The following is a 43,895-nucleotide window of genomic DNA, read 5'->3' on the forward strand; positions in this document are numbered from 1 at the left end:
CCGACAGCGGCGGGATCTGCGGCAGGTCGCGCGAGTCGCTGGTGTTGCGCCCACGCACAAAGGCCAATTGCGCCTCGGTCGCCAGCCAGTCGGTCACGGCATAACGCAGGTCGATTTCGCCGCCGTAGAGGTGGGCGTCGACATTACGGAAGCTGGTGGTCATCGGCATCAGGCCCGCGATCTGCCGGTCCTGCAAGATGTAGTTGTCGACCTGGTCGACGTACAGGTTGGCCGTCGTGCTGAGGCGCTCGTTCTGCCACGACAGGCCGGCCTCGATCTGGTGGTGGATTTCCGGCTCCAGATCCGGGTTGCCCACTTTCGCCAGCATGCCGTTCATCAACAAGGTGATGTACTTCTGGGTCAGGTTGGGCGCGACCGCGGTACGGCTGATGCCGACGTGACCGGAGAGGTTCGAGTCAAAGGAATGTTTGTAGCGAAGCAGGGCACTAATTTCCGTGTCGCTCTTCGCCTCGCGGGCGGACTCTCTGATGTCGGCTGGCACCATCATGTTCGTGGCGATGCTCTTGTCGAGACTGGTATCGATCTCGCTCTCGAAGCGATCCATCCGCAGCCCGGCGCGCAGGGAGTTGTCGTCATCGAGTTGCCAGTCGCCTTGCAGGAATGCCCCCACCTGGTCCGTCTGGCCATCCGGCCACTGGCGGAAGATGAGCATGTCGGTCATCGCGTTGATCGCCTGTGCATCTTGCTCCACCCGCTGGAAATCGAGGCCGTAGTCGATCTCGATTTGGTTGATGCGTGATGACGCCGTGAGTCGGGCGGTGGTGGTGTGCGACTCAGCCGGCGCCTCCATCGGCATCGGGGCGGTCAGCTCGCGCAGGCTGTAGTTATCCATCAGGTGGTCGACATTGGCGCGTGAGACTTCCAGGCGCACCGCGTCGACCGGACCTTCGATATCCCCCAGTCGGCCGTCCAGGCGGTAGATGCTGGCGTTGTCGAATATCGAATCCATGCCGGTGCCGGCGTAGCGGGTGTCGAGCATGCGGTTGCGGTCGACTGACACCTCGATGCCGGTCACATCGGACACGCGATAGCCACCGATGATGGTGCCGCTGCGCTGCTTGAACGACGAGGGCAACTCGTTGCCGTCGCCGTCCTCGTAGTTCTCGCCGTTGGCAATCTGGCCGATCACGCGGCCGTAGGCCTGGCCGTTGCTCACCAGTACGTCGGCGCTGCTCTGATCGGTCAGGCCGTTGCTGCTGGTGGCGAAACCGAAGCGTGACTGCATGCCGACCTCGGCGGCGCGCTCGAAGGTGTTGCGGGTGAGATCGATGCTGCCGCCACTGCCACCCGGGCCACGGGTGAGGGTGGTCACGCCCTTGCGTACCTCGACCTCGTCGTAGCCGGCTAGGTTGCCGAAGCTGGTGGGTGGGTCCATGCGGTTCGGGCAGGCATTGGCGATCCCCGCCCCGTCGAGCAATACGTTGAGCTGGTGTTCACGTTGCCCGCGGATAATCGGATCGAGGCCATGCCCGGACATGCGTCCGGCGTTGACACCGCTGATCTCGCGAAGCACCTCAGCCAGGTCGGCGCGAGGTGCCGTGTCCTCGGCCGTCAGCGTGACCGGTTGGTCGATCGATACCGGTTCGGGAGCGGTAATCAGGATCGTGTCCAGCCCCTGAGCGGCGGCAGTCTGGGTGCCGGCTGTCATCGTGGCCACGCTGGCGAGAATGGCGGTGTGCAGGCGGGTGGGGCGGCGGTGCGGGCAAGCGGCAGTCATGCGGGAATCGTTCCTCACTGTGTTGTAGGTTGGCGGTGGCGTATTGACGCCCTACACAGCAGGAAACGGGCCATCGGCAAGGTGTTGATTTGTCATTGCAGACGATCCCTTGAGCGTGGCAGATGCCGCAATCCGTGTGGCATTTGCCGCAATGGGGCGCATGGGGATAATCGAGAAGGTTGGCGGTTTGTGCCAGAATCGCGGGCCTGTTTACCCGCTTTACCCGACGAAGGAGTCGCCCATGGAAATTCTGCAGGATCGGCGCTACGGCGAAACCCACGAGTGGTACACGGTTGAAGGCGACGTGATCACGGTGGGGGTGACCGAGCAGGGCCAGGAAATGCTGGGCGACGTGGTGTTCGCCGATCTGCCGGACGTGGGGCAGGCGGTCTCCGAGGGCGCGCCCTGTGCCACGCTCGAATCGGTCAAGGCGGCGTCAGACGTGCTTTGCCCGGTCGACGGTGAGGTGCTCGAGGTCAACGAGGCGCTCGAGGACAGCCCGGAACTGGTCAACGACGATCCGCTCGACGAGGGCTGGATCCTGAAAATCCGCATGGAGGGCGAGCCGGCCGAGTGGATGAGCCCGGACGAATACGGCCGCATGCTCGAGTCCACCGACTGACCGACGTTGCCGCGGGTCCGGCGAGCCGTTGTCGACGGTCCGCTCGCCCCTGAGCCGAGAGAGGAACCGATGGCGTCCGCACAGAACTACGGCCTGAGGCGCGTCTGGTACGCCCTGCGTTATTCCCTGCAGGGTTTGCGAGCGGCCTGGCGCAAGGAAGAGGCCTTCCGGCAGGAAGTCGTGGTCGCCATGGTAGCCGTGCCGGTGGCATGGTTCGTCGGCGAAAGCGCGCTGGAGCGAGCCGTCTTGATTGCGGTGGTGCTCCAGGTGCTGATGGTGGAGTTGGTCAACACCGGAATCGAGGCGGTGGTCGATCGCATCGGTCCCGATCCACACAAGCTGTCGGGGCGGGCCAAGGATGTCGGATCGGCGGCCGTGTTGATGGCGATCGTGATTGCCGCGGTGGTCTGGGGAGTGCTGTTGTTCGACTGAGCATGTCGCAGGAGCCATGCCGTGGGTCGGGCTAGCGCTCCGAGATGCGTGCCAGTCGGCTGAGCAGGAAGAACACCACGGGCCATGCCGCCAGGTTACTGAGCGCACGCGAGAGGTAGGTGGCCATGGACACCAGGTCGGTGGCCACGCCTTCCACCCACAGCGCCACCATCAGGTAGACCAGGGTGAAGCCCGCAATCAGAAGGGCCTGAGAGAGCAGGGGCGCCACCCCGAGTCGCTGTCGCAACGACAGGACGAGGAACGCCGTCATCGTGAACAGCAGGGCATTGAGACCCAACAGGCCATTGGTCGCCACGTCGAGCATCAGCCCGGCGATCCAGGCATAGATCATTCCCGCTTGCGCCGGGCGGTAGAGCGACCAGAAGATTATCGTGAGAAGCAGCCATTGCGGGTTGTGCAGCTGCATCGTCGCGGGCAGGGGCAGCAGGGTTAGTGCCAGTGCCGCGATGCTCGTCAGGATGATGGCGAACCAGCTAGTCGTCATCGGTCGCTCCCGTGGCCGGCGTGGCATCTGGTGGCGTGGACTCGTCAGCGGCGCTGTCGGCGGGTGGTGTGATCGCTGGTTGCTCCAGCGCGGTATCCGACTCCGACCCCGAGTCGTCTGGTGCGTCGGGTGCCTCGGTGATCACCAAGACATGATCGAGGCGCTCGAGATCGGCGACTGGCTCGGCGATCAGCCGGATAAAACCCTGGGCCTCGTCCATCTCGATGGAGGTGACACGCGCGACCGGGTAGCCACGCGGGAAGGCGGTGTCGATACCGGAGGTGGTCAGCAGATCGCCTGGTTCGATGGTGGTGCGCTCGGGCACACGCTCGGCAATCATCTGGCGGTTACCGGTGCCACGGAGCAGAGCGGTGCGGCCGGTATCGCCGAGGAGGACCGAGAGCATGTGGTCGCGCGAGGTCAGTTGGATGACGGTCGCACCGCTACGGGTGCTGCGCAGAATCTGGCCAACGACTCCGTGGGCGTCGATGACCGGGTCACCGGGGCGAACGTCATCGCCGTGACCACGACCGATCGTGAAGAGATTGCCCTGCAGGCTAGGAGGGTGTCCGACGCGTCGGGCAAGCAGCACGCCGGGGATGGCGCTGGCCTCTCCATTGAGCATGGCGCGTAGTTCGTCGACTTCACGCTGCAGGGCGACGAACTGCTGCATCTGGCCCCGGAGCAGCGTGTTCTCATCGCGCAAACGGTCGACTTCTGCATGGAGTTCGCGGCGTTCGACGAACCATTGGCCGATGCCGCGGGACACCACCACCGGTTGGTGAATGGCCTTGACGATGCCGTCAGTAGCACCGCCCAGTCCCTGATCGAGCTGACTAACCCAGCGGGTGCCGATTCGGTCGAGGCTCATCAGGGCGATCGAGATCACCACCAGCACCAGGAGCAGGTTGAATCCGGGGCGGTGGGAATCGAAAAGCGCCATGACCGGCGCCGTTACTCGTCAGCGAAGAGAGTGTTGTTGCGCTGGTCGATCAATTCGAGGACCTTGCCGCCGCCCCGTGCCACGCAGGTGAGCGGGTTTTCGGCGACCACGACCGGGAGTCCGGTCTCTTCCATGACCAGTTTGTCCAGATCGCGCAGCAGCGCACCGCCGCCGGTCAGGACAATGCCACGATCGGCGATGTCTGCGCCGAGTTCCGGCGGCGTCTGCTCGAGGGCGGCGCGCACGGCTTGAACGATGCCGAACAGCGGCTCCTGCAGCGCCTCTAGGATCTCGTTGGAGTTGAGCGTGAAGCTGCGCGGCACGCCCTCGGCGAGGTTGCGACCCTTGACGTCGATCTCGCGCAGTTCCTTGCCCGGGTAGGCCGAGCCGATTTCCTTCTTAATCCGCTCGGCAGTCGCCTCGCCGATCAGGATGCCGTAGTGCCGGCGGACGAAGGCGATGATCGATTCGTCGAACTTGTCGCCGCCGATGCGCACGGAAGACGAGTAGACGATGCCGTCGAGCGAGATGACGCCCACCTCGGAGGTGCCGCCACCGATGTCGACCACCATCGAGCCGCGCGGCTCGTCGACGTCGACACCGGCACCGATCGCGGCCGCCATTGGCTCCTCGATGATGAAGGCGCGGCGGGCGCCGGCGGAAAGAACGGATTCACGGATCGCGCGGCGCTCGACCTGGGTCGCGCCGACCGGCACGCAGACCAGCACGCGCGGGCTGGGGCGGAACCAGTGCGAGGAATGCACCTTCTTGATGAAGTGCTGCAGCATCTTCTCAGTGACGTGGAAGTCGGCGATCACGCCATCACGCAGCGGGCGCACGGCGTGGATCGATTTCGGCGTACGGCCGACCATCTGCTTGGCCTCGTTGCCGTAGGCCTGGATCACGGTCTGTCCGCCATCGTTCCGCAGGGCGACCACCGAGGGTTCGTCGAGGACGATGCCCTTGCCGGAGACGTAGATCAGGGTGTTTGCCGTGCCCAGATCGATGGACAGGTCGGTGGAGAAAATTCCGCGGAAGCCTTTGAACATGGGGGTTATAACCGAATGATGTCTGCTGTATGTGGTCGGACCGGTGGGGCGGTCCATTGTCGCAATGCCGCGGCGGAGCGGCATTGCCTGAGTCCTTTCCCGTTTGCGCGGTCCGACTCGCCTGCTTTGGCAGGGGTCATCCGCCCGGTGAGCGGTCGGAAACCGTCGCCGCGGTGCCGCGAAAAATAAGCGGTTAAGGTAGCAACATGCGCGCGTTCAGGCAAGTGCCGGACTCGGCAGGCAGGCGCGGCTGTGGTAGGCTTCCGCCGGAATTTCCGCCTACCGGCAGGCGCCATTAGACAAGGCATTTGTCGATGGGTTCCCGCCGAATTTGGCGGGCGAACGGTACCCGCAGACCAAACCAGACACGCCAACCACGTTCTTGAGGGGTGACGACGATGTCGTTGACCAATGACCAGTTGCAAACCGTGGCCCATCTCGCCCGTATTGCCGTCGAGCCGGAATGGACCGAGGCGCTGCGCTCGGATATCAACGGTATTCTCGACCAGGCCAGTCGCCTGGACGACCCAAGGCTCAACGAGCTCGAACCGATGGCCCATCCGCTCGACCAGGTCCAGCGGCTGCGCCCCGACTCGGTTACCGAGACCGACCAGCGCGAGACCCTGATGGAAGGTGCGCCGGCCCAGGAACAGGGTCTTTTCCTGGTGCCAAAAGTCATCGAGTAAGCCGTATCCCGCCGGCACCGCCCGGCGATGTTCTGAGCGCCGCCCACATTGCCTGCAAGGGGAACACCTTTCGTGCCCACGAGTGATACACAGCACCGCGGCGGGGATGCCGCCCTGATCAACGCCTCGATTGCCGAGTTGCGCGACGGCCTGATGACCGGCGAGTACACGGCCGCCGACCTGGCCGCCGTGTTTGCCCAGCGCATCGAGACGATCGATCCGTCCCTCAACAGCCTGGTCAGTCGCGTCGAGCCGGCCGAGCCGGCATCGGCCGCCGGCCGGCTCGCCGGCATCCCCTATGTCCACAAGGACATCTTCTGTGCCAAGGGTACGCGCACGACCTGCGGCTCACGGATGCTCGCCGACTGGGTCGCGCCCTACGATTCAACCGTCCATGAGCGTTTGACTGAAAGCGGGGCGGTGCTGCTGGGCAAGGCCAACATGGACGAGTTCGCTATGGGCTCGTCCAACGAGAACAGTCACTTCGGCGCGGTGGCCAACCCCTGGGATGCCAACGCCGTGCCGGGTGGCTCCTCGGGCGGTTCGGCCGCGGCGGTCGCCGCGCGACTCGTGCCGTTTGCCACCGGTACCGATACGGGGGGGTCGATTCGTCAGCCGGCGGCCTTCTGCGGCGTGACCGGCATCAAGCCGACCTACGGGCGGGTATCTCGCTACGGGATGATCGCCTATGCCTCGAGCTTCGATCAGGGCGGCGTGATCGCGAAATCCGCCGCGGACTGCGCGCTGGTGCTCGGCGAGATGGCCGGGTTCGACGAACGCGATTCCACCTCGGCCGACCGCCCCGTGCCGGATTACGTCGCCGGGCTGGACGAGTCGATCAGCGGCCTGCGGGTCGGCATTCCGAAACAGTGGTTCTCGGATGCCCTGGACCCGGCCGTGGGCGATGCCGTCTCGGCGGCCATCGACGAGTTGCGCGCCGCCGGTGCCGAAACCGTCGAGATCGACCTGCCGGACGCCGATATCGCGCTGGCCGCCTATTACCTGCTTGCGCCCGCCGAGGCGTCCTCCAACCTGTCGCGGTTCGACGGCGTGCGCTTCGGCTACCGCTGCGAGGATCCCAAGGACCTGCAGGATCTCTACGAGCGGACACGCTCGGAGGGCTTCGGCTCCGAGGTCAAGCGCCGCATCCTGGTCGGCACCTATGCGCTCTCGGCAGGCTACTACGACGCCTTCTACCGCCGCGCGCAGAAGGCCCGCCGACTGGTTACTGATCATTTCCAGCGCGCCTTCGAGCAATGCGACGTGATCGCCGGTCCGGTGACGCCTACCCCGGCCTTCGACCGCGGCGCGCACAGCGCCGATCCGGCCAAGATGTACCTCGAGGACATCTTCACCATCCCGGTAAACCTCGCCGGTCTGCCCGGCATGTCGGTGCCGGCCGGTTTCGTCGAGGGGCGTCCGGTCGGCCTGCAGTTGATCGGTCGGCACTTCGACGAGGCGCGCCTGCTCAACGTCGCGCATCAGTATCAGCAGCGCGTGGACTGGCACGAACGCATGCCGTCCATGGCTGCCGACTCCGCCAACGACAACCGCGAAGGGTAAGGACAGCACTAATGAGTCAATTCGCAATCCCTTCGGGCTGGGAAGTGGTCATCGGTCTGGAGATCCATGCCCAGCTGGCCACCCGTTCCAAGATTTTCTCTGGCGCATCGACCGCCTTCGGCGCCGAGCCCAATGCGCAGGCCTGTGCCGTCGATCTTGGCCTGCCGGGCGTGCTGCCCGTGCTCAACGAGGGCGCGGTACGCATGGCCTCGTTGTTCGGGCTGGCTATCGACGCCGAGATCTCGCGGGTCTCGAGCTTCGACCGCAAGAACTACTTCTACCCGGACCTGCCCAAGGGCTACCAGACCACGCAATTGGCTCGGCCAATCGTGGTTGGTGGCTCGGTGACGGTGACCACGGGCGAGGGCAAGAAAGCCAAGGAACACACCATCCGCGTGACGCGTGCCCACCTCGAGGAGGATGCCGGCAAGTCGTTGCACGAGGATTTTCACGGCATGACCGGTATCGATCTCAACCGTGCCGGCACGCCCCTGATCGAGATCGTCTCCGAGCCGGACATGCGCAACCCCGAGCAGGCGGTTGCCTACGCCCGCAAGGTGCACGCGATCGTCCAGTACCTGGGTATCTGTGACGGCAACATGCAGGAGGGTTCGTTCCGGGTCGATGCCAACGTCTCCGTGCGCCCCGAGGGCGACGAGGCACTCGGTACGCGTACCGAGATCAAGAACGTCAACTCGTTCCGCTTTTTGCAGCGGGCGATCGAGTTCGAGATCGAACGCCAGGTCGACCTGCTCGAGACCGGCGGCGAGGTGGTCCAGGCCACACGCCTGTACGACCCGGACCGCGACGAGACCCGCCTAATGCGTACCAAGGAAGAGGCGGACGATTACCGCTACTTCCCGTGCCCGGACCTGCTGCCGGTGGTTCTCGACGACGAGACGATCGAGTCCTGGCGCGCCGAGCTGCCCGAGTTGCCGGATGCCAAGGCCGACCGCTACCAGTCCGAGTTCGGGTTGAGCGCCTACGATGCCGGTGTGCTCACGTCGAGTCGCGCCACGGCGGAGTACTTCGAGGCCGTCATCGCCCGTGAGGGCAGTGACGCCAAGCTGGCCGCCAACTGGGTGATGGGCGAGGTCGCCGCGCTGCTCAACCGGCTCGAGTGCGAGATCGGCGAATGTCCGGTCCCGGCCGAAAAACTGGCCGATCTGCTCGAGCGGATTGCCGACGGCACGCTGTCGAACAAGCTCGGCCGCGAGGTGTTCGAGGCCTTGGCCGAGCAGGGCGGCTCGGTCGACGAGATCATCGAGGCACGCGGTCTCAAGCAGATCTCGGACACCGGCGCGATCGAGGCGATGGTCGACGAGGTGATCGCGGCCAACCCCGGCCAGGTCGAGGCCTATCGGGGCGGCAAGGACAAGCTGTTCGGTTTCTTCGTCGGCCAGGTGATGAAGGCGGCCAAGGGCAAGGCCAACCCGCAAGCGGTCAACGAGGTGCTCAAGCGCCGCCTCGATGGCAACTGAGAGCGACTGAACCGTCGTGCAGCAACCCGGGGGAACCCCATGAGCGAGATAACCGGCAAGTCGGAATCGATCGACTGGCAAAGCCTGCCGCATGGCGACGAGCTGTTCCGTTTTTCCTTCGAGGATGGGCGGGTGCGCGGGGTTTCCCTGCGCCTGGAGCCCACCTGGCAGGCGGCGATCGAGAACCATGACTACCCGCCGGCGGTGGCGAGTCTGCTGGGGCAGGCCGTTGCCGGGGCCGTGTTGATGGTTGCCAGCCTCAAGTTCGAGGGGCGCCTCGTGCTGCAGTTTGCCGGCCGCGGTCCGATCAGTTTGCTGGTGGTGCAGGTGACCTCAGATCGACGCTTTCGTTGCATGGCTAAGTGGGACGACGAGCGTCTCGAGGGCGCGAGCGAGCACCTGGAGGATCAGCTCGGGCGCGGTCAATTGGTGCTGACGATCGAGCCCGAGGATGGCGCGCGTTACCAGTCACTCGTGCCGATCGCCGGCGCCGGTCTGGAAAACGCCATCGAGGGGTATTTCCAGCAGTCCGAGCAATTGCCGACCCGGCTGGTCCTGGCGGCCGACGGCGAGGTGACCGCGGGCATGCTGGTCCAGCAGATGCCCGAGACCGGCGGGATCGTGCCGGCTTCCGGGGCGGCGGCCCGCGGGTTCGAGCACGTCGGTAAGCTGGTCGATACCCTCGTGGGGGACAAGGGCCGGTCCGAGATGCTTGCCATCTCCGCCCCGGAGCTCCTGCACCGCCTGTTCCACCAGGAGGCGCTGCGCATCCATGACGTGGCGCGGGTCTCGTTCAACTGTGGCTGCACCCGCGAGGGTGTCGGCCAGATGCTGGCCAGCCTGGGACGAGGGGAACTGGAGGCGACGCTCGACAGTGACGAGACGCCGGGACTGGTCGAGATTCGTTGCGACTTCTGCGGCAGCCTGTACCGCTTCGACCGGGTCGACGTCGAGCAATTGCTCACCAGCGACAGCGTCGAGCCGCCCGAGTCCACCCGTCACTGACTCCGATGTTGTCGACCGCTGGTCGGCCGTCGTCAACGCGGCCATACTGAACGCCGTTTCCGGCCTGTCCATAAAGATCACCCGGTGTATCGCATGACGTCCGGTCGCGCCTCCGACGCTTCACCCCATTTCGACACCGCCGTCGACCCCGTTGTCGACGAGCTGTCGCTCGATACCCTCTTCGGCGAAGTCCGTCGCCATATCCTCGACCGCCAACACCCGATTTCGGGGCTCCTGCCGGCCAGCACGGCGGTGACCGCCCATGGCGATTACACCGACGCCTGGGTCCGCGACAACGTCTACAGCATCCTCGGTCCCTGGGCACTCGGCATTGCCTGCCGCCGCGCCGGGCAGTCGGCCCGGGTCTTCGAGCTCGAACAGGCGGTGGTCCGCAACATGCGCGGGCTGCTGCTCGCGATGATGCGACAGGCCGATCGGGTCGAGCGCTTCAAGCACAGCCTCGATCCGATTGATGCGCTGCATGCCAAGTACGACACCGCTACGGGCGAGGCAGTGGTGGGCGACGAGGAGTGGGGGCACCTGCAACTGGACGCCACCTCACTGTTCTTGCTGATGCTGGTGCAGATGACCGCTGGCGGCCTGACGATCGTGCAGGGTCGTGACGAGGTAGATTTCGTCCAGAACCTCATTTGGTACCTCTCTCGGGCATACGTGATTCCCGACTACGGCATCTGGGAGCGCGGCAACAAGATCAATCACGGCGTGCGTGAGCTCAACGCCAGTTCGCTCGGCCTGGTGCTGGCCGCCCTTGAGGCCGCCGACGGCTTCGATCTGTTCGGTGAGCAGGGTGATGACAGCAGTCGGTTGCAGGTGGTGCCCGACGATATCGCCCGGGTGCAGCAGTGCCTGGATTCCATCCTTCCCCGGGAATCGGCTTCAAAGGAAATCGACTCGGCACTGCTCGCCGTGATCGGCTTTCCGGCCTTTGCCGCCGGCGACAAGGCCGAGGAGGTGGGTGAACGTATCGAGACCCGGCTGGCCGGGCGATACGGCTACAAGCGCTTTCTGCGCGACGGACACCAGACGGCAATCGAGGATGACACCAAGCTCCATTACGAGCCCGAGGAGCTCGAGGCCTTTGCGCGCATCGAGTGCGAGTGGCCACTGTTTTTCACCTATCGACTGATCAACGCCTGTTTTTCCGGGGATCGCGAGACCGCCGTGTCGATCCAACGTCAGATCGAGCGGGTGGCGGTCTGCGAATGCGGTGCACCGGTGTTGCCTGAACTTTATTACGTGCCGGCGGAATCGATCGAGACCGAGCGACATGCCCCCGGCTCCACCGATCGTCTGGCGAATGAAAACCGACCGCTGGTCTGGGCCCAGAGCCTGTGGGTGGCCGGCCGGCTGTTGTTGGCAGGACGTATACAACCGGACGATCTGGATCCGATCGGTCGCCATCGGCCCCGGCAGGAAACGGCCCCTCCCGCAATCGGGGTGGCTTTGCTGGCCCAGACGACCTCCGTGGCCGAGCGACTCGAGGCGGCCGGCATTGCGCCGATCTCGTGGCCGGGTGAGAGCCGTACGAACGCGATTCCGGCAGATGTCCTGGTCGAGCGATTGACCTCGGTCGGGGCGAATGCGCGCCTCGGGCTGAGCGGGCGTCCCAAGCGCCGCCTGCTGGGCCTGTCGGCAGGCCGGCTAATCACCACGGACACGGGATGTTCCGCGGTCATCCCGGCCCTGTTCGACACCAACACCTTCCTCCTTGGCCGGGACACCGAATTGCTCGTCCATGAGATTCGTACCAGCCTTGCTTACCTGGCCCGATATGCCCATGGTCCGGGTCAGCCGCTATGGACCATTCCCGTGTACGACTGGATGCTCGACGGGCCGGGTGCCACGACCCTGTTGGCATTCCTCGACAAGCTGGCGAGCAGTCGGGTCGACGGGGTTCGGGTCGAGCGCTTGGACGCGATGGTCGGCTCGGCGTCGAGCTGGCGGTTGCCCGGCGATCTTCCTGAGGCGCCCGCCGAGCAGCCCGTCACTGACGGGCCATGGGAGTGGGGCGGTGACGTGCATGCAATTGCCGCCGAGCTGGGCGAAGCGCATTCGGTCGACGAGTTGATCGGCGCCTTCGGGCGCGTCACCGCGCTGGAAGAACGGCTGGCGTTGCTCGAATGGCTGGCGCGGAGTGCATTGCCCCCCGATCGGACGTTCGCCGATGTCAACGGTCAGCAGCGCGAGTGGAAAGGTCACTGCATCGCCCTGCTGCGGCTTGCCCAGCGAGTGGGTGCCTGGCGGGTGATGCGCCTGGCGGCTGACCTTGCCGGGGTGATCGACGGTTTTCTCGAGATCGCCCTGATGGATCTGGTCGTGCGCCAGAAGCGGCTCGCGGTGGGACGTTCCTACAGCCGTTCGGCCGTGATCGACGCACCGATCTCGAATCGCGAGATCCTCCGACGGATCCATGCCTACTGCGATGACGATCCGCGGGAACGGTCCCTGACTCAGGAACTCGTGATTCACCTCGGTGCCTGGCTGCGCGCCGAGCCGGATCTATTCCGAAACGTGATTACCCTGCGCACCGGGCCGCTGCTGCAGATCCTGGTGGCCCTGCGCGCCCGGGAGGCGGCGATTCCGCCGTCGCAAGCACTGGATGATCTCGTCGGCATGTCGCCACACGCCCTGCGGGAACGGTTGCGTGAGGCGATCGACTGGCGCGATCAACCCGAGCGGCTCGAGGCGTTGCATCGACGCGATATCGCCAGCCCGACCCCCGCGTCGATTGGGGCCGAAATGGACACACCGGCGGTTGCCTCGATCCTGGATCGACATGGTTTGGGGGATGAGGGGGGGCGGCACGAGGCGGGGCGCCCGGTGGATTGGTACCACAATCGTGAGATTGGCGGGGCGATGAGTCGGTTGCCCGAGCGCTTTTACGAGGGGGTCTGGGACTTGCTCGGCCATGTCCCGACATTGGTGATCGGTAACCGGTTCGATCCGCGCAACGTGCTCGACAGTGCGCTTTATCGCGGCCAGTCGACCGCCCGTGAGCACAACTTCGCCCTGGCCGTCGAGCATCGGCTTAATCGAATCGAGGCACCCGAATACCGTGAACTGAACGTCGAGGCGATCGCCGCGCTGATCGAGCTCGTGGCGCGAACCCCGGATCTGTCCATCGAGGAACCACTGGTGCTCGACGTGGTGATCGGGCACGCCGTCCGTCTGGCGTGGCTCCAAGAACACCCTGAGGACGAGGGGCGCTACGACGAGTCACGGGCAGATGCTTGGCAAGCGTTCTACCATCGGTCGCCTCAGGCCGTTGCCCACTGGGTCGGCGAGGCCCTGGATTACTTGCTCATGGCCGACGTGGATTCGGAGAGTGTTACGGAGGATGCCGGCGATGATTCTAGCGGGTGACATCGGTGGGACACACTCGCGCCTTGCGCTGTTCGTCGCCGGAGAGCCAGTGGCTCGATTCGAGCAGACCTTACCCAGTCGGGATTACACGGATTTTTCCGCGTTGCTGTCGTGCTTCCTTGACCTTGCCGGTCGGCATGACCACGGGCGGATCGAGGCGGCCGCGTTCGGTATTGCCGGCCCGGTGCAAGGCGAGGGGGCCGATGCCCGGGTTCAGGCGACCAATCTGCCCTGGACCTTGTCGGCGGCGGCGATTGGCAAGGCTCTCGGCGGCGCGCCGGTGCGGTTGGTCAATGACCTGATCGCGGTTGGTCTGGGTGCGCTGGCAAGCCCCGTCGACCGGCGTGTGAATCTCAACCCCGAGGCCACGCCGGCCGAGGGACACGCGGCCGTGATTGCGCCGGGTACCGGGCTGGGTGAAGCCCTCTTTTTCCATGACGGGCAGGGCCACCAGCCGATGCCAAGCGAGGGCGGGCATTGCGACTTCGGGCCCAACGACGAGCGCGAGACGGCGCTGCTGGCCTACCTGCGCGGGCGATTCGGTGGGCACGTCAGTTACGAACGCATTCTCAGCGGTGACGGCTTTTCCTCGCTCTATGCCTTTGCGCGTCACGCGGAGCTCGGGCGACCTGCCCCGGGTGCCGATGGGCAGCTTTCGGCGGCATCGGACCCCAATGCCCTGATCACGCAATGGGCGAATCGCGGCGAGGACGACTGTGCGGTGATCGCCTGTCGGCTGTTCGCCCGGATCCTCGGGGCAGAGGCCGGCAACCTGGCGCTCAAGGCACTCCCGACCGGTGGGGTGTTCCTCGCCGGTGGCATTGTCGGGCACATCCTGCCATTCCTGCGCGAGCAGACGCTCGAGGGCTTTCTCGACAAGGGCCGGTTTGCGACCATGCTCGGCCGTTTGACGCTATGGGTGGTTGCCGATGGCGGACTCGGCCTGGCCGGCGCGCGCCAACTGGCCGAGCGGGAAATGGATTCAAGCAGGGGAGAGCGATGAGCCAGGGCGAGTTGAGCGGACTGTACGTGATTACCGACACCACCCGGTTTCAGCGCGAGGCGCTGGTCGAGGCGGTGAGCGAGGCCATTCACGGTGGAGCAAGAATCGTCCAGTACCGGGACAAGAGCGCGGATGTCACGCGGCGCCACAACGAAGCAGCGGCCCTCGCCGAGTTGTGTCGGCACCATGGCCGCGTCTTTATCGTAAACGACGACGTGGCGCTGGCGACCGAGGTCGGTGCCGACGGCGTGCACCTTGGCCGCGAAGATGCCCCGTTGACCGACACGAGGGCCCGTTTCGAGGCAGCGGGCCTCGATGCGATCATCGGTGTCTCTTGCTATGCTGACCGCCTTCGGGCCGAGCGCGCCGCGGCGGAGGGTGCCGACTACCTCGCCTTCGGCGCGATGTTCCCGTCGCCCACCAAGCCGCATGCCCCCGGCGCGCCAGCGGATGTGCTCAGCTGGGCCCGAGAGCATCTCGGTCGACCCGTCTGCGGCATTGGCGGCATCACGGCGACCAACGTGGGCGACCTGATGCTGCATCGGCCCGACATGATCGCGGTGATCAGCGAGGTGTTCGCCGCCCCCGACATTCGAGCCGCGGCCGAGTCCCTGACGCGGGCCATGGCGGCCGGCATGGCCCGACCCAATTCAAGAACCAACCACGATCCGGAGAATCCCTAGATGACCGCATCCAACCACGAGCTGTTCGAACGCGCGCAGACCCACATCCCCGGCGGGGTGAACTCGCCGGTGCGTGCCTTTGGCTCGGTCGGCGGCGATCCCGTCTTCGTCAAGCGCGCCGAGGGCGCACGCTTTTTCGACGAGAACGACCAGTCCTACATCGATTATGTCGGCTCTTGGGGCCCCATGATCCTCGGGCATGCGCACCCCGACGTGATCGAGGCAGTCCGCGAGGCGGCAAAGAGCGGCCTGTCCTTCGGTGCACCCACCGTCAGCGAGACGCGCATGGCCGACCTGCTCTGCGAGTTGGTGCCGTCGATGGACATGGTGCGCCTGACCTCCTCGGGTACCGAGGCGACCATGAGCGCGATCCGGTTGGCGCGCGGCTTCACCGGGCGCGATCGGATCGTCAAGTTCCAGGGCAACTACCACGGCCATTCCGATTCGCTGCTGGTCGAGGCCGGCTCTGGGGCGCTGACGCACGGCGTGCCGAGCTCCCCGGGCGTGCCCAAGGCGTTCGCCGATCTGACCACCACCGTCGAGTACAACAACCTCGAGCAGGTGCGCGAGGTGTTCGCCGAGGTCGGTGACGAGGTCGCCGCGATCATCGTCGAGCCGGTGGTCGGCAACATGAACTGCATCCCGCCGGAGCCGGGCTTCCTCGAAGGGTTGCGGCATGTCTGCGACGAGCACGGCGCGGTGCTGATCTTCGACGAGGTGATGACCGGGTTCCGCGTCGCGCTGGGCGGGGCGCAAGGGCATTACGGCATCAAGCCGGATCTCACCACCATGGGCAAGGTGATCGGCGGTGGCATGCCGGTGGGCGCCTTCGGCGGCCGGCGCGAGATCATGGAGATGATCTCGCCCATGGGGCCGGTCTATCACGCCGGCACGCTCTCGGGTAACCCGATGGCCATGGCGGCCGGCGTCAAGACGCTCGAACTGATCAGCGTGCCGGGTTTCTTCGATGTGCTGACCCGTCGCACCCAGGCACTCTGCGACGGCCTGTCGGCTGCCGCGAAGGCGCATGGTATCCCGATGATCACCCAGAACGTGGGCGGCATGTTCGGCCTGTTCTTCACCAACAAGGACCGGGTCGCCAACTTCAACGATGCGACTGCCTGCGACAAGGAGGCCTTCAAGACCTTCTTCCACGGCATGCTTGACGAGGGTGTTTATTTCGCGCCGTCGTCGTTCGAAGCGGGGTTCGTCTCGATGGCCCACGGCGAGGCGGAGATCGATGCGACCGTCGCCGCTGCCGAGCGTGTGCTCGCCCGCATGGCGGGTTGAATGCCAACGGCCCGCTTACAGCGGGTCCGGTCCGTAAAAAAGGCCGCCGGAACGGGGTTCCGGCGGCCTTTTGACGTTCAAGGGCCGATCCGGGCTTCGTGCCCGGTCGGCAATGCGGTCGTTTTACTGTTCGTCTTCGAGATTCGCGTCGGGGTTCCAGCCGGCATCGCGCGCGCGTTGCATCTGCTTTTCGTAGATCTCTGCATGGCGACGGCGCAGGTCGTCGGGCAGCAGGCTCGGAATGCCACCACCGTGCTTGTCCCACTCAGCATTGACCCGGTCGGCCAGTCCCTGCAGGCGGCCAAGCTCCCAGCCTTCGCAGGTCTCGTCTTCCGGAATCAGTCCGAACACGCGGGCGTCGAGCACCAGGCGGCCATGGAACGTCATGCCACCGTCTCGGTCGTTGTCGATGCCGACATAACCATCTTTCGCTGAGTTGCCTCTACGCTGCATGTTGTACTCCGTCTCTCTTATTCGGATTCGTGAAAACGGGCATCGACCAGTTCGGCGATCCCCTCGATAGCCTGGGCCGCATCATCGCCGGTGGCGGTGACGGTGATCGTCTTGCCACAGGCGGCGGCCAGCATCATCAGGCCCATGATCGACTTGCCGTTGACACGGCGGTCGTTGAATTCGACCTCGATCTCGCTTTCGAACTGTTCGGCGGTGGCGGCAAAGCGCGCGGCAGCGCGGGCGTGCAGGCCGCGACGATTGCGCAGGGTCAACTCCCGCTGGACGACGGGCGCGGTGCTCTCGTTCATGGCCGGTCGGTCGCTCCTTCCTGGATGATGCCCTCGCGCCCCCCGCTGCGGGCCTTGGCTGTCATCTGCTCGAGCGGCAGGCGAGGATAGTTCAGGGCACGGACCAGCATGGGGAGATTCACGCCCGACAGCACCTGCACGTCGTGCTGGTCACGCAAGCGGTGGGCGATGTTCGACGGGGTGGAGCCGTACATGTCGGTCATCACCAGCACGCCCTCGCCACTGTCGAGGTCGGCGACGCTACGGCGGGCGGCGTTGAGCAAATCGATCGGGTCGTCGTCCTGACGGACGTCGAGGTGGTCGAGCCGGGTGGGAAGACGCTCGAGCATGTCGGTGGCCGTCTCGATTAACTGGCCTCCGATGTCGTTGTGACAGATCAGCAGGATTCCGACGGTCATTGCGGGAGTGCTTCCTCGGTCGCGGTCGACGAAACCCGCATCATACCGAAAAACCGGTTCGAGACAGGGGCCGTCGCCACGGTTCAGTGGTTGCCGAGATCACGATGCCGGACCACCAGGTTGGCGAAGGCCGGTCGCAGGTCACGGGCAATCTGCTCGACGATGTAGACCGAGCGGTGCTTGCCGCCGGTGCAGCCGATCGAGCAGGTGAGGTAACTGCGATCACTGTGGCTCGCCTCGGTCAGCATGTGTGTGAGAAAGTCCGCGATACGCGTACGGGTCTCGTGGGTCACGGGGTGTTGTTCGAGGTAGTCGACGACCGGTTGATCGAGACCGCTGTGCGAGCGAAGTGCCGCCGACCAGTGCGGGTTGGGCAGAAAACGCACGTCGAAGAGAAAGTCGGAATCGAGCGGAATGCCGAACTTGAAGCCGAACGACTGGATCAGGATGCGCGGCCCGGCCTCTTTTTCACCGATCAGACGGGCACGCACGTCCTCGCGTAGCTGGTGGACGGTGGTCAGGCTGGTGTCGATGACCAGGTCCGCGTAGGCACGGATCGGCATCAGCAATTGCCCTTCGCGCGCGATCGCCTCGACCAGGTTCTCGATCTGGTAGGAGAGGGGGTGGCGTCGTCGCGTCTCGGAAAACCGGGTGATCAGGCGTTGACGATCGGCCTCGAGGAACAGGCTGCTGATCTGCAGTTCCGGCAGACGTTCCTTGAGTCGGTCGATCCGGTCGGGGAGGCTGGCCAGCGATTGCTCCGGTGCGCGCGCATCGATACTGATGGCGATCCCCCGGGCGACGATACCGCCTTCCAGGTAGCTTTCGGCGAGATGGTCGAGCAGGTCCGGTGGCAGGTTGTCGATGCAGTAGAACCCGCTGTCTTCCAGCGCGGCCAGGGCCACGGACTTGCCGGAGCCGGATTGCCCCGTGACGAGTATCAGGCGCGGAAACGGTCTGGTCATGACCAGGCCTCCGGTTTTTCGTCGGGTCGCGGGGGGATCTCGCCGTCGGCGAACAGCCGCGCGATCTGCCGGCTGGCCGGCTGGCCGCCGCGCTGGCGTTCGAGGTTACGCTGACGCACGATCGTTTCCAACAGGACGGCGAGGTTGCGCCCCGGTGCTACCGGCAGGCGCCAGACGGGGATGGTCTGGCCGGCGACCCGTTCGTTACCGCGATCACCGAACAGGCGTTCCTCGGCACCGATGGGACGGCCGGCATCGCCGGGGTAGAGGTCGACGATCAGGCGGAGGTATTTGCGAGTTTTGAGGGCGTTGCTGCCAAAGAGTTCGCGAATGTCGACGATGCCGATGCCCCGGACTTCGAGTAGGCCGAACAGGCGATCGGGACAGGAACCCGTGACTTCCTCGCCGTGAACGGTGAAGCACGGTGCGTCATCGGCGATCAGGCGGTGACCGCGGCTGAGGAGTTCGAGTGCCACCTCGCTCTTGCCAATGCCCGCTGAGCCGCGGATCAGCACCCCCAGCCCGCTGACCTCCATGAACACGCCATGGCGCCAGTCCTCGTTCGTGTTGCCACACAGGCGCCGCAGCCGGCGAGCGATGGTTTCATCGTCCTCACTGCTGCTCAGGATGTGGATGTCGGCCCCTGTGCTCGGGACCGTGGCGTGCCGATCGAGCCAGTCGGCAAGTACGTCCGCGTGTGCCTGGCTGAGAATGATCACCCGCGGCGGGGTGATCGTCGCCACCGGCCCATTGGCCCGCTGCAGGCACTCTTCACCGCATTGCAGGTAGTGACGCAGCGCCGGGGAGATCAGTGCGACGCGCGTGGGAATCCATGGATTCGCCGGGCCGACCAGGCGTTGGTCGTCGGCAACCGGTGTGTCCCAGCCGTCGGGAAGCGCCTGCTGCCAGTCGCTGTCGCCGGCATCCGAGGGGAGGTGGCGGTATGTAAAGCTCGGGATCATGGCCTGCCCGTTTGCCGATCAAGGCTCGATGGTCGGGCGTAAGCCCGAATTAGGGAAGGTCTGCACGAATCGATCGCCATTCTGGCTCGCGGGTTCGCCCCACTCGGCGTTGCGCCCCTTGTGAGTGACGGCGGACCGCGCCTTGCACCCGAACCCCTGGTGGCCCCGGGGTAACGCTATCGATTCGTGCAGACCTGCCCTCTAGCTGGCGGTCGCTTCCGCGCTGTCCTTAAGCCACTCTACCATCAGCGCCTGAACGCGCTCGGCGCTCTGGGCCTCCATGATGGTTTCCCGCTCGTCGGGATCGTTGAGATGGCGGGCCAGGCGGCCGAGGATTTCCAGGTGTTGTTCGGGGCAATCCTCGGGAATGACCAGGCCGATCACCAAGGTGACCGGGGCGCCATCCGGGGCGCCGAAGTCAACGCCTTCTCGCAGCCGGATCAGTGCCCCTCGCGGGGTGAGGATGTCGTCGACCCGGCCGTGGGGCACGGCAATGCCATGACCGATCGCCGTGCAGCCCAGCCGTTCGCGGGCAACCAGGGCCTCGAAGATGCGGGTGGCCTGCTGGCCACCCAGTTCATCGTCGGCCAACAGTCCGGAGAGTACCTCCAGGACTCGCTTGCGGCTCTGGTACAGCTCGTCGATCCGGATGTGATGGATCGGAAACAGCTCGGCAGTATTCATTAAGCACCCTGTCGGTCGACTGGCCGCGAGGATCGCTCACGGGTCGGGGCGGGAATGTGTTGAATCGGCGCGCATCATAGCGTGTTGCGCCGGCTGTGCAACACCGATTCCGACTTGGCGAAGGGAGCGATCAATGCGTTCCTCCCGTCATCCGCCGGCGATTACGCCGGCGGGGCCGGCTCAGCGGTGGCTGGTCAGCTTTTCCTTGTGCTTGACGATCTGCCGGTCGAGCTTGTTGATCATGGCGTCGATGGAGGCGTACATGTCGTCGGTGACCGCCTCGGCGTGCATGTCCTGACCGCTGACGTGCAGGTTGGCTTCGGCTTTCTGCGCTTCCTTGCGTTCCACGGTCAGAATGACGTGGATATCCACCAGCTTGTCGAAGTGTCGTTCAAGACGAGTGAACTTCTCGTGGACGTGGGCCTTGAGGGCCTCGGTAACGTCGACGTGATGACCGGTGATGTCTATCTGCATGTGCCGCTCCTTATAAGTGCGTTATATCAATCGCTTGCGGTCGGTTGATGAGGCGATCCCCATCGCCTCGCGGTATTTGGCGATCGTCCGTCTCGCGACGTCGATCCCCTCGTCTCCAAGCATGGTCGCAATCTTGGCATCGCTCAAGGGCTTCTTGGGATTTTCTTCCTCCACCAGCTTCTTGATGCGTGCCCGGATGGCGGTGGCGGAACATTCGCCGCCGTCGCTGGTGCCGACGTGGCTGGAGAAGAAATACTTGAACTCGAACACGCCCCGGGGGGTGAGCATGTACTTGTTGGTGGTCACCCGGCTGACCGTCGATTCGTGCAGTTCGAGCGTCTCGGCGATCTCGCGCAGGACCAGGGGTTTCATGGCGATTTCGCCCTGCTCGAAGAACTCGATCTGCCGGCGCACGATTTCGCGGGCGACGTTCAGCAGTGACTCGTTGCGGCTGCGCAGGCTCTTGATGAACCAGCGGGCCTCCTGCAGGTGGTTGCGGATGTAGGTGGCATCCTTGCCGCGGCTGGAGCGGTCGATCAGGCCCGCGTATGTCTGGTTCACTCGCAGGCGCGGCGCGATTTCCGGGTTGAGGTCGACGTGCCAGCCATCCTCGCGATGCGTCACGAGCACGTCCGGCTTGATGTAGTTGGCCGCCGTGTCGCCGATGGACAGCCCCGGGCGTGGGTCGAGCATCTGGATGAGTCTCAGCGCCGACTCGAGTCGCTCTCGACTAATGCCCAATCCCTTGGTGACCTGTGGCAGTTCCCGCCGGGCGATCGCCTCGAGCCAGTCGCCCTCCAGGACGGCACGGGCATCGGCGGCCGCCGGGTCGTCGCCATGCCGTTGGTCGATCTGGATGATCAGGCACTCGGCCAGCGAACGCGCACCGACACCCACCGGGTCGAGCCGCTGGATATAGTGAAGCGTGGCCTCAACCTCCTCGACATCGATTCCCGGCAGCTCGTCCTTGAGCAAGGCGACGAGTTCCTCGAGGGGCTCCTCGAGATAGCCGGACGGTTCGATGGATTCGATCAGTGCCGTGGCGATCCGGCGGTCGGTCTCCGACAGCGTGGCCAGATGAATCTGGCTCAGCAGGTGATCGCGGAGATTGTCCTCCCCGGTCGATTGGGTCGCGAAGGGGTCGTAGTCGTCGCCGGGGGTGTTGGCGCTAAGAGGGGTGCTGCCATCGGACTCGTAGTAATCATCCCAGGACGAGTCCACCACCAGGTCGTCGTCGGCCGACTTGTCCTTGCGGTCCTCGAGCAGTTCCTCGCCGGCCTGGACGCCAGGGTCCTGCTCCTCGTTGGCATCCTTCTCGGTGGTGTCTTCCTCGGGTTGCTCGTCTTCCGCGACCTCAAGCAACGGGTTGCTGTCGAGTGCCTGCTGGATCTCGAGGCTCAGTTCCAGGGTGGAGAGCTGCAGCAACTTAATTGATTGCTGCAGTTGCGGCGTCATCGCCAGCGACTGCCCCAGGCGAAGTTCGAGTCCTGCTTTCATGCCGGCCATGTCGAACCCTCCGCGGTAGCACCGGCGCCGGGTTTGGAGCGAGCCAAGGGTTCGGCTGCCGTGGGTGTTGTCAAGCCCGGGGACAGGCCATGAAGGGGGAGTGCGCACGCAATTTGCATGAGATCGAGTTTAGCCGATCGAAGGCGCACTATGCCAACGATTTCGGCTCGGAAGCCACCTTGCCTATTTCGCCGGTCGGACGTCCGGTGGGGGGGCATTACAAGGTGAAATCGTGGCCCAGGTAGACGTCCCGAACCGACTGGTTAGCCAGCAACTCCTCGGCCGTGCCGTGCGCCAGGATTGTGCCGTCGGAGACGATGTAGGCCCGCTTGCATACGCCGAGGGTTTCGCGAACGTTGTGGTCGGTGATCAGCACGCCGATGCCGCGATCACGCAGGTGCTCGATGATTCGCTGGATATCGATCACCGAGATCGGATCGATCCCGGCGAATGGTTCGTCGAGCAGCATGGCCCGGGGGTTGGCGGCGAGTGCCCGAGCGATCTCCACGCGACGACGCTCGCCACCGGAGAGGGATTGGCCCTTGGAGTCGGCGATGTGGGTGATGTGGAGCTCCCGGAGCAACTCGTCAAGCGCTCGAGGACGCGTGGCGCGATCCAGATCGCGGCGCAGCTCGAGAATGGCGAGGATGTTCTCGCGCACGGTCAACTTGCGAAAGACCGAGGGTTCCTGCGGCAGGTAACCCAGCCCGAGGTGGGCGCGCCGGTCGATCGGCGTGTGCGTGATGTCGCGGCCATCGAGATAGACCGCGCCCTGATCGACGCCGACCAGCCCGACGATCATGTAGAAGCTGGTCGTCTTGCCGGCTCCATTGGGACCGAGCAGGCCAACGATCTCGCCGGCCTCGACGCTCAACGACACATCGCGCACGACCGGGCGAGCCCCATAACTCTTCGACAGGCTTTTGACCTCGAGCAGGGCGTGGCGCTGCTGTTGAGCGGCAAGGTGAGATTGGGTGGTCGCCTCGGTCATGGTCGCGTCAGTCCCCACCGTTATCGTCTTTCTTGTTGCGTGGCTGCAGGGTCATCTCGACACGTGCTTTGCCGCCTTCCTCACCGGCCTCGACCACCTCAGTGCCGAGATCGTAGTTGATGCGCTCGGACCGGATCTCGTCCCCGGTACGTTTGAGCCATGCCTCGCCCGTAAGAACGACTGAACCCTCGGCCGTGCGGTAGTCGGCCTCGCGCGCCTCGCCCTCGACCCAATTGCCTTCGTCATCGCGCTCCCGGAAGGTGGCGGGATGGCCCTCGAGCACGGCCCGTACCAGCTCGCCGTCCTCGAGGTAGAGCGTGGCGCGGTTGCCGGTGGCGTGCAGGCTGCCCTGATCGATTACCACGTCACCGGTGTAGACGCTGGTGCCTTCCTGGTACTTGGTTACCTTCTTGTCTGCCTGAACCTTGACCGGCTGCGTCCGGTCGGCCTGAGCAGCGAGGACTGGCTGGGCACCGAGGCCGATAATCAGCGCCAGGCCGAGTGTCCCGAGCCGGTTTGCGTGGCTACAGCGTGAGCGGATGGAATAGGTCGGAATCTGCATGGTGTGGTCTTCCTGCCTTCTCGCCGGCGTCGGGGCGGCGTTCCTGCCGTGTCGTGCCGAGTCGGGTGGGTTAGTCGGTTTTACCGGTCGAGCCGGGTTGGATTTCGTCGCGAACCTGCCCGGTCTGGGTCAGGACCTCGTTGCCCCAGTCGAGGGCTATCTTTTCGGCGTTACTGTGCCAGCGCGGCGTGCCGTCCGGCGCGGTCTCGCTGAATCGAGCCGGGACATCCGTGCGTGCCCGGCGCTGTGACGGGTAAAGCCAGAGTTGTTCGGTGGTCAATTCCAGCAGCCCGCGCTCCTGGTGTGGCTCGCGCTGGGCGTGAACCGATCCCGCCAGTTCGACGGTCTCGCCTCGTTCGGTCACCGTGCCGCGTTCGGCACGCAGTGTCCATGGCGGCACGGCCGGATCGGCATCCAGCAGAGTGACTCGCGGGGAGTCGAGCTCGTAGCGGTCTCCCGTTGCTGTCTGGTCAAGCTGGATGGCCTGCGTGCTCTCAAGCTGGTAGGCAAGTTGGCCTGCCTCGTCGTATTGCCAACTGATGGGATTGTCGAGACGCTGGGCATAACCGCTGGCCGTATCCCGGGGTAGGGCGAGCTCGTCAGCGAGGTTGTGCCACGCCAACCAGGCAACCAGCCCCAGTCCCACCATGGCGAGCAGGCCGCGATTGACCCGTGACGAAATGGGCCAGCGCATGGTCAGCGGTACCGCGCCAGTACGTCACCCCATTGGTCACGCGCGTCGATCAGTGTGTCGATCAACGCCCGTACCGCCCCGTAACCACCGGGTACCGGGCTGATCCAGTCGACCCGGCTGCGGATCACCATGGGGGCATCGCTGACCGTTGCCGACAGTCCGGCGCGATTGAGCATTGGCAGGTCGAGCACGTCATCACCCATCGCCGCAATCTCCTCCAGGCCGATCTCGAGCAGCTGCGCGAGTTCCTCGATTGCCTGGCCCTTGTCGGTCGCGCCGAGCACCACGTGCTGGATGCCCAGCGACTTCGCCCGTCGGCTGACCGCGGGCGACGAACGCCCGGTGATGATCGCAACGTCCACGCCCAGTTCCTGGATGAGCTTGATGCCATGGCCGTCGCGGCTGTGGAAGATCTTGTGCTCCTCACCATCCTCGGTCAGGTGCAGGCGGCCGTCGGTCATCACGCCGTCGACGTCGAGCACCAGCAGTCGGACTTGTCGGGCCCGTTCGATCCATGTCGTGTCACGGTTGGCCATCAGGCTACCCCCGCCCGCAGCAGGTCATGCATGTTCAGGGCGCCGACCAGGCGGTTTTTTTCGTCGACGACCAACAGCCCGTTGATCTTGTCGCGCTCCATCATCGCCATCGCCTCGGCGGCGAGCACGTTGGCCGGGCAGGTGCGCGGGTCGGGGGTCATGGCCCGCTCGATCGGGCAGTCGAGATCGAAATCGCTTCGATCGAGCAGGCGACGCAGGTCGCCGTCGGTGAACAGTCCCAGCAAGCGTTCGTCTTCGTCCACGACGGCGGCCATGCCGAGGCCACCCGAGGACATCACCAGCAGGGCCTGCTTGACGCTCTGACGAGGTCCCACGCGCGGTAGCTGCTCGCCGGTGTGCATGACATCACGCACGTGCAGCAGCAGGCGTCGCCCCAACGAGCCTCCCGGGTGGGAGAGCGCGAAGTCCTCGGGCTGAAAGCCGCGGGCGTCGAGCAGGGCGACGGCGAGGGCATCCCCCATGACGAGTGTGGCGGTGGTACTTGCCGTGGGCGCAAGGTTGAGTGGGCAGGCCTCGCGGTCGACGCCGACGTCGAGATGCACGTCGGCCGACTGAGCGAGCGCCGACTGCGGGCGGCCGGTCATCGCGATGAGGCTGACGCCGAGGCGCTTGATTACCGGCAGGATCGCCAGCATCTCGCCGGTTTCGCCAGAGTTCGACAGGGCGATCACCACGTCGCGTTCGGTGATCATGCCCAGATCGCCGTGACTCGCCTCGCCCGGGTGGACGAAGAAGGCCGGGGTACCGGTGCTCGCCAGGGTGGCGGCGATCTTGCCGCCGATATGGCCGGATTTGCCCATGCCGGTGACGATCACGCGACCGTCGCAATCGAGCATCAGGCGGCAGGCATCCACGAACGTCTGATCGAGTCGTGCGGGCAACGCGTCGATGGCATTGCGCTCGATGTCGATCACCTCGCGGGCCATGCGAAGCAGGTTGTCGGGATGCAGGGCGTTGTGCTCCATGGGGTATCCGGTTGGCATGCTAAGATTTTCGGGTTTCGGAGTATATCAGCCCGACGCAAGCAGACCGCCCGTGGCACGCCGTGCCTTGAAGACAGGCAGCGGTTGCTGTGGTTCTGGCGTCGTTTGATTCCTTATTCCAATTCTGGAGGTGAGCGAATGCAGCCCGAAGCTACGGCCATTCAGGTGGATCCTGCGGATGCGGTGATCGAGCGACAAAGGGAAGCGGCACGACACCACGGTCTGGAGGTGGTCTTCCGTGACGGCGATGCCGGCGGCGAGGCGGCACCCGAGCTGGCCGTGATCCCACCCGGCGGCTGTTGGATGGGTAGTCGAGCCAATGAACATGGTGCCCGTCCCGTCGAGCAGCCGCGGCACGAAGTGCATTTCGAGCGTGCCTTTGCCATCACCCGTGGGGCGATACGCCGTCGCGAGTATTTCGCCTTCCTCGAGGCGAGCGGGCATCGTCGGCCACGCCCCTACAGCTGGAATGAACCTGAATTCCCCATGTACAACGTCTCGGCGGGCGATGCCGAGGCCTACGCGCGCTGGTTGAGCGACGTCACCGGCCACAGCTATCGTCTGCCCACGGAAGCCGAGTGGGAGTACGCCGCCCGGGCGGGCACCGACACGATGTTCTGCTTCGGTGATCGCATTCGCCGCGAGGAGGTCAATTGCGCCGGCGGCCTGCATTGCACCCGCGGGCTGTTTTTCTGCGGCATCGGCAAGCCGGTGCCGGTCGGTAGCCTGCCACCCAATGCCTGGGGGCTCTACGAGGTCCACGGCAACGTGCAGGAATTCACCCAGGATCATTGGTGCGATGCGTATCCCGGTGGGCCGCGTCCCGGCGATCGGGCCTACCAGAGCATCGATCGGAAATATCGCTACCTGCGCGCGGTGCGCGGCGGCTCGTGGTTCGACCCGCCCGGGGCTTGCCGGAGCGGCTCTCGGGCGCGTCGTCATCAGGACGAATTCGACCTGAACCTCGGTTTTCGCTTGGTGCGCGAGATCAGTGCCTGAGCGACGTGTATCATGCGCGGCGCATTTAGCGATCCGATCGCGATCCTGAGGCCCCCGTTTGACACGCTCAGGGGCAGCCGATCGACTTTCCGAGGTAGTCACCAGCCATGAAGGCGATACATCTAGGTCTGCGCTACCGGCGTTCGCCGGCACTGGAATCGAGCTTTTTCGATCCCGAGATGCCGGCCGACTGGCGCGTGGCCTTTCTGCTCAACGAGCAGGATGCCTTGTGGGTGGCAGGAGACGATCCGGACGTCGATACCGTGCTCGCCGAGCTGGACGATTCCCCCACAGACGTGTTTGTGGTGGTCGAGGATGCGGCGTGGTCGCCCGGGTGGCAGTCGCTGGTCGATGCTGGCCGCCACGCCGTGGTGCGCTTGACGGACGATACGCCACTCTGGCGCCCCGGTACCCCCAGTGCGCCGGCGGTGGTGGGGCTGGTTCCGGCCAGTGACCAGCCGGCCGATCTGCATGCCTGGCTGTCGGCCTTCCTGGATCAGGCGCCGGCCGAGGCCGCCTTGTTCGTCGACGGCGAGCCGCCCTCGGTTGCCACGGTTGACCGGTTGCGCACCCTGACGGAGTTGATGGGACGGTGACTGATTCACGCACCACGACCGACATGATCGAGCTCGACGGGGTGCACTTCTCCCGTGGCGCCCAGGTGATCTTCGATGGCGTCGACATGCATTTTGGTCGCGGCGAGGTCACGGTAGTGCTCGGCCCCTCGGGCACCGGCAAGACGACGCTGTTGCGCTTGATCGGTGGACAGGTGCGCCCGGCGAGTGGTCGGGTGATGGTCGACGGCATCGAGGTGGCGCGTGCCCGCCGCAAGGCGCTGTACGCCCTGCGCCGGCGCATGGGCGTGCTGTTTCAGAACGGGGCCCTGTTCACCGACCTGACGGTGGGCGAGAACGTTGCTTTTCCGCTGCGTGCCCATTCGCGTCTGGACGAGGCGCTGATTCGCCGCATTGTCCTGTTCAAGCTCGAGGCGGTCGGGTTGCGCTCGGCGCGGGACAAGTATCCGGCCGCACTCTCCGGCGGCATGGCGCGCCGGGCCGCGCTGGCCCGCGCCATGGCCCTCGACCCGGAAATCATGCTCTATGACGAACCTTTCGCGGGTCAGGACCCGGTCAGCATGGGCGTGTTGCTACGGCTGATCCGCCGGCTGAACGATGCCTTGGGCCTGACCAGCATCGTCGTGACCCACGACGTCAAAGAGGCGATGAGCATCGCCGACCGGGTGATTGTGATCGCCGGCGGCCGGGTCATCGGGCAGGGCACACCGGAGGAGGTGCGTGCGCAGCGCGAGCAGGAGCCGGCCCTGGCGCAGTTTCTCGACGGGGCTGCCGACGGCCCGCTCAACGCGGCTGAAGACGAGTCCCCGTTGTCTGCCGATCTCGGTTTGGGAGGTGGACAGTGAAGGCGCTCCTGAACGCGATCGCCCGGCTCGGCCGCCTGTTCCTCGACGGGGCGCAGCACGCCGGGTCAATGGCGCTGTTTGCCGTCGAATTGGCCTGGGTGCTGATCCCGACCTGGTCGCGCCCCCGGGATATCTTTCAGCAGATTTACGCCGCCGGCGTGCTCTCGCTGGTGATTATTCTGGTGGCCGGCGGGTTCGTCGGCCTGGTGCTGGGACTGCAGGGCTACAACATCCTGTCGAACTTCAATGCCAGCGAGTCGCTCGGGGTGATGGTGGCCCTGTCGCTGGTGCGTGAGCTGGGGCCCGTGGTCGCCGCGTTGCTGTTCGCCGGGCGGGCCGGGTCGGCGATCACCGCCGAGATCGCCTTGATGAAGACCACCGAGCAGCTCGCCGCGCTGGAGATGATGGCGGTCGACCCGATGCGTCGAGTGATCGGCCCGCGTTTCTGGGGCGCGATGATCGCGGTGCCCTTGCTGGCGGCCATGTTTTCGCTGGTCGGTATCGTCGGTGGTTACCTGATCGGGGTCGTGGTGCTGGGCGTCGATCAGGCCTCATACTGGGGGCAGATCCGCGAGCAGATGGAGGCCTGGGACGATGTTGGTGGCGGTGCCATCAAGTCGCTTGCCTTCGGCGCGGTGATTGCGCTGATCTCGGTTTACGAGGGCTACCGGGCCGAGCCGACCGCCAGTGGCATGGCGCGCGCGACGACACAGACCGTGGTTCTGAGCTCGCTTGCCGTGCTGGGACTGGATTTTGTAATGACGGCTTTCATGTTTGGGGCGTGATGGAATGAATGTGCAACGTGGAGTCGAGCTGGTGGTAGGGCTGTTCGTGCTCGCCGGGATCGCCGCGCTGATGGTGATGGCGCTGCAGTGGAGCAACTTCGGCGCCAGTCGCGTGGCTGGCTACGAAGTCACGGCCCGGTTCGACAACGTCGGCGGGCTGTCGGTGCTATCGCCGGTCAAGCTGGCGGGCCTGACCATCGGCCGAGTGGACTCGATCGAGATCCACCCGGAAACGTTCCAGGCGGAGGTGCGCATGGTGATCGACGACAAGTACGACAACCTGCCGACTGACTCCTTCGCCAATATCTACACCGCCGGTCTGCTCGGGGCGCAATACGTCGAGATTTCGCCCGGTGGTGCGCTTGAGTCGCTCGAGGACGGCGACCGGATCACGATGACACAGTCCGCGATCATCCTCGAGAGCGTGGTTTCCAAGTTCCTGTTCGACAAGGCAAAAGAATGAAAAATCGAGACGGAATCATTGAGCGGAGCGGGTCCTTGGTCCTGGCGGTGGCCCTGGTGGCCTTGGTTGCCCTGGCAAGCGGCACCGTTCGGGCCGAGGTGGCCCCGAGCGAGCCGATCACCCTGGAGCTGGCCACCGAGATGGCCCTCCACGCCGATCCGCGTATCGATGAGCAGCGTGCCAATGTGGCGCGAGCCCAGGCGCTGATCGAGCGGGTGAAAGGCGAGGGCGGGCCGCGCGTCTCGGCCAACCTGTTCGCGGGGCTGGCACCGAAGGCCGAGGACGGCATCTTCACCAACGGCACCAACACCTGCCCGGCGGGTGAGTCCTGCACCCTGCGTGATGATGGCAACGAGCTCGACGAGGGATTCACCGTCACCTCCGGGCTGACTGCCTCGATCATCCAGCCGCTGTACACCTTCGGCAAGCTGGAGAACTATGGTGATGCGGCCCGTCTGAACCGAGATGTGAAGGCCTCCGAGGTCGCCTTGGCGCGAGGCGAGACCTGGCTTACCGTGCGCCGCGCCTACTGGGGTTACCTGGCCGCGCGTGACACGCGCCAGATGCTCGAAGGGGTCAAGCGCCAGGTCGATCGCACCCGTGACGACATGCGCGAGGATGCCGAGGCCGGCGAAGTGCCGATGAGCCAGCTGTACGCACTCGAGAGCGGGGCGGCCCAGCTCGATCGCTACCTGGCCGAGGCGGGCAGCGTCGAGGCCATCGCAATCGATGGGCTCAAGACCATCATCGGCGTACCGATCGATTCGAGCATTGAGGTGGCACAAACGCACATCGAGCCGATTACCTTGCCCGACGGCGAGCTCCGCGAACTCGCGGATCGTGCGCTGGCGCAGCGCCCGGAGATGGCAATGGCCGACAATGGCCAGGCGGCCATGCGCAATTACGTCGCGGCTCGCAAGAGCGAACGGTATCCGAACCTGTATGCCGGTTTGGTTGCCGGGGCGACGTACACGCCGGGTCGAGATCGACTCAACAACCCCTATATCAACCAGCCGCTCAACCAGGCATATGCCGCTCCGGTGGTCGGGCTGCAGTGGGATTTCAACCCCGGGGTGATGCGGGCGAATGTCAGTGACGCCGAGGCCCAGCTTCAGGGTGTGGTCGCCAAGGCGCAGCTGGCCCGGCAGGGCATTCCGTTCCAAGTCGCCGAGGCCTATCACCAGTCACATGGTCTGGATCGACAGATTCAGGCGCTGGAGTCGGCCAAGAACAACACCCGCAAGTGGATGGTGTCGACCTTCATGGATTACCAGGCGGGCCTGGTAGGCGGCGAGGAGTTGGCCGAGGCGGTCAAGGCGAACACCGAGGCGCAGGCCGACTATTTCCGCGTCATCAACGACTACAACATGAGCGTAGCGAAACTGGCGATCGCCACGGGTGACTATCCCCAGTAAGGCTCGAGCAATAAGTCCGCGCCGCTACGCGGCCTCGTCGCCAATGACATCCAAACAATGAGACCCCTATGAGCTTTGCATTGTCCCCGTTTTTCCGTGTTCCCCGCGCTTCCTGGTTCCTCCTGGGGCTGGTTGGCCTGCTGGTGACCAGTCTTTCCATGACAGCACGCGCCGAGCCGAACGAAGCACAGGCCCGTGAACTGGTGGAATCCACCGCCGAAGCGGTGATCGCGGAGATTCGCGAGAACCAGGCCGCCGTGGAGGCCGATCCCGAGGCGCTGCTCGAGATCGTGGATCGGCTGCTGTTGCCGCACGTCGACTCCGAACGTATGACCCGGCTGGTTTTGGGACGTTACTACCGGCAGGCGAGCCCCTCACAGCGCGCGCAGTTCAACCAGGAGTTCCAGCGACTGCTTGTGCGGACGTACGCCGGGCCGCTCTCCGAGTTGGGCAACCAGAAAATCGAGATCGTTGGCACCAAGCCGGGTGGGGCGGACGACGAGTTGGTGGTCGAGTCCGAGGTCTCCGGTGGCGATCTGGGTACCGTGCCTGTGGACTACCGCATGGCACCTGTCAGCGGCGAATGGAAATCCTACGATGTCGTGGTCGACGGCATCAGCCTGGTCAACAACTACCGTGGCAGCTTCGCGCAGAAGATCCAGCGTGACGGCATCGACGGGCTGATCCGGACCCTGCGGGAGCAGAATGAAGACGGCCGGGGCTGAACGCGGCTGGAATCTGCGCGTCGAACCGGGGGTGATCCGCCTGAGTGGATCGCTGCTGCGTGCGGGTCTCGATCGCCAGCCGGGCGATCTCCCGGCGGACGTCGTGGGCCCGACGGTCGATGTGCACCTCGGTCAGGTCGAGCGCATCGATACCGCGGGACTCGCTTGGTTGGCCGCCATTCAGGCCGACGCCGAGGCAAAAGGCATCCGTCTGCGATACACTCACGCGCCCCAGGCCATGCGCCAGATGCTGGCGGTCTACGGTCTCGAGGGGCTGATGCCCGTCGAGACCGGCCTGGATTAGCCCACGGCCCGAGACCCGATCCGATTTCATGAATAAGCTCCTGATCCGCGGCGGCACGCCGCTCGACGGCGAGATTCGCATCTCCGGCGCAAAGAACGCGGTGTTGCCGATGATGGCCGCCTCGCTTCTGGCTGACTCGCCGGTGACCATCGAGAATGTCCCGCACCTGCAGGACGTGACCACCACCATGGAGTTGCTGGGCCGCATGGGCGCGACGCTGACGGTGGGCGACCAGATGAGTGTCGAGGTCGACACCACAACGGTCGACACCCTCGAGGCGCCCTACGATCTGGTGCGCACCATGCGTGCCTCGATCCTCACGCTCGGCCCGATGTTGGCCCGGTTCAAGAAAGCGAGGGTTTCCCTGCCGGGTGGTTGTGCCATCGGTACCCGTCCGGTCGACATCCACCTCAAGGGGCTCGAGGCACTGGGCGCCGACGTGCGAGTCGAGGGTGGCTACATCGAGACGGCCGCCGAGCAGTTGGTCGGCGCGCGCATCGTACTCGACCAGGTCACGGTCACCGGTACCGAGAACCTGATGATGGCAGCGGTCTTCGCCAAGGGTGAAACCGTGCTCGAGAACGCCGCGCGCGAGCCCGAGGTAGTCGATCTGGCCAACTTCCTAAATGCCATGGGCGCGGATGTACGCGGTGCGGGCAGCGATGTGATCCGCATACACGGGGTCGAGCGCCTGCAGGGTGTGCGCTATCGCGTACTGCCGGATCGGATCGAGACCGGCACCTACCTCGTCGCCGCGGCAATGACGCGCGGTCGTATCCTTGTGCGCGACACCTGCCCCGAACTCCTCGATGCGGTGCTTGCCAAGCTCGAGCAGGCCGGCGCGGAGATCGAGTTGGGTGAGGACTGGATTCGCCTCGACATGCACGGACGTCGGCCCAAGGCGGTCGATATTCGTACCGCGCCGCATCCGGGTTTCCCCACCGACATGCAGGCGCAGTTCGTGGCCATGAACGCGGTGGCCGAAGGCACCTCGACGGTGGTCGAGACGATCTTCGAAAACCGTTTCATGCACGTCCAGGAAATCCAGCGCATGGGCGCGGACATCCACATCGAGGGGAACACCGCGATCATTCGCGGGGTGGAAACCCTGTCGGGTGCGCCCATCATGGCGACCGACCTGCGAGCCTCGGCCAGCCTAGTGCTGGCGGGGCTGGTCGCCAGCGGCGAAACCGTCGTCAATCGCATCTATCACATCGACCGAGGCTACGAGTCCATCGAAGAGAAGCTCTCTCGCCTCGGCGCCAATATCCAACGGATCACGAGCTGATCGCTATGTCCCAATCCGACCAGATCGTCGTTGCGCTCTCCAAGGGGCGTATTTTCAAGGAAACCCTGCCGCTGCTGGCCTCCGTGGGTATCGAACCCCTCGAGGACCCGGACAAGAGCCGCAAGCTGATCCTCGAGACCAGCGATCCGAGCGTGCGCCTGTTGATCCTCCGTGCCTCGGACGTACCGACCTACGTCCAGCATGGGGCCGCCGACATTGGTGTTGCGGGCAAGGACGTGCTGTTCGAGCACGGCGGCGATGGCCTGTTCGAACTGGTCGATCTCAAGATTGCCCAGTGCAAGCTGATGGTGGCGGGCAAGCCTGGGGCGCTCGAGCGTGCCGGGCGCATCCGGGTGGCGACCAAGTACACCCGTTCGGCCGAATCCTACTTTGCCGACCGCGGGCGTCAGATCGAGCTGATCAAGCTGTACGGTTCGATGGAACTGGCACCACTGGTCGATCTGGGCGACTGCATCGTCGACGTGGTCGATACCGGCAACACGCTGCGCGCCAATGGCCTGGAGCCGCTCGAGCACATCGCCGAGATTTCCTCGCGCCTGATCGTCAATCGCGCGGCGCAGAAGCTCAAGCACGCTCGGGTGACCGATTTCGTCGACCGGGTGGAGCAGTACCTGGAGGGCAAGTGATGATCCGTCGCATGAATGCCCGCGCCGCGGGCTTTGACAGTCAACTGGGCGAACTCCTCGACTGGTCGGGCATGGCCGATGATCGGGTCGAGGGCATCGTTCGCGAGATCCTGGCCGATGTGCGCAAGCGCGGTGATGCCGCCGTGGTGGAGCGTACCCGACGCCTCGATCGGCTCGAGGTCACCTCCGCGGCCGAACTGGAATTGTCTGCCGAGCGGCTTGATGCTGCCCTCGAGGCGATCCCGGACGATGTGCGCGAGGCCCTCGAACTGGCCGCCGAACGCCTGCGGGCCTACGCCGAGCGTCAGAAAGGCGAGAGCTGGTCGTACACCGAAGCCAACGGCAACGTCCTTGGCCAGCAGGTCACGCCGCTCGACCGGGTGGGGCTGTACGTGCCCGGCGGCAAGGCGGCCTATCCGTCATCGGTACTGATGAACGCGATCCCGGCGAAGGTTGCCGGGGTCGAACAGGTGATCATGGTCGTGCCCACCCCCGATGGGGTGCAGAACGACACCGTGCTCGCCGCGGCGCGTATCGCCGGCGTGGATCGCGTATTCACCGTCGGTGGCGCCCAGGCGGTCGGCGCATTGGCCTATGGCACCGAGACGATCCCGGCGGTGGACAAGATCGTCGGTCCCGGCAATATCTTCGTCGCCGCCGCGAAACGCGAGGTCTTCGGCCAGGTGGGCATCGACATGATTGCCGGGCCGTCCGAGATCCTGATTGTTTGCGACGGTCACACCGACCCCGACTGGATCGCGATGGACCTGTTCTCGCAGGCCGAACACGACGAGCAGGCGCAATCCATCCTGTTGGCCCACGATCCCGATTTCCTCGATACGGTTGCCGCCTCGATCGAGCGCCTCTTGCCGGATCAGCCGCGTGCCGAGATCATCGCCAAGGCACTGGAAACCCGTGGCGCGCTGATCGAGGTTGCCGATATCGATCACGCGATCGAACTGGTCAACCGCATCGCCCCCGAGCACCTGGAACTCTCGTTCGAGGGTGCAGAGAAGCGTCTGGGTGATATTCGCAATGCCGGGGCCATCTTCGTCGGTCGCTACACTGCCGAGGCCCTGGGCGACTACTGCGCGGGCCCCAACCACGTCCTGCCCACATCGGGCACGGCGCGCTTTTCCTCGCCGCTGGGGGTCTACGACTTCCAGAAGCGCTCGAGCATCATCCACTGTTCCCCGGCCGGTGCCGCGGAACTGGGTCGCGTTGCCGACCGGCTGGCCCGTGCGGAGGGGCTCGAGGCGCACGCCCAGTCGGCTCGCTATCGGGTCGAGGCCGAGGACTGAGCAATGGCCGATGCCATGTTCAACCGTTTCTGGTCGGATGATCTGGGCGAGCTGTCGCCCTATGTGCCGGGCGAGCAGCCGAAGATCGATGACCTGGTCAAGCTCAATACCAACGAGAATCCGTTCGGTCCCTCGCCGCGGGTGATCGAGGCGATTCGCGCCGCGGCCGACGATGGGCTGCGCCTCTACCCGGATCCGACCAGCTTGGCGCTGCGCGAGTGTCTCGCCGAATACCACGGTGTCACGGCCGATCAGGTCTTCGTCGGCAATGGCTCGGACGAGGTGCTGGGTTTCCTGTTCCGGGCGCTGTTCCAGCGTGGCCGGCCGGTGGTGTTTCCGGACATCACCTACTCGTTCTACCCGGTCTATTGTCGGCTGTTTGGCATCGAGCCGCGCATGGTCGCCCTGGACGAGGAACTGGCGGTGGATGTCGAGGCGATGTGCGCCATCGACCCGTCGAGCGTGGGCGGGGTGATCCTGCCCAACCCAAACGCGCCTACTGGCCGCTTGCTGTCGATCGACCAGGTCGAACGACTTGCGGCGCATTTTGCCGATTGTGCGGTGGTGATCGACGAAGCCTACGTCGATTTCGGTGGGGAAACGGCGATCGGGCTGATCGACAGCTACCCGAACCTGCTGGTGACGCAGACGCTGTCGAAGTCGCGTTCGCTGGCTGGGCTGCGCCTGGGGTTTGCCATCGGCGATGCCGGGCTGATCGATGGGCTCGCGCGGGTCAAGGACAGCTTCAATTCCTACCCCGTCGACCGCCTGGCCAGCGCCGGTGCCATCGCCGCCTACCAGGACGAGGCGTACTTCGAACAGACACGTCGAGCGATCATCGCCATGCGTGAGCAGCTCGGCGCTGATCTGGAGGCCCGTGGCTTCGAGGTGTTGCCGTCGGCCGCCAATTTCCTGCTTGCCCGTCACTCGACGCGTGCCGGGGCTGCGCTTGCCGCGAGTCTGCGGGAACGTCGGGTGATCGTGCGCCACTTCGACCGCGCCCGGATCGGTGATCACCTGCGGATCACGATCGGCAGCGAGGGGCAGAACGGGGCCCTGCTCGCCGCCCTCGACGAGATCCTCGCCGAGGGGTGATGTGCGGGCCGGCCTGTTTTCGGCTCGGCCTGCGTGTTATTCTTCGCTCGCGTTCTGGTCAGCAACAGGCCGGCCACGACGCCACCCAATGGTGCCCTGTGTTCGTCCCTTCGCGACGGATCTCTGTGAATTCCGCCAGGCCCGGAAGGGAGCAACGGTAGCGGTCGATCCGGGCGCCGGAGACCGGCGGATGCAGGGTGCCACCCAATTGGATCCCGCGCTATGAGTTATCTGGTACTGGCACGCAAGTGGCGACCCCGGCGTTTCGACGACATGGTCGGCCAGGGTCACGTGCTCCAGGCCCTCACCAACGCGCTGGATCGCGACCGTCTTCACCACGCCTACCTGTTCACCGGCACCCGCGGGGTGGGCAAGACGACGGTTGCCCGCATCTTCGCCAAGGCACTCAACTGCGAGCAGGGCGTTTCCAGCCAGCCTTGCGGCGAATGCGCTGCTTGTCTCGAGATCGACTCGGGTCGCTTTGTCGACCTGATCGAGGTCGACGCCGCTTCGCGCACCAAGGTCGACGACACCCGCGACCTGCTGGAAAACGTCGTCTATCTGCCGGTCAAGGGCCGCTTCAAGATCTACCTGATCGACGAAGTGCACATGTTTTCCCAGGCGAGCTTCAACGCCCTGTTGAAGACGCTGGAAGAGCCGCCCGAGCACGTCAAGTTCCTGCTAGCGACCACCGATCCGCAGAAGTTGCCGGTGACAGTGCTGTCTCGCTGCCTGCAGTTCAACCTGCGTGCGCTGCCGCAGGCACATATCCAGACCTATCTCGCCGACATCCTCAACCGGGAGGGCATCGAGGCCGACTCGGAAGCCCTGCGACTGGTCGCGGACGCCGCCGGCGGCTCGATGCGCGATGCCCTGAGCCTCGTCGATCAGGCGATCGGTTTCTGCGATGGCCGACTGGAGACGAACGCGATAGCCGACATGCTCGGTGTCACCGATCGACGCCTGTTGCACGGTCTGCTCGAACGGCTTGCCGCCGGCGATGCCGACGGGGTGTTTGGGCTGGTGGATCAGGCACTGGAGCGATCGGTGGATCCCGCTCGGCTATTGGCAGAACTGGCCGAGACGGTCCACCACGCGGCCCTCTCCCAATGGCTGCCGACCGATGCCCCGGCGCTGAACGCGGATGCCGCGACCCTGCAGCTCTGGTACCAGATCGCCTTGTCCGGTCGTCGGGACATCGGCTGGGCACCCTCGCCGCGCGTGGGTCTGGAGATGACCTTGCTACGCATGCTTGCCTTCGAGCCAGGCACCGGCCCAGGAAACGATGGACCGCCCGCGCGTCAGGCAGAAAACACCCCGACAGGGCAAGCGCAATCGCAGCAGGAGTTGACCCCGGCGTCTCATCAAGAAACATCCGGGGCACCGGTCGGTGTCGCCGACCGAGAGCCGTCCGATTATCGTGCCGATGCGGACGGCTTGAGCCAATCGACTCCGGCGAGTGCCGCGGCTGAGGAGGGACATCGTGCTGGCTCCGGCAAGGGGCATGTCGAGGCGCCCGGAGCAATGGAAAGCCAGGCAAGCAGTGGTCGGACGATCACGCCCGACAACTGGTTCGAGATTGTCGCGCAGCTTTCCATGCCGGCTCGTAGCCTCGCCGAGCGCTGTCACGCGATCAACGACGACGACTCGGTCATCTTGGTGATCGACCCCGGTTTCCTCTCCATGGCCTCGAAGGCCACGCAGGAACGGCTGGTCGCACAATTGCAACGACTCGGCGTGCAACACCCGGTTCGATTCGAAGTCGGTGAGACGTCGGCGGCGGCAGCACCGGAGCGAGCCAAGCCGGCCGTGGCATCCGGCGAGCCGTCACCGCAACCGGACGCCCCAGGATACGCCCAGGGGGAAACCCCGGTTGAAACCCCGGCACAAATCCGGGAGCGCAACGAGCAAGCGGCGGCCGAGGCGCGAGAGCAATCGTTGCGCGACCACCCGGCCGCACGCGTCGTCGCGGAGCGTGCCGGGGCCGAACTGATTCGAGAATCCGTGCGTCCCGTGGACGATCACGGCGCAGTCAACGAACGTTAGCGAGCAGGAGACATCGGCAGATGAAAGGTGGAATGGGCAACCTGATGAAACAGGCGCAGGCGATGCAGGAAAACATGCAGCGCATGCAGGAAGAAGTCGCCAAGATGGAAGTCGAAGGCCAGTCCGGTGGCGGCCTGGTCAAGGTGACCATGACCGGCAAGCACGAGGCGCGGCGTGTCTCGATCGATCCGAGCCTGCTGGAAGACGACAAGGACATGCTCGAAGACCTGATTGCCGCGGCGATTAACGACGCCGCTCGGCGTATCGAGCAGGAGCAGCAGGAAAAGATGTCGGGCATGACCGCTGGCATGAACTTGCCGCCGGGCTTCAAGATGCCGTTCTGAACCGGCCCGGCCTGATCTCATCGCCCGATCCATTGCGGTTCGGGCGTTTCTCGTTACGGAGTGTTCGCCCGTGCAATTCTCGCCCAGCTTCCAGCAATTGATCGATGCCCTGCGTTGCCTTCCCACCGTGGGGCAGAAGACGGCGCAACGAATGGCGCTGCACCTGCTCGAACGGGATCGCGCCGGGGCAGGGCATCTGGCCGAGGCGATCGGCGAGGCACTGGAGAAGCTCGGCCATTGCCGCTCGTGCCGGGTATTCACCGAGGGTGAGATCTGCCCGATCTGTGCCGACGATCAGCGGGATGACCGGCTGCTTTGCGTGGTCGAGTCGCCCGCCGACTGGATTGCGATTGAGTCCTCCGGCGCCTATCAGGGACGCTATTTCCTGCTGCTGGGTCGCCTGTCGCCTTTGGACGGGATCGGCCCGGACGAGCTGAAACTCGACCAGTTGGCCGCGCGTCTCGACCAGTCGGGGATTGAGGAGGTGATTCTCGCCACCAGCGCAACCATTGAGGGCGAGGCGACCGCCGGGTACGTCACCGAGTTGGCGCGTTCAAGGGGGTTGCGTGTCACCCGTCTGGCCCAAGGCGTGCCGATGGGGGGCGAGCTTGAGTACATCGATGCCAGCACGCTGAGCCTAGCGCTCAAGGGCCGTCGGGAAGCCGATTCTTGATCTCCGTCCATGTCGGCCGCGCCTCTATAAAGGCAACGCATGTAGTATAAGTTTCTCCTTCCCAAAGAGGGGAAGCCTCCATGATCCAGACCCGTCCCTTTGCGGCGTTCGCCGCGACGTTACTGATGGCCGTACCGGCCCTCACGGTCAATGCCTTGGCCGACGAGGCGACCAAGGCAGCTGCAATCGAGATTGGTGACCCCTTTCCGAGTTGGAAGCTGGATGACCAGCACGAGAAAACGCATCAGCTACCGGGTGATTCCACCGAGGCGATCGTCTTTTCCCGCTCCAACCAGGCCGATGACTCTCTGTCACCGGTGCTTGAGGAGGTTGTGGGTGAGCGATTGATCGGCGGGGAGGTGGTCTATCTCTCGGATATCAGCCGCATGCCGGGCCTGATCAGCCGCCTGTTTGCCTTGCCGGCGCTGCGCGATCGGGATTACCCGGTGGTGCTGATACGCGAAGAGGGCAGGTCCGATCCGTTGGTGACCCAAGCCGACTGTCTGGCCGTGTATCGGTTAGAGCAAGGAACGGTGGTCGGACGCGAAGACCTTTGCAGCCACGAGAACGTCCGAGGGGCATTCTAGAGAAGGCCTGTGCCACTCAACCCGTGCGCGGGCTTGGTGAGGACCCTGAAGTAACCTAGATCGTGGTGTTGTTTTGCTCGTCGATCAGAGTGTCCGGTCCGGTCGCGTTGGGGTCGGCGGGGTTGTGGATCACGCGGTCGCGGCCCTTGCGCTTGGCGGCAAGCAGCGCGTCGTCGGCACGCTGGATAACGCTGTCGGCGTAATCCTGGGACGTCACGTTTGTCAGCCCGATCGAGATGGTGAGCTCACCGAGTTCGCGGCCGCTCTCGGCCAGACGCAGCTTTGACTGCGAAATGATATTGCGCAGCTTGTTGGCGACGGCCATCGCGCCATCGGTGGGGGTGTCGGGCAGGACGATCGCGAACTCTTCGCCACCGTAGCGCAACACCTGGTCCTGACCCTTGACGTGTTCCTTGAGGGTGCGGGCGATAAAGCGCAGGATCTTGTCGCCGACCAGGTGGCCGTAGTTGTCATTGATCTGCTTGAAGTGATCGATATCGGCCAGCAGGAACGCCCCCGGCTCCCCAGCCGATACGGCGGCCGTGATCTGTTTTTGCAACATGTCATTGAGACCGCGCCGGTTGGGCAGGCCGGTCAGCGGGTCGGTGCGGGCATCGCGACGGGCGCTTTCCAGTTCCTTGCGCAGCTTGGCGATCTGGTCGCCGGCACTGTTCATCTGGTCGGAGGATTCCAGTGCGCTCTTCTCGACGTGGCGGGTATCCTCCATGACCTCTTCGGTCAGCGCGCGCAGGGCTTCCACCGATTCGCTGCGATCGATCTGGCGTACGAAGTCGCCCAGGGTCGAGGCGAAATTGGAGAACTCATTCCCGGTATTGAGCATCTGCAACATCATGTTGCGCATCACGCGCAGCATGATGTCCTGGGCGCGCGACATCTGTTTGAGTGCGCCGTTGAGTACATGCGTGTCGAACAGGTCCTGGGCGACCTCTTGGGTCAGGCCTTTGCTGCTGTTGATCGCGTCGTCCATGTCCTTGGTGAGGCTGGCGTCGCGCTTGAGGGCGCGTTCGTAGAACAGGGTGATGTAGACCGGGGTCGGTGGCAGTCCCAGCTCGGCGAGTTGGGAGAGCACCATTCGCATGATTTCGCTGGCTTGGCCGCGGTCGTGGCTGTAATCGAACATGTAACGTTTCGGTCCTTTACGCCGCGGGCGGCGGCGTGTGTTGGTATGTCGCGTCGGGCCTGCCGCCCGGGCATCGACGCAATGGTGTCTACGTCAGTCGTCCAGGAGCTCGGACAGCTCGCGCGAGAGTTGATGCTCTTCCACGCCGTTGGCCTGCAACAGTTCGCGCAGATGGGTCAGGGCATCGAGTTCGATGCTGGACCAAGCCAGGGCCAGGGTGCGGTTCGACTCGCGGACGATGCGGGCGGTGAGCTCGACGAGAACGGTCTGGTCCGGATCCGAGAGGATCTCGATGTTCAGTGCTTCGGCGACACAGTCGTCGCTGAGGCTGCCAGCGGTTTCGAGCTCGATGAGGATGCCCTTAAGCGAGACGTCGAGGATGGTGCCCCGCAGCGTTTCCTTCGGGCAGCGAATGCGCACCGGAAGCGGGATCTCGACACGGGCGAAGCGGCGTTGCGTGATCATTCCGTTGTACTGCTCCTGGACGACTGTGGTGCACTGAGCCGCAATTGGTTCCAAGGATACTTTCTTCCCGTCTCGAGCGCCACCGCCGGGAGCCCGAGTCGGACGTGGGGACTGCGCCGTGGGCTGCTAGAATGCTGCCCATGCCGAATGTGATCGAGATACGCACCCCCGGACGGGGCTTTACCAACATCACCAGCCAGGTGCAGGCCGGGTTGTCCGGCAGTGGTCTTTGCCATCTGTTCCTGCAGCACACCAGTGCCTCGCTGATCCTGACCGAAAATGCCTCGCCCGAGGTGCGCACCGACCTAGAGACGCTGATCGGCCGCGCGGCCCCGGATGGAGACCCGGCCTATCGTCACGACGACGAAGGGCCGGATGACATGGCAGCCCACTTTCGGACCCTGTTGGCAGGTCACGAGCTGTCGTTGCCCATGAGCGACGGGCGTTTGATGCTGGGAACGTGGCAGGGCGTGTTGTTTACATACAGCCAAGTGCATTGACGTAACAAGTACAGCCAAGCATGCTTTTGACGTCCAGTGGCGTTGTTGGGTGTCGAGAGATGGCAAGACTTGAACGGATTCACTACCAGCCGATGAGGTTTGATCGGATTACGTCTGATGACCTGCCTTGGGTTGCCGACGATACTCGGCCGTCAATCTCTGACCTTCCGCAGATCTACTTCTCCGATGGCGAACCGTGGGTGGAGGTTAACTCCTACGCGCTCGACCGGGTCGAGATGGGCAAGAGCATCAAGACAGTTGTCTCCGACATGGGGCACCTCAGGGCCTACGCCGACTGGCTTGAGGACGAGGATCTGGACTGGCGCTATTTCCCCAAGAAGAAGGCACGACGATGCGTATTCCGCTTCCGCGGCCATCTGGTGGGTCAACGTGAAGAGGGTGACCTGTCTCCATCCACTGCATCTGCCCGTATGAACGCTGTGGAGCGTTTCTATCGCTGGGCCAAGAAGGAAGATCTTCTTGAGCAAGGCAGGCTCTGGGATGACCACACAGTCACCGTGAGCATGACGACCGAAGTTGGTTTGCGGCGCTCGTTCCCGGTCGAGAAGAGCGAACTCTCCATTCCCAACAGGAAGCGGCATGGCGATGGCCTAGAAGGCGGTCTCTTGCCAGTGAGCGAGGAATCATCTCGAACATTGCTCGAATTCCTGCGGGGTGAGGGAATGGTCGAGCTCTACCTGATGTTTTTGATTGGATTCACGACAGGGGCTCGTAGCGAAACCATCCGCACTCTCCGTACCTCCACCCTCGATATCGCCCGTCCCGACCCAAGCGATCCGAACTTGATGCGTGTACCGGTTGGTCCTCCTACGCCTGTCAAGACCAAACAGGGCGTGAGCGGCGAGATACTGTTTCCCCTGGGGTTGATCCGTCAGCTTGAGAAATACAGAACAAGCATTCGCCGACTTGAGCGTGAGAGCAAGGCTGCCGTTGAGGACAAGTCGCTGCTCTTTCTGACACGAGTGGGGAGGGAGTACACAGATAACTCCTTCACTGACCAGATGTCCAAGCTGAAGAAAAGGCTCCGAGCTGCCGGTCATAAGCACTACGACCGACTGAAGTTCCACCAGTCCAGGGCCTCGTTTGGCACATGGACGGTTTCGAGGATGCTGGATCAAGGCCACAACCCGAAGACAATCTTAGAGTTTGTCAGGATGGCTATGCTGCATAAGGACACGAAGACCACCTGGGAGTACATTACTTTCGTTCAGCACTCTCCGATGAAAGAAGACCTATCGACACGTTTTTTTGACTTTTTCTCTGGGCAAGACAGTCAGTTTGATGCGGGCTCGGTGTTCAATGACTGATTTCGCCGATCTGAAGGTTTGCCACCCGAAGGTACATGACCTCGCTCAGTTCGATCTGCGACGATTTCTCTATGTTCCACCAAGGACGCGTGGTGGCAGAAACTTGGATTCAAGGTGGTTTCTCCGCAAGATCGACGAGCAAGGCCTGAATCCTGAGAAGGTGGAGCGACTAAGTCTCGTCGTTAAACTCAAGGAGTTTTTCGAGGACCAGTTGACGATTGGGGGGAGTCTCAAGTCACAACAGACGTACGTCGCTTACTTGCAACATTTCTTCAATTTCTTCAACCAAACGGGCAAGTCCGTCACGCTGGATTCGCTTGTAGATTCGTACTTGGTATACGCCGAGCATCTTTTTCAGCGAAGCATGATACGGCCCCCGGACTTGGATCAAGGTGAATCGCCCCGACTTTCCTAGACACCTCAAGAGCCTCACAATGAGGGTTCCGAG

Annotated in this window: 48 protein-coding genes and 1 other RNA gene (1 of these 49 only partly in view); 29 read left to right on the top strand and 20 right to left on the bottom strand. The window is 64.5% G+C overall.

Features of this window, described 5'->3' with window-relative positions; all coding sequences use genetic code 11:
- Nucleotides 1–1,738, bottom strand: partial view of a TonB-dependent receptor domain-containing protein gene (locus D5687_RS06185; protein ID WP_125198904.1) — the 5' portion only. Its footprint begins 314 nt before the window's first position; only the first 1,738 of its 2,052 coding nucleotides appear in the window; it begins with the start codon at nucleotides 1,736–1,738; its stop codon lies off the left edge, out of view.
- 241 nt (nucleotides 1,739–1,979) lie between these two features.
- Between D5687_RS06185 and gcvH the strand changes: the two genes are divergently transcribed.
- Nucleotides 1,980–2,360: a glycine cleavage system protein GcvH gene (gene gcvH, locus D5687_RS06190; protein WP_125198905.1), complete on the top strand. Its 381-nt coding sequence runs from the start codon at nucleotides 1,980–1,982 to the stop codon at nucleotides 2,358–2,360.
- Between the two features lie 69 nt (nucleotides 2,361–2,429).
- Nucleotides 2,430–2,792, top strand: coding sequence for a diacylglycerol kinase (locus tag D5687_RS06195; protein ID WP_125198906.1), 363 nt, complete (start codon nucleotides 2,430–2,432; stop codon nucleotides 2,790–2,792).
- 31 nt (nucleotides 2,793–2,823) lie between these two features.
- Here the strand turns inward: D5687_RS06195 and mreD are convergent, their stop codons facing one another.
- From mreD to D5687_RS06210, 3 genes are read right to left on the bottom strand one after another with little or no spacing between them, the layout of a single operon-like run.
- Nucleotides 2,824–3,297, bottom strand: a complete 474-nt coding sequence (gene mreD / locus D5687_RS06200) for a rod shape-determining protein MreD (protein ID WP_158611781.1) — start codon at nucleotides 3,295–3,297, stop codon at nucleotides 2,824–2,826.
- Nucleotides 3,287–4,240 (bottom strand): rod shape-determining protein MreC, encoded by a 954-nt coding sequence (mreC, locus tag D5687_RS06205; protein WP_125198908.1) that lies wholly within the window; start codon nucleotides 4,238–4,240, stop codon nucleotides 3,287–3,289. The genes mreD and mreC overlap by 11 nt, the downstream gene beginning before the upstream one ends.
- A gap of 11 nt (nucleotides 4,241–4,251) precedes the next feature.
- Nucleotides 4,252–5,289 carry a rod shape-determining protein gene (locus tag D5687_RS06210; RefSeq protein ID WP_125198909.1) on the bottom strand — a complete coding sequence of 346 codons (1,038 nt, stop codon included), beginning with the start codon at nucleotides 5,287–5,289 and terminating at the stop codon, nucleotides 4,252–4,254.
- A 398-nt stretch (nucleotides 5,290–5,687) separates the two neighbouring features.
- Between D5687_RS06210 and gatC the strand changes: the two genes are divergently transcribed.
- The 8 genes from gatC to hemL all read left to right on the top strand — a co-directional run bounded on the left by gatC (nucleotide 5,688) and on the right by hemL (nucleotide 16,384).
- Nucleotides 5,688–5,975, top strand: coding sequence for an Asp-tRNA(Asn)/Glu-tRNA(Gln) amidotransferase subunit GatC (gene gatC, locus D5687_RS06215; RefSeq protein WP_125198910.1), 288 nt, complete (start codon nucleotides 5,688–5,690; stop codon nucleotides 5,973–5,975).
- 114 nt (nucleotides 5,976–6,089) lie between these two features.
- The gene (gene gatA, locus D5687_RS06220; protein WP_125198947.1) at nucleotides 6,090–7,538 is read left to right on the top strand and encodes an Asp-tRNA(Asn)/Glu-tRNA(Gln) amidotransferase subunit GatA; all 1,449 of its coding nucleotides are present in this window, start codon (nucleotides 6,090–6,092) and stop codon (nucleotides 7,536–7,538) included.
- An 11-nt stretch (nucleotides 7,539–7,549) separates the two neighbouring features.
- The gene (gene gatB, locus D5687_RS06225) at nucleotides 7,550–9,019 is read left to right on the top strand and encodes an Asp-tRNA(Asn)/Glu-tRNA(Gln) amidotransferase subunit GatB (protein ID WP_125198911.1); all 1,470 of its coding nucleotides are present in this window, start codon (nucleotides 7,550–7,552) and stop codon (nucleotides 9,017–9,019) included.
- A 39-nt stretch (nucleotides 9,020–9,058) separates the two neighbouring features.
- Complete coding sequence (locus D5687_RS06230; protein ID WP_125198912.1) at nucleotides 9,059–10,024, top strand: Hsp33 family molecular chaperone HslO; 966 nt, start codon at nucleotides 9,059–9,061, stop codon at nucleotides 10,022–10,024.
- A gap of 93 nt (nucleotides 10,025–10,117) precedes the next feature.
- Complete coding sequence (locus tag D5687_RS06235) at nucleotides 10,118–13,408, top strand: glycoside hydrolase family 15 protein (protein ID WP_125198913.1); 3,291 nt, start codon at nucleotides 10,118–10,120, stop codon at nucleotides 13,406–13,408.
- The gene (locus D5687_RS06240; RefSeq protein ID WP_158611782.1) at nucleotides 13,392–14,411 is read left to right on the top strand and encodes a glucokinase; all 1,020 of its coding nucleotides are present in this window, start codon (nucleotides 13,392–13,394) and stop codon (nucleotides 14,409–14,411) included. Before D5687_RS06235 ends, D5687_RS06240 begins: the two co-directional genes overlap by 17 nt.
- Complete coding sequence (gene thiE, locus D5687_RS06245) at nucleotides 14,408–15,094, top strand: thiamine phosphate synthase (RefSeq protein WP_125198915.1); 687 nt, start codon at nucleotides 14,408–14,410, stop codon at nucleotides 15,092–15,094. The genes D5687_RS06240 and thiE overlap by 4 nt, the downstream gene beginning before the upstream one ends.
- Nucleotides 15,095–16,384, top strand: coding sequence for a glutamate-1-semialdehyde 2,1-aminomutase (hemL, locus tag D5687_RS06250; protein WP_125198916.1), 1,290 nt, complete (start codon nucleotides 15,095–15,097; stop codon nucleotides 16,382–16,384).
- 123 nt (nucleotides 16,385–16,507) lie between these two features.
- On the opposite strand, the gene D5687_RS06255 is transcribed toward hemL, so the two are convergent.
- From D5687_RS06255 to D5687_RS06315, 13 genes are all read right to left on the bottom strand, one after another.
- Nucleotides 16,508–16,837, bottom strand: coding sequence for a hypothetical protein (locus D5687_RS06255; protein ID WP_125198917.1), 330 nt, complete (start codon nucleotides 16,835–16,837; stop codon nucleotides 16,508–16,510).
- A 17-nt stretch (nucleotides 16,838–16,854) separates the two neighbouring features.
- The gene (locus tag D5687_RS06260) at nucleotides 16,855–17,145 is read right to left on the bottom strand and encodes an HPr family phosphocarrier protein (RefSeq protein ID WP_125198918.1); all 291 of its coding nucleotides are present in this window, start codon (nucleotides 17,143–17,145) and stop codon (nucleotides 16,855–16,857) included.
- On the bottom strand, nucleotides 17,142–17,543 hold the full coding sequence (locus tag D5687_RS06265) for a PTS sugar transporter subunit IIA (protein WP_125198919.1): 402 nt from the start codon (nucleotides 17,541–17,543) through the stop codon (nucleotides 17,142–17,144). Before D5687_RS06265 ends, D5687_RS06260 begins: the two co-directional genes overlap by 4 nt.
- Before the next feature lie 83 nt (nucleotides 17,544–17,626).
- A complete protein-coding gene (rapZ, locus tag D5687_RS06270) occupies nucleotides 17,627–18,508 on the bottom strand; it encodes an RNase adapter RapZ (protein WP_125198920.1) in 882 nt (293 codons plus the stop codon).
- Nucleotides 18,505–19,470, bottom strand: coding sequence for a hypothetical protein (locus D5687_RS06275; protein WP_125198921.1), 966 nt, complete (start codon nucleotides 19,468–19,470; stop codon nucleotides 18,505–18,507). The genes rapZ and D5687_RS06275 overlap by 4 nt, the downstream gene beginning before the upstream one ends.
- 201 nt (nucleotides 19,471–19,671) lie before the next feature.
- Nucleotides 19,672–20,154 (bottom strand): PTS sugar transporter subunit IIA, encoded by a 483-nt coding sequence (locus tag D5687_RS06280; RefSeq protein WP_125198922.1) that lies wholly within the window; start codon nucleotides 20,152–20,154, stop codon nucleotides 19,672–19,674.
- 180 nt (nucleotides 20,155–20,334) lie between these two features.
- Nucleotides 20,335–20,628 (bottom strand): ribosome hibernation-promoting factor, HPF/YfiA family, encoded by a 294-nt coding sequence (gene hpf / locus D5687_RS06285; RefSeq protein WP_125198923.1) that lies wholly within the window; start codon nucleotides 20,626–20,628, stop codon nucleotides 20,335–20,337.
- Nucleotides 20,629–20,649: 21 nt separating this feature from the next.
- Nucleotides 20,650–22,125: an RNA polymerase factor sigma-54 gene (locus D5687_RS06290; protein ID WP_125198948.1), complete on the bottom strand. Its 1,476-nt coding sequence runs from the start codon at nucleotides 22,123–22,125 to the stop codon at nucleotides 20,650–20,652.
- 226 nt (nucleotides 22,126–22,351) lie between these two features.
- Nucleotides 22,352–23,125, bottom strand: coding sequence for an LPS export ABC transporter ATP-binding protein (gene lptB / locus D5687_RS06295; RefSeq protein ID WP_125198924.1), 774 nt, complete (start codon nucleotides 23,123–23,125; stop codon nucleotides 22,352–22,354).
- Between the two features lie 7 nt (nucleotides 23,126–23,132).
- The gene (gene lptA, locus D5687_RS06300) at nucleotides 23,133–23,687 is read right to left on the bottom strand and encodes a lipopolysaccharide transport periplasmic protein LptA (protein WP_125198925.1); all 555 of its coding nucleotides are present in this window, start codon (nucleotides 23,685–23,687) and stop codon (nucleotides 23,133–23,135) included.
- 70 nt (nucleotides 23,688–23,757) lie between these two features.
- Nucleotides 23,758–24,381 (bottom strand): LPS export ABC transporter periplasmic protein LptC, encoded by a 624-nt coding sequence (lptC, locus tag D5687_RS06305; RefSeq protein ID WP_125198926.1) that lies wholly within the window; start codon nucleotides 24,379–24,381, stop codon nucleotides 23,758–23,760.
- A 2-nt stretch (nucleotides 24,382–24,383) separates the two neighbouring features.
- Entirely contained in the window at nucleotides 24,384–24,917 is a 534-nt protein-coding gene (locus D5687_RS06310) for an HAD family hydrolase (protein WP_125198927.1), read from the bottom strand.
- Entirely contained in the window at nucleotides 24,917–25,903 is a 987-nt protein-coding gene (locus D5687_RS06315) for an SIS domain-containing protein (RefSeq protein WP_125198928.1), read from the bottom strand. The genes D5687_RS06310 and D5687_RS06315 overlap by 1 nt, the downstream gene beginning before the upstream one ends.
- A 156-nt stretch (nucleotides 25,904–26,059) precedes the next feature.
- On the opposite strand from D5687_RS06315, the gene D5687_RS06320 reads away from it, so the two are divergent.
- From D5687_RS06320 to D5687_RS11365, 17 genes are all read left to right on the top strand, one after another.
- Entirely contained in the window at nucleotides 26,060–26,920 is an 861-nt protein-coding gene (locus D5687_RS06320; protein ID WP_158611783.1) for a formylglycine-generating enzyme family protein, read from the top strand.
- 107 nt (nucleotides 26,921–27,027) lie between these two features.
- A complete protein-coding gene (locus D5687_RS06325; protein ID WP_125198930.1) occupies nucleotides 27,028–27,516 on the top strand; it encodes a hypothetical protein in 489 nt (162 codons plus the stop codon).
- 23 nt (nucleotides 27,517–27,539) lie between these two features.
- Nucleotides 27,540–28,340, top strand: coding sequence for an ABC transporter ATP-binding protein (locus D5687_RS06330; protein ID WP_125198949.1), 801 nt, complete (start codon nucleotides 27,540–27,542; stop codon nucleotides 28,338–28,340).
- Entirely contained in the window at nucleotides 28,337–29,125 is a 789-nt protein-coding gene (mlaE, locus tag D5687_RS06335; RefSeq protein WP_240031437.1) for a lipid asymmetry maintenance ABC transporter permease subunit MlaE, read from the top strand. The genes D5687_RS06330 and mlaE overlap by 4 nt, the downstream gene beginning before the upstream one ends.
- A gap of 4 nt (nucleotides 29,126–29,129) precedes the next feature.
- Nucleotides 29,130–29,588 (top strand): outer membrane lipid asymmetry maintenance protein MlaD, encoded by a 459-nt coding sequence (mlaD, locus tag D5687_RS06340; RefSeq protein WP_125198931.1) that lies wholly within the window; start codon nucleotides 29,130–29,132, stop codon nucleotides 29,586–29,588.
- Nucleotides 29,589–29,623: 35 nt separating this feature from the next.
- Nucleotides 29,624–31,003, top strand: coding sequence for a TolC family protein (locus tag D5687_RS06345; protein ID WP_158611784.1), 1,380 nt, complete (start codon nucleotides 29,624–29,626; stop codon nucleotides 31,001–31,003).
- A 68-nt stretch (nucleotides 31,004–31,071) separates the two neighbouring features.
- The gene (locus D5687_RS06350; protein WP_125198933.1) at nucleotides 31,072–31,728 is read left to right on the top strand and encodes a phospholipid-binding protein MlaC; all 657 of its coding nucleotides are present in this window, start codon (nucleotides 31,072–31,074) and stop codon (nucleotides 31,726–31,728) included.
- Nucleotides 31,709–32,032, top strand: coding sequence for a lipid asymmetry maintenance protein MlaB (locus tag D5687_RS06355; protein WP_125198934.1), 324 nt, complete (start codon nucleotides 31,709–31,711; stop codon nucleotides 32,030–32,032). The genes D5687_RS06350 and D5687_RS06355 overlap by 20 nt, the downstream gene beginning before the upstream one ends.
- Nucleotides 32,033–32,060: 28 nt before the next feature.
- On the top strand, nucleotides 32,061–33,320 hold the full coding sequence (gene murA, locus D5687_RS06360; RefSeq protein ID WP_125198935.1) for a UDP-N-acetylglucosamine 1-carboxyvinyltransferase: 1,260 nt from the start codon (nucleotides 32,061–32,063) through the stop codon (nucleotides 33,318–33,320).
- Nucleotides 33,321–33,325: 5 nt separating this feature from the next.
- Entirely contained in the window at nucleotides 33,326–33,967 is a 642-nt protein-coding gene (gene hisG / locus D5687_RS06365) for an ATP phosphoribosyltransferase (RefSeq protein ID WP_125198936.1), read from the top strand.
- A complete protein-coding gene (gene hisD, locus D5687_RS06370; RefSeq protein ID WP_125198937.1) occupies nucleotides 33,967–35,268 on the top strand; it encodes a histidinol dehydrogenase in 1,302 nt (433 codons plus the stop codon). The genes hisG and hisD overlap by 1 nt, the downstream gene beginning before the upstream one ends.
- Nucleotides 35,269–35,271: 3 nt before the next feature.
- On the top strand, nucleotides 35,272–36,363 hold the full coding sequence (hisC, locus tag D5687_RS06375; RefSeq protein ID WP_240031438.1) for a histidinol-phosphate transaminase: 1,092 nt from the start codon (nucleotides 35,272–35,274) through the stop codon (nucleotides 36,361–36,363).
- A gap of 99 nt (nucleotides 36,364–36,462) precedes the next feature.
- An RNA gene (gene ffs / locus D5687_RS06380) (signal recognition particle sRNA small type) lies at nucleotides 36,463–36,559 on the top strand.
- Between the two features lie 26 nt (nucleotides 36,560–36,585).
- Nucleotides 36,586–38,409, top strand: a complete 1,824-nt coding sequence (gene dnaX, locus D5687_RS06385; RefSeq protein WP_125198938.1) for a DNA polymerase III subunit gamma/tau — start codon at nucleotides 36,586–36,588, stop codon at nucleotides 38,407–38,409.
- 20 nt (nucleotides 38,410–38,429) lie between these two features.
- Entirely contained in the window at nucleotides 38,430–38,753 is a 324-nt protein-coding gene (locus D5687_RS06390) for a YbaB/EbfC family nucleoid-associated protein (protein ID WP_125198939.1), read from the top strand.
- 70 nt (nucleotides 38,754–38,823) lie between these two features.
- Complete coding sequence (gene recR, locus D5687_RS06395; RefSeq protein ID WP_125198940.1) at nucleotides 38,824–39,426, top strand: recombination mediator RecR; 603 nt, start codon at nucleotides 38,824–38,826, stop codon at nucleotides 39,424–39,426.
- Nucleotides 39,427–39,506: 80 nt separating this feature from the next.
- Nucleotides 39,507–40,013 carry a hypothetical protein gene (locus tag D5687_RS11365; protein WP_204742150.1) on the top strand — a complete coding sequence of 169 codons (507 nt, stop codon included), beginning with the start codon at nucleotides 39,507–39,509 and terminating at the stop codon, nucleotides 40,011–40,013.
- A 55-nt stretch (nucleotides 40,014–40,068) separates the two neighbouring features.
- On the opposite strand, the gene D5687_RS06405 is transcribed toward D5687_RS11365, so the two are convergent.
- Nucleotides 40,069–41,154, bottom strand: coding sequence for a GGDEF domain-containing protein (locus D5687_RS06405; protein WP_125198941.1), 1,086 nt, complete (start codon nucleotides 41,152–41,154; stop codon nucleotides 40,069–40,071).
- Between the two features lie 93 nt (nucleotides 41,155–41,247).
- The gene (locus D5687_RS06410) at nucleotides 41,248–41,619 is read right to left on the bottom strand and encodes a PilZ domain-containing protein (protein WP_125198942.1); all 372 of its coding nucleotides are present in this window, start codon (nucleotides 41,617–41,619) and stop codon (nucleotides 41,248–41,250) included.
- 140 nt (nucleotides 41,620–41,759) lie between these two features.
- Between D5687_RS06410 and D5687_RS06415 the strand changes: the two genes are divergently transcribed.
- Both D5687_RS06415 and D5687_RS06420 read left to right on the top strand, forming a co-directional pair.
- The gene (locus D5687_RS06415) at nucleotides 41,760–42,119 is read left to right on the top strand and encodes a secondary thiamine-phosphate synthase enzyme YjbQ (RefSeq protein ID WP_240031439.1); all 360 of its coding nucleotides are present in this window, start codon (nucleotides 41,760–41,762) and stop codon (nucleotides 42,117–42,119) included.
- A 59-nt stretch (nucleotides 42,120–42,178) separates the two neighbouring features.
- Nucleotides 42,179–43,447, top strand: a complete 1,269-nt coding sequence (locus tag D5687_RS06420; RefSeq protein WP_158611785.1) for a site-specific integrase — start codon at nucleotides 42,179–42,181, stop codon at nucleotides 43,445–43,447.
- A gap of 235 nt (nucleotides 43,448–43,682) precedes the next feature.
- On the opposite strand, the gene D5687_RS11370 is transcribed toward D5687_RS06420, so the two are convergent.
- Nucleotides 43,683–43,895 (bottom strand): hypothetical protein (locus tag D5687_RS11370; RefSeq protein WP_204742151.1); only part of this gene is annotated, 213 nt, incomplete at its 5' end.

The sequence above is a fragment of the Guyparkeria sp. SCN-R1 genome (genome assembly GCF_003932495.1).
Taxonomy (GTDB): Bacteria; Pseudomonadota; Gammaproteobacteria; order Halothiobacillales; family Halothiobacillaceae; genus Guyparkeria.

Bases quoted from the DNA above. Each gene is read 5' to 3' on its own strand.
- gcvH (WP_125198905.1), top strand. From the start codon at position 1,980: ATGGAAATTCTGCAGGATCGGCGCTACGGCGAAACCCACGAGTGGTAC.
- lptA (WP_125198925.1), bottom strand. From the start codon at position 23,687: ATGCAGATTCCGACCTATTCCATCCGCTCACGCTGTAGCCACGCAAAC.
- D5687_RS06355 (WP_125198934.1), top strand. From the start codon at position 31,709: ATGAAGACGGCCGGGGCTGAACGCGGCTGGAATCTGCGCGTCGAACCG.
- hisC (WP_240031438.1), top strand. From the start codon at position 35,272: ATGGCCGATGCCATGTTCAACCGTTTCTGGTCGGATGATCTGGGCGAG.
- D5687_RS06230 (WP_125198912.1), top strand. From the start codon at position 9,059: ATGAGCGAGATAACCGGCAAGTCGGAATCGATCGACTGGCAAAGCCTG.
- D5687_RS06195 (WP_125198906.1), top strand. From the start codon at position 2,430: ATGGCGTCCGCACAGAACTACGGCCTGAGGCGCGTCTGGTACGCCCTG.
- D5687_RS06290 (WP_125198948.1), bottom strand. From the start codon at position 22,125: ATGAAAGCAGGACTCGAACTTCGCCTGGGGCAGTCGCTGGCGATGACG.
- D5687_RS06315 (WP_125198928.1), bottom strand. From the start codon at position 25,903: ATGGAGCACAACGCCCTGCATCCCGACAACCTGCTTCGCATGGCCCGC.
- hisD (WP_125198937.1), top strand. From the start codon at position 33,967: ATGATCCGTCGCATGAATGCCCGCGCCGCGGGCTTTGACAGTCAACTG.
- D5687_RS06275 (WP_125198921.1), bottom strand. From the start codon at position 19,470: ATGATCCCGAGCTTTACATACCGCCACCTCCCCTCGGATGCCGGCGAC.
- murA (WP_125198935.1), top strand. From the start codon at position 32,061: ATGAATAAGCTCCTGATCCGCGGCGGCACGCCGCTCGACGGCGAGATT.
- D5687_RS06330 (WP_125198949.1), top strand. From the start codon at position 27,540: ATGATCGAGCTCGACGGGGTGCACTTCTCCCGTGGCGCCCAGGTGATC.
- hpf (WP_125198923.1), bottom strand. From the start codon at position 20,628: ATGCAGATAGACATCACCGGTCATCACGTCGACGTTACCGAGGCCCTC.
- D5687_RS06210 (WP_125198909.1), bottom strand. From the start codon at position 5,289: ATGTTCAAAGGCTTCCGCGGAATTTTCTCCACCGACCTGTCCATCGAT.
- D5687_RS06415 (WP_240031439.1), top strand. From the start codon at position 41,760: ATGCCGAATGTGATCGAGATACGCACCCCCGGACGGGGCTTTACCAAC.
- D5687_RS06390 (WP_125198939.1), top strand. From the start codon at position 38,430: ATGAAAGGTGGAATGGGCAACCTGATGAAACAGGCGCAGGCGATGCAG.
- D5687_RS06235 (WP_125198913.1), top strand. From the start codon at position 10,118: ATGACGTCCGGTCGCGCCTCCGACGCTTCACCCCATTTCGACACCGCC.
- D5687_RS06240 (WP_158611782.1), top strand. From the start codon at position 13,392: ATGATTCTAGCGGGTGACATCGGTGGGACACACTCGCGCCTTGCGCTG.
- D5687_RS06265 (WP_125198919.1), bottom strand. From the start codon at position 17,543: ATGACCGTCGGAATCCTGCTGATCTGTCACAACGACATCGGAGGCCAG.
- D5687_RS06280 (WP_125198922.1), bottom strand. From the start codon at position 20,154: ATGAATACTGCCGAGCTGTTTCCGATCCATCACATCCGGATCGACGAG.
- thiE (WP_125198915.1), top strand. From the start codon at position 14,408: ATGAGCCAGGGCGAGTTGAGCGGACTGTACGTGATTACCGACACCACC.
- D5687_RS06260 (WP_125198918.1), bottom strand. From the start codon at position 17,145: ATGAACGAGAGCACCGCGCCCGTCGTCCAGCGGGAGTTGACCCTGCGC.
- gatC (WP_125198910.1), top strand. From the start codon at position 5,688: ATGTCGTTGACCAATGACCAGTTGCAAACCGTGGCCCATCTCGCCCGT.
- D5687_RS06420 (WP_158611785.1), top strand. From the start codon at position 42,179: ATGGCAAGACTTGAACGGATTCACTACCAGCCGATGAGGTTTGATCGG.
- D5687_RS06405 (WP_125198941.1), bottom strand. From the start codon at position 41,154: ATGTTCGATTACAGCCACGACCGCGGCCAAGCCAGCGAAATCATGCGA.
- mlaD (WP_125198931.1), top strand. From the start codon at position 29,130: ATGAATGTGCAACGTGGAGTCGAGCTGGTGGTAGGGCTGTTCGTGCTC.
- D5687_RS06320 (WP_158611783.1), top strand. From the start codon at position 26,060: ATGCAGCCCGAAGCTACGGCCATTCAGGTGGATCCTGCGGATGCGGTG.
- mreD (WP_158611781.1), bottom strand. From the start codon at position 3,297: ATGACGACTAGCTGGTTCGCCATCATCCTGACGAGCATCGCGGCACTG.
- lptC (WP_125198926.1), bottom strand. From the start codon at position 24,381: ATGCGCTGGCCCATTTCGTCACGGGTCAATCGCGGCCTGCTCGCCATG.
- D5687_RS06255 (WP_125198917.1), bottom strand. From the start codon at position 16,837: ATGCAGCGTAGAGGCAACTCAGCGAAAGATGGTTATGTCGGCATCGAC.
- lptB (WP_125198924.1), bottom strand. From the start codon at position 23,125: ATGACCGAGGCGACCACCCAATCTCACCTTGCCGCTCAACAGCAGCGC.
- D5687_RS06410 (WP_125198942.1), bottom strand. From the start codon at position 41,619: ATGATCACGCAACGCCGCTTCGCCCGTGTCGAGATCCCGCTTCCGGTG.
- gatB (WP_125198911.1), top strand. From the start codon at position 7,550: ATGAGTCAATTCGCAATCCCTTCGGGCTGGGAAGTGGTCATCGGTCTG.
- D5687_RS06325 (WP_125198930.1), top strand. From the start codon at position 27,028: ATGAAGGCGATACATCTAGGTCTGCGCTACCGGCGTTCGCCGGCACTG.
- mreC (WP_125198908.1), bottom strand. From the start codon at position 4,240: ATGGCGCTTTTCGATTCCCACCGCCCCGGATTCAACCTGCTCCTGGTG.
- D5687_RS11365 (WP_204742150.1), top strand. From the start codon at position 39,507: ATGATCCAGACCCGTCCCTTTGCGGCGTTCGCCGCGACGTTACTGATG.
- D5687_RS06350 (WP_125198933.1), top strand. From the start codon at position 31,072: ATGAGCTTTGCATTGTCCCCGTTTTTCCGTGTTCCCCGCGCTTCCTGG.
- hisG (WP_125198936.1), top strand. From the start codon at position 33,326: ATGTCCCAATCCGACCAGATCGTCGTTGCGCTCTCCAAGGGGCGTATT.
- rapZ (WP_125198920.1), bottom strand. From the start codon at position 18,508: ATGACCAGACCGTTTCCGCGCCTGATACTCGTCACGGGGCAATCCGGC.
- D5687_RS06310 (WP_125198927.1), bottom strand. From the start codon at position 24,917: ATGGCCAACCGTGACACGACATGGATCGAACGGGCCCGACAAGTCCGA.
- dnaX (WP_125198938.1), top strand. From the start codon at position 36,586: ATGAGTTATCTGGTACTGGCACGCAAGTGGCGACCCCGGCGTTTCGAC.
- hemL (WP_125198916.1), top strand. From the start codon at position 15,095: ATGACCGCATCCAACCACGAGCTGTTCGAACGCGCGCAGACCCACATC.